General features: G+C 41.5%; 54 protein-coding genes, 1 tRNA gene and 1 pseudogene (2 of these 56 running past the window's edge). 27 read left to right on the forward strand and 29 right to left on the reverse strand.

What is annotated here, in order from left to right:
- Positions 1-23, forward strand: partial view of an IclR family transcriptional regulator gene (locus PTT44_RS11280; protein WP_168158404.1) — the final stretch only. Its footprint begins 766 nt before the window's first position; only the last 23 of its 789 coding nucleotides appear in the window; its start codon lies beyond the left edge, outside the window; the stop codon is at positions 21-23.
- Positions 24-275: 252 nt separating this feature from the next.
- Here the strand turns inward: PTT44_RS11280 and PTT44_RS11285 are convergent, their stop codons facing one another.
- The 5 genes from PTT44_RS11285 to PTT44_RS11305 form a co-directional block, all read right to left on the reverse strand.
- A complete protein-coding gene (locus PTT44_RS11285) occupies positions 276-1502 on the reverse strand; it encodes an amino acid aminotransferase (RefSeq protein WP_273795647.1) in 1227 nt (408 codons plus the stop codon).
- 29 nt (positions 1503-1531) lie between these two features.
- Positions 1532-2932: an amino acid permease gene (locus PTT44_RS11290; protein ID WP_168158402.1), complete on the reverse strand. Its 1401-nt coding sequence runs from the start codon at positions 2930-2932 to the stop codon at positions 1532-1534.
- A 164-nt stretch (positions 2933-3096) separates the two neighbouring features.
- Entirely contained in the window at positions 3097-4158 is a 1062-nt protein-coding gene (hppD, locus tag PTT44_RS11295) for a 4-hydroxyphenylpyruvate dioxygenase (RefSeq protein ID WP_062034383.1), read from the reverse strand.
- Between the two features lie 670 nt (positions 4159-4828).
- Positions 4829-4904, reverse strand: a tRNA-Arg gene (locus PTT44_RS11300).
- A 79-nt stretch (positions 4905-4983) separates the two neighbouring features.
- Positions 4984-6336 carry an amino acid permease gene (locus tag PTT44_RS11305; protein ID WP_029574969.1) on the reverse strand — a complete coding sequence of 451 codons (1353 nt, stop codon included), beginning with the start codon at positions 6334-6336 and terminating at the stop codon, positions 4984-4986.
- 331 nt (positions 6337-6667) lie between these two features.
- Between PTT44_RS11305 and prpF the strand changes: the two genes are divergently transcribed.
- Positions 6668-7858 (forward strand): 2-methylaconitate cis-trans isomerase PrpF, encoded by a 1191-nt coding sequence (gene prpF / locus PTT44_RS11310; RefSeq protein WP_168158401.1) that lies wholly within the window; start codon positions 6668-6670, stop codon positions 7856-7858.
- Positions 7859-8172: 314 nt separating this feature from the next.
- Positions 8173-9084 carry a polyprenyl synthetase family protein gene (locus tag PTT44_RS11315; protein WP_168158400.1) on the forward strand — a complete coding sequence of 304 codons (912 nt, stop codon included), beginning with the start codon at positions 8173-8175 and terminating at the stop codon, positions 9082-9084.
- A gap of 141 nt (positions 9085-9225) precedes the next feature.
- Here PTT44_RS11315 and PTT44_RS11320 read toward each other — a convergent pair whose 3' ends face one another.
- The 4 genes from PTT44_RS11320 to PTT44_RS11335 all read right to left on the reverse strand — a co-directional run bounded on the left by PTT44_RS11320 (position 9226) and on the right by PTT44_RS11335 (position 12282).
- A complete protein-coding gene (locus PTT44_RS11320; RefSeq protein WP_058869115.1) occupies positions 9226-10083 on the reverse strand; it encodes an SPFH domain-containing protein in 858 nt (285 codons plus the stop codon).
- A gap of 15 nt (positions 10084-10098) precedes the next feature.
- A complete protein-coding gene (locus tag PTT44_RS11325) occupies positions 10099-10572 on the reverse strand; it encodes an NfeD family protein (protein WP_004981271.1) in 474 nt (157 codons plus the stop codon).
- Between the two features lie 97 nt (positions 10573-10669).
- Positions 10670-11587 carry a patatin-like phospholipase family protein gene (locus PTT44_RS11330; RefSeq protein WP_004981268.1) on the reverse strand — a complete coding sequence of 306 codons (918 nt, stop codon included), beginning with the start codon at positions 11585-11587 and terminating at the stop codon, positions 10670-10672.
- A gap of 65 nt (positions 11588-11652) precedes the next feature.
- Positions 11653-12282 carry a 1-acyl-sn-glycerol-3-phosphate acyltransferase gene (locus tag PTT44_RS11335; RefSeq protein ID WP_168158399.1) on the reverse strand — a complete coding sequence of 210 codons (630 nt, stop codon included), beginning with the start codon at positions 12280-12282 and terminating at the stop codon, positions 11653-11655.
- Positions 12283-12418: 136 nt separating this feature from the next.
- On the opposite strand from PTT44_RS11335, the gene PTT44_RS11340 reads away from it, so the two are divergent.
- The 5 genes from PTT44_RS11340 to PTT44_RS11360 all read left to right on the forward strand — a co-directional run bounded on the left by PTT44_RS11340 (position 12419) and on the right by PTT44_RS11360 (position 19026).
- Entirely contained in the window at positions 12419-13675 is a 1257-nt protein-coding gene (locus tag PTT44_RS11340; protein ID WP_168158398.1) for an MFS transporter, read from the forward strand.
- A 142-nt stretch (positions 13676-13817) separates the two neighbouring features.
- Entirely contained in the window at positions 13818-14942 is a 1125-nt protein-coding gene (locus PTT44_RS11345; RefSeq protein ID WP_168158397.1) for a porin, read from the forward strand.
- Between the two features lie 423 nt (positions 14943-15365).
- On the forward strand, positions 15366-17024 hold the full coding sequence (locus PTT44_RS11350) for a phosphoethanolamine transferase (protein ID WP_168158396.1): 1659 nt from the start codon (positions 15366-15368) through the stop codon (positions 17022-17024).
- Positions 17025-17027: 3 nt separating this feature from the next.
- Positions 17028-17708 (forward strand): response regulator transcription factor, encoded by a 681-nt coding sequence (locus tag PTT44_RS11355; RefSeq protein WP_168158395.1) that lies wholly within the window; start codon positions 17028-17030, stop codon positions 17706-17708.
- A 1-nt stretch (position 17709) separates the two neighbouring features.
- Positions 17710-19026: an ATP-binding protein gene (locus tag PTT44_RS11360; RefSeq protein WP_168158394.1), complete on the forward strand. Its 1317-nt coding sequence runs from the start codon at positions 17710-17712 to the stop codon at positions 19024-19026.
- On the opposite strand, the gene PTT44_RS11365 is transcribed toward PTT44_RS11360, so the two are convergent.
- A complete protein-coding gene (locus tag PTT44_RS11365; protein ID WP_168158393.1) occupies positions 19016-19726 on the reverse strand; it encodes a phosphatase PAP2 family protein in 711 nt (236 codons plus the stop codon). The genes PTT44_RS11360 and PTT44_RS11365 overlap by 11 nt on opposite strands.
- Positions 19727-19890: 164 nt before the next feature.
- On the opposite strand from PTT44_RS11365, the gene PTT44_RS11370 reads away from it, so the two are divergent.
- Positions 19891-20583 (forward strand): HAD family hydrolase, encoded by a 693-nt coding sequence (locus PTT44_RS11370; RefSeq protein ID WP_168158392.1) that lies wholly within the window; start codon positions 19891-19893, stop codon positions 20581-20583.
- 69 nt (positions 20584-20652) lie between these two features.
- Here PTT44_RS11370 and PTT44_RS11375 read toward each other — a convergent pair whose 3' ends face one another.
- On the reverse strand, positions 20653-21840 hold the full coding sequence (locus PTT44_RS11375; protein WP_168158391.1) for an ammonium transporter: 1188 nt from the start codon (positions 21838-21840) through the stop codon (positions 20653-20655).
- A gap of 725 nt (positions 21841-22565) precedes the next feature.
- Between PTT44_RS11375 and PTT44_RS11380 the strand changes: the two are divergent.
- Positions 22566-23288: pseudogene (locus tag PTT44_RS11380) on the forward strand (carbonic anhydrase).
- Between the two features lie 62 nt (positions 23289-23350).
- Here PTT44_RS11380 and PTT44_RS11385 read toward each other — a convergent pair.
- From PTT44_RS11385 to PTT44_RS11405, 5 genes are all read right to left on the reverse strand, one after another.
- Complete coding sequence (locus PTT44_RS11385; protein ID WP_010326224.1) at positions 23351-24076, reverse strand: amino acid ABC transporter ATP-binding protein; 726 nt, start codon at positions 24074-24076, stop codon at positions 23351-23353.
- 14 nt (positions 24077-24090) lie between these two features.
- A complete protein-coding gene (locus tag PTT44_RS11390; RefSeq protein WP_062034370.1) occupies positions 24091-24774 on the reverse strand; it encodes an ABC transporter permease subunit in 684 nt (227 codons plus the stop codon).
- A complete protein-coding gene (locus PTT44_RS11395) occupies positions 24774-25517 on the reverse strand; it encodes an amino acid ABC transporter permease (protein ID WP_004981232.1) in 744 nt (247 codons plus the stop codon). The genes PTT44_RS11390 and PTT44_RS11395 overlap by 1 nt, the downstream gene beginning before the upstream one ends.
- A gap of 68 nt (positions 25518-25585) precedes the next feature.
- Positions 25586-26530 (reverse strand): transporter substrate-binding domain-containing protein, encoded by a 945-nt coding sequence (locus PTT44_RS11400; protein ID WP_010326225.1) that lies wholly within the window; start codon positions 26528-26530, stop codon positions 25586-25588.
- A gap of 567 nt (positions 26531-27097) precedes the next feature.
- A complete protein-coding gene (locus PTT44_RS11405; RefSeq protein WP_004694572.1) occupies positions 27098-27520 on the reverse strand; it encodes a hypothetical protein in 423 nt (140 codons plus the stop codon).
- 287 nt (positions 27521-27807) lie between these two features.
- Here PTT44_RS11405 and PTT44_RS11410 point away from each other — a divergent pair, with 287 nt between their 5' ends.
- The 4 genes from PTT44_RS11410 to PTT44_RS11425 all read left to right on the forward strand — a co-directional run bounded on the left by PTT44_RS11410 (position 27808) and on the right by PTT44_RS11425 (position 30529).
- On the forward strand, positions 27808-28086 hold the full coding sequence (locus PTT44_RS11410) for a hypothetical protein (RefSeq protein ID WP_168158390.1): 279 nt from the start codon (positions 27808-27810) through the stop codon (positions 28084-28086).
- Between the two features lie 164 nt (positions 28087-28250).
- Positions 28251-29957: a mechanosensitive ion channel gene (locus PTT44_RS11415; RefSeq protein WP_168158389.1), complete on the forward strand. Its 1707-nt coding sequence runs from the start codon at positions 28251-28253 to the stop codon at positions 29955-29957.
- A 60-nt stretch (positions 29958-30017) separates the two neighbouring features.
- Positions 30018-30209, forward strand: coding sequence for a hypothetical protein (locus PTT44_RS11420; RefSeq protein ID WP_168158388.1), 192 nt, complete (start codon positions 30018-30020; stop codon positions 30207-30209).
- A gap of 167 nt (positions 30210-30376) precedes the next feature.
- Positions 30377-30529, forward strand: a complete 153-nt coding sequence (locus PTT44_RS11425) for a hypothetical protein (protein ID WP_168158387.1) — start codon at positions 30377-30379, stop codon at positions 30527-30529.
- A 21-nt stretch (positions 30530-30550) separates the two neighbouring features.
- Here the strand turns inward: PTT44_RS11425 and PTT44_RS11430 are convergent, their stop codons facing one another.
- The 5 genes from PTT44_RS11430 to PTT44_RS11450 all read right to left on the reverse strand — a co-directional run bounded on the left by PTT44_RS11430 (position 30551) and on the right by PTT44_RS11450 (position 36142).
- Positions 30551-31750, reverse strand: a complete 1200-nt coding sequence (locus PTT44_RS11430; RefSeq protein ID WP_168158386.1) for an NAD(P)/FAD-dependent oxidoreductase — start codon at positions 31748-31750, stop codon at positions 30551-30553.
- 64 nt (positions 31751-31814) lie between these two features.
- Complete coding sequence (locus PTT44_RS11435) at positions 31815-32684, reverse strand: 1-aminocyclopropane-1-carboxylate deaminase/D-cysteine desulfhydrase (RefSeq protein ID WP_168158385.1); 870 nt, start codon at positions 32682-32684, stop codon at positions 31815-31817.
- Between the two features lie 63 nt (positions 32685-32747).
- Positions 32748-33899: an HlyD family secretion protein gene (locus PTT44_RS11440; protein ID WP_168158384.1), complete on the reverse strand. Its 1152-nt coding sequence runs from the start codon at positions 33897-33899 to the stop codon at positions 32748-32750.
- Between the two features lie 32 nt (positions 33900-33931).
- Positions 33932-35581, reverse strand: a complete 1650-nt coding sequence (locus PTT44_RS11445) for an MFS transporter (protein WP_168158383.1) — start codon at positions 35579-35581, stop codon at positions 33932-33934.
- 12 nt (positions 35582-35593) lie between these two features.
- Positions 35594-36142, reverse strand: a complete 549-nt coding sequence (locus PTT44_RS11450; RefSeq protein WP_168158382.1) for a TetR/AcrR family transcriptional regulator — start codon at positions 36140-36142, stop codon at positions 35594-35596.
- Between the two features lie 277 nt (positions 36143-36419).
- Here PTT44_RS11450 and PTT44_RS11455 point away from each other — a divergent pair, with 277 nt between their 5' ends.
- Positions 36420-36623 carry an NF038215 family lipoprotein gene (locus tag PTT44_RS11455; RefSeq protein WP_168158575.1) on the forward strand — a complete coding sequence of 68 codons (204 nt, stop codon included), beginning with the start codon at positions 36420-36422 and terminating at the stop codon, positions 36621-36623.
- A gap of 207 nt (positions 36624-36830) precedes the next feature.
- Here the strand turns inward: PTT44_RS11455 and PTT44_RS11460 are convergent, their stop codons facing one another.
- Positions 36831-37286, reverse strand: coding sequence for a DIP1984 family protein (locus tag PTT44_RS11460; protein WP_168158381.1), 456 nt, complete (start codon positions 37284-37286; stop codon positions 36831-36833).
- Between the two features lie 470 nt (positions 37287-37756).
- On the reverse strand, positions 37757-39376 hold the full coding sequence (locus PTT44_RS11465; protein WP_168158380.1) for an oleate hydratase: 1620 nt from the start codon (positions 39374-39376) through the stop codon (positions 37757-37759).
- Between the two features lie 446 nt (positions 39377-39822).
- On the opposite strand from PTT44_RS11465, the gene PTT44_RS11470 reads away from it, so the two are divergent.
- From PTT44_RS11470 to PTT44_RS11485, 4 genes are all read left to right on the forward strand, one after another.
- Positions 39823-40446, forward strand: coding sequence for a LysE family translocator (locus tag PTT44_RS11470; protein WP_078388386.1), 624 nt, complete (start codon positions 39823-39825; stop codon positions 40444-40446).
- Between the two features lie 111 nt (positions 40447-40557).
- Positions 40558-41229, forward strand: a complete 672-nt coding sequence (locus PTT44_RS11475; RefSeq protein WP_168158379.1) for a CsgG/HfaB family protein — start codon at positions 40558-40560, stop codon at positions 41227-41229.
- 13 nt (positions 41230-41242) lie between these two features.
- A complete protein-coding gene (locus PTT44_RS11480; protein WP_168158378.1) occupies positions 41243-41620 on the forward strand; it encodes a DUF4810 domain-containing protein in 378 nt (125 codons plus the stop codon).
- Complete coding sequence (locus PTT44_RS11485) at positions 41617-42297, forward strand: DUF799 domain-containing protein (protein WP_168158377.1); 681 nt, start codon at positions 41617-41619, stop codon at positions 42295-42297. Before PTT44_RS11480 ends, PTT44_RS11485 begins: the two co-directional genes overlap by 4 nt.
- 105 nt (positions 42298-42402) lie before the next feature.
- Here the strand turns inward: PTT44_RS11485 and PTT44_RS11490 are convergent, their stop codons facing one another.
- Positions 42403-43371, reverse strand: a complete 969-nt coding sequence (locus PTT44_RS11490) for an MBL fold metallo-hydrolase (protein WP_168158376.1) — start codon at positions 43369-43371, stop codon at positions 42403-42405.
- 158 nt (positions 43372-43529) lie between these two features.
- Between PTT44_RS11490 and PTT44_RS11495 the strand changes: the two genes are divergently transcribed.
- Positions 43530-44849, forward strand: coding sequence for a P-loop NTPase fold protein (locus PTT44_RS11495; RefSeq protein ID WP_252726108.1), 1320 nt, complete (start codon positions 43530-43532; stop codon positions 44847-44849).
- A gap of 212 nt (positions 44850-45061) precedes the next feature.
- A complete protein-coding gene (locus tag PTT44_RS11500; protein WP_252726107.1) occupies positions 45062-45391 on the forward strand; it encodes a hypothetical protein in 330 nt (109 codons plus the stop codon).
- Between the two features lie 85 nt (positions 45392-45476).
- On the opposite strand, the gene metG is transcribed toward PTT44_RS11500, so the two are convergent.
- On the reverse strand, positions 45477-47534 hold the full coding sequence (metG, locus tag PTT44_RS11505) for a methionine--tRNA ligase (RefSeq protein ID WP_168158375.1): 2058 nt from the start codon (positions 47532-47534) through the stop codon (positions 45477-45479).
- A 350-nt stretch (positions 47535-47884) separates the two neighbouring features.
- On the opposite strand from metG, the gene PTT44_RS11510 reads away from it, so the two are divergent.
- Positions 47885-48685, forward strand: coding sequence for a hypothetical protein (locus tag PTT44_RS11510; RefSeq protein WP_168158374.1), 801 nt, complete (start codon positions 47885-47887; stop codon positions 48683-48685).
- A 149-nt stretch (positions 48686-48834) separates the two neighbouring features.
- Positions 48835-49299: a hypothetical protein gene (locus PTT44_RS11515; protein WP_004981189.1), complete on the forward strand. Its 465-nt coding sequence runs from the start codon at positions 48835-48837 to the stop codon at positions 49297-49299.
- 43 nt (positions 49300-49342) lie between these two features.
- On the opposite strand, the gene PTT44_RS11520 is transcribed toward PTT44_RS11515, so the two are convergent.
- On the reverse strand, positions 49343-49672 hold the full coding sequence (locus PTT44_RS11520; protein ID WP_004694526.1) for a hypothetical protein: 330 nt from the start codon (positions 49670-49672) through the stop codon (positions 49343-49345).
- Between the two features lie 316 nt (positions 49673-49988).
- Here PTT44_RS11520 and apbC point away from each other — a divergent pair, with 316 nt between their 5' ends.
- Positions 49989-51266, forward strand: a complete 1278-nt coding sequence (apbC, locus tag PTT44_RS11525; protein ID WP_168158373.1) for an iron-sulfur cluster carrier protein ApbC — start codon at positions 49989-49991, stop codon at positions 51264-51266.
- Between the two features lie 52 nt (positions 51267-51318).
- On the opposite strand, the gene PTT44_RS11530 is transcribed toward apbC, so the two are convergent.
- From PTT44_RS11530 to PTT44_RS11540, 3 genes are read right to left on the reverse strand one after another with little or no spacing between them, the layout of a single operon-like run.
- The gene (locus PTT44_RS11530; RefSeq protein WP_168158372.1) at positions 51319-53331 is read right to left on the reverse strand and encodes a TRAP transporter permease; all 2013 of its coding nucleotides are present in this window, start codon (positions 53329-53331) and stop codon (positions 51319-51321) included.
- Positions 53328-53801 carry a DUF1850 domain-containing protein gene (locus PTT44_RS11535; RefSeq protein WP_126035754.1) on the reverse strand — a complete coding sequence of 158 codons (474 nt, stop codon included), beginning with the start codon at positions 53799-53801 and terminating at the stop codon, positions 53328-53330. Before PTT44_RS11535 ends, PTT44_RS11530 begins: the two co-directional genes overlap by 4 nt.
- Positions 53798-54808, reverse strand: a complete 1011-nt coding sequence (locus tag PTT44_RS11540; protein ID WP_168158371.1) for a TAXI family TRAP transporter solute-binding subunit — start codon at positions 54806-54808, stop codon at positions 53798-53800. Before PTT44_RS11540 ends, PTT44_RS11535 begins: the two co-directional genes overlap by 4 nt.
- Positions 54809-55169: 361 nt before the next feature.
- Here PTT44_RS11540 and PTT44_RS11545 point away from each other — a divergent pair, with 361 nt between their 5' ends.
- The 3 genes from PTT44_RS11545 to PTT44_RS11555 all read left to right on the forward strand — a co-directional run.
- A complete protein-coding gene (locus PTT44_RS11545; RefSeq protein WP_004694517.1) occupies positions 55170-55763 on the forward strand; it encodes a LysE family translocator in 594 nt (197 codons plus the stop codon).
- Between the two features lie 114 nt (positions 55764-55877).
- A complete protein-coding gene (gene dcd, locus PTT44_RS11550; RefSeq protein ID WP_004694514.1) occupies positions 55878-56447 on the forward strand; it encodes a dCTP deaminase in 570 nt (189 codons plus the stop codon).
- A 237-nt stretch (positions 56448-56684) separates the two neighbouring features.
- Positions 56685-57671: the 5' portion of a hypothetical protein gene (locus PTT44_RS11555; protein WP_168158370.1), read on the forward strand. It continues 456 nt past the right edge of the window; 987 of the gene's 1443 nt are visible here — the first part of the coding sequence; its start codon is at positions 56685-56687; its stop codon lies off the right edge, out of view.

Below are 57671 nucleotides of genomic sequence, written 5' to 3' on the forward strand. Positions count from 1 at the left end.
TTCATCCCGCCGCTGCCATATAAAAGCGTCGATGACATTGAAAAGATGAATTAAGTTTTAAATCCACCCTTTGGTGGATTTTTTTATTGGGCTGTGGAGCTTGGTAGTCGAAATATTTGATTTTTTTTGCCGCACTGTTTAAAAGAAACGGGGTATGAAATAGATAGCTAAGCTGAAACCCGTAGACTTAGGTTGCCTTGATTCAAGTTCTGAAAAATAACGATAAAAAAGGCTTCTGACCCTAGAGTGAGAAGCCTAAGTAAACATGATATATCTTAAGCAAGCATAGACTCAGCGGAGCTTGCCGCTTTAAGCACAGTCGCCATCGACTCAGCCACATAATCAATATTGTTTAAATTCAGGCCAGCAGTACACATACGGCCGCTGCGGACTAAATAAATACCATAATCGTGTTTCAGCAAATCGACCTGTTCTGCACTTAAGCCTGTATAACTAAACATGCCTTGTTGCTGGGTCAGATAGCTAAAGTCCATATCTGGTAGCGCTTGACTAAGTTTGTCTTCAAGTAAGCGACGCATCAGTAGAATGCGCTGACGCATTTCTTCTAATTCAGACTGCCATAGCTGAGACAACGCTGCGTCATTTAATACCTGACTCACCAATAACGCACCGTTAGCTGCTGGGCTAGAATAAATGCGACGGACTGTCGCTTTAAGCTGACCCAATACATTTTGGGCAATGTTTGCGTCATCACAGACAAAGCTTAAGCTACCAACGCGCTCGCCATATAAGGAAAAGATCTTGGAAAAAGAATGGCTGACAATAAAGTTCATACCAGACCGATCTAGCGCATGGATCGCATAAGCATCTTGTTCCAAGCCTTGACCAAAACCTTGATAGGCCATGTCCAAGAAAGGAATCAAGTCATTTGCTTTTAGAACCTCAATTACTTGATCCCATTCATGAGGTGCTAAATCTGCACCTGTCGGGTTATGACAGCAAGGATGCAGTAGTACGATACTTTGAGCAGGTAGCTGCCTTAAGTTATCTAGCATCGCCGTTAGATTTACGGCATGGGTGTCCGCATCATAATAAGGGTAGAAATGGGTTTGAACACCAGCGCCATTAAAGATCGCGATATGGTTTTCCCACGTCGGCTGACTGACCCAGATTTCGGAGTGCGGAAAGTATTTGTTCAAGAAGTCTGCACCCACTTTGAGAGCACCAGAACCACCCAAAGTCTGAATGGTGACGACGCGTCCTTGCTGACGGGCAGGGCTAGCCTGACCGAAAATGAGTTCTTGTGCAGCCTGATTAAAGCTCTTGAGCCCATCCATCGGCAAATAGACTCGGACTTTGTCATAGTCAGGAATTAAATGTGTATAGGCTTTTTGAACCGACTGTAGCTGCGGCACGATATTATCTTCATTATAATAAAGTCCGATACTGAGATTGACCTTATTCTGGCGTGCATCTTTGCTGAATTCCTCCATCAGAGAAAGAATCGGGTCACCTGCATAGGCATCAATATGTTGAAACATGAATACATCCTAATATGATAAATACGATATTACGCTTCTGGTAAGGAAGTGATTTTACTTTTTTCAAGCAACGCAACATGATCTTCTTGCTTCCGTTTAAAGAGGTAAGCCGTCAGTAAAATCGCGATCCAGACAGGAATCATGAGAACTGCAATTTGCATATCTGGGCTACGACTCATAATGAGCAGAATACTCGCCATGAAGGCAATACATAAATAATTGGTAAATGGATAGGCCACACTTGGAAAGTGAGTTTTTACCTGCATGCGATTCATGGCTTTTTTAAACTTTAAATGTGTATAAGAAATCACGACCCAGTTAATCACAATAGCCGCTACGACCAGCATCATGAGTAAGTTAAATGCTTTTTCAGGAAATAAATAGTTAATCAGAACACATATTAAAGTAAAGAAAGCTGAAACCATAATGGCATTTACAGGAATACCACGCGGATTAATTTTGCTTAAAAATTTTGGGGCATTACCTTGTTGTGCTAGTCCAAGCAGCATTCGGCTGGTACAGTAATTGGTGCTGTTATAGACAGAAACAGCCGCAGTCAAAACCACAAAATTCAAAACAGCGGCCACGGTCTGGCTGCCTAAAGAGTCGAAAATCAATACAAAAGGACTACCGCCTTCAGCCATCATATTCCATGGATAAAGCGACAAAATTACGACCAAGCTCAAGATATAAAACAATAAGACGCGGTAAACAATTTGATTGACGGCTTTTGGGAGAGTTTTCTGAGGATTATCTGTTTCTGCTGCTGCAATGCCCACCAGTTCAATTCCACCGAAAGCAAACATAATCATGGCCATAGCCATCACTAAACCTGTAATACCATTGGGGAAGAAGCCACCGAGCTGCCATAAATTTTGTAAGCTAGACTGGCTATGACCACTACCGCTAGCCAGCAAGTAACTACCAAAAGTAATCATGGCAATAATTGCCACGACCTTAATAATGGCTAACCAGAATTCCATTTCACCAAATAATTTCACGTGCAGTAAATTAATGACATTAATGAAAATAAAGAAACCCAAAGCAGAAACCCACGTTGGAATATCAGGCCACCAGTAATGGATATAGAGGCCGACAGCACTGAGTTCAGCCATACACACTAAAATATTCAGTACCCAATAATTCCAGCCAGACATAAAGCCCGCAAATTTGCCCCAGTATTTATAAGCAAAATGACTAAAAGAACCGCTCACGGGTTCATGCACAATCATTTCACCGAGCTGGCGCATCATGAGAAAGGCTATAAGGCCTGCGATGGCATAGCCTAAAATAACAGAAGGTCCTGCGAGTTTGATGGTTTGTGAAATACCGAGGAAGAGCCCTGTGCCGATAGAACCACCGAGGGCGATGAGCTGAATATGACGATTACTTAAACCTTTTTTCAGGTTTCCTTGTTCAATGTGCTGCATTTTTATTCTTCATCCATGTGAGATAAAGCCTTGAACCATGATGATGTTTCGTTATTTTTATATTGTCATCGGAGCAGACTTTAATTTTACGAGTATAGTTCTTGCACAAAATTTAAATTTCCCTGTACATAAAACTATATGTACAGGGAAATTCTAGAAATCGTTTAAGCTTTAGATACATCTAAAACGCCACGTTTAATTTGGTCGCGTTCAATCGACTCAAATAGCGCTTTAAAGTTGCCTTCACCAAAACCGTCGTCATCTTTACGTTGAATAAATTCAAAGAAGACAGGACCTAGCATATTTTGGGAGAAAATTTGCAACAAGAGGCGTTTATTACCGTCTTTAGTATTGCCATCCAGCAAAATGCCCCGTTTTTGTAGTTCATCAGCAGGTTCACCGTGGTTAGGCAAACGCTCATCTAGCATTTCATAATAGGTATTTGGCGGAGGTGTCATGAACTTGGCACCTAAAGCTTTTAACTTGTCCCAAGTGCTAATCAGGTCATCACAAATGAAGGCAATATGCTGAATGCCTTCACCGTTAAACTCATTGAGGAATTCGGCAATCTGACCATTTCCTTTATCCGAATCTTCATTGAGCGGAATACGGATTTTGCCATCTGGCGCCGTGAGTGCCTTGGACGTCAGGCCAGTATATTCACCTTTAATATCGAAGTAGCGAATTTCTTGGAAGTTAAAAATCTTTTCATAGAAATCAGACCAATACTGCATACGGCCTTTATACACATTGTGGGTCAAATGGTCGATTTCATATAAACCTGTGCCGACAGGATGAGAGGGTACATCATCAAAGAAAATGAAGTCATTTTGGTAAATGTCACAATCGACGAGGAAAATAGGAGAGCCGCCAATCCCTTTAATTGCTGGGATATTTAGCTCCATCGGACCAACTTGGTTGTAAATTGGTTCAGCACCAATTTCTATCGCCTTTTTAAATGCCTTTGCCGCATTCTTGGTACGGAAACCCATTGCACAGGCAGAAGGGCCGTGTTCTTTATAGAAATAAGCTGCATACGATTCAGGCTGATAATTAAGAATGATATTAATTTTGCCCTGACGCCATAAATACGCATTTTTAGACTTATGCTTTGCCACTTTGCTGAACCCAATGGTTTCAAACACCGCATCTAGCTGACCATCTTTAGAAACAAATTCAATAAATTCGAATCCACACAATTCTAGTGGGTTGGCTAATTCATTCATACAACGTCCTCATTTCTTTTTTAAGCAATCCTATTGCTTATCTTTTTAACGATTCCTTTCAGAGCTAACGGACTGGTCGCTACAATTCTAGAGCGAGAGAGACAAATCCGTTTGTCTGACATGGGCACCTGTTCAGCAGCATTCTCAATGTTGAGTGAACAAGTGTAGAAGTTTTAATTCATCATACTTGATCCAAATTATTATTCAATACGTAATTTAATTACGCAATAAATAAAATTGGTAAATTATTGACCTATAAATTAAATTAATATTATTCATAAAATATTTTTTAAAATAGGGGCGCTTTGTTATACCAAGATTTCAGGATGAAATCTGTGCTATAGGACTAAAATAGAAGGGAAAAATTGGGTATGAAATTTGACTCATTCTGTACATCTGTTGAGAACAGCTGTTTTAAACAGCCAAACAACTGATTCGAGCACGAAAATTAATTGTAAAATATCAAGAACAGTTTGACTTAGTTAGACCTGACTTGAAAACCCAGATGTAGGTGTCGCCGCGAGCTTCATCACGCTGAATTTTTTGCATTAGCTTGAGGGGCTATTGGATCGGAGTTCAAATTTGAGAGGGGGGATTAGTATCTGAGTGCGATGAATCGAATTTTTAGTGTTTATGATTAGGCATAGAGTGGTTGAAAACAACCATAAAATGGTGCGCTCTGCGGGACTCGAACCCACGTCGGTCGCTTAGGAGGCAACTGCTCTATCCAGTTAAGCTAAGAGCGCAAAAGTGCGGTTAATGTAGCTGATTTTACTCAAAAAAAATAGTTATTGCCGAAACAATAACTATTTAAAAATGAATATTTTATGCTTTTCTATACAGAATTTTGTATAGAACGAACATTAATACGATCCAGATTGGAATCATGATCACAGCGCCGCTTAAACCTTGAGTCCACATGATGTAAAGCACTACAGCAATAAATGCAAGAACAAGGTAGTTACTGAAAGGCGACCAAAGTGCAGGAAATAATGGTTTTTTCGCTTCGCTTTTCATGGCCTTCATAAATTGAAGATGAGTTAAGCTGATCATGGCCCAGTTCAATACCAAAGCACCAACAACAATATAAATTAAGTTGCTGAGAGCATCTTCTGGCGCAAAATAATTCAACAGTACACAACCGAAAATGAGCAATGCTGAAAACAAGACTGCTGGAATTGGCACACCTTGTTTATTGGTTTTACTGAATATTTTAGGTGCATTGCCTTGCTGTGCTAAACCAAACAGCATACGGCTGTTAGCATACATACCACTGTTATATACAGAAAGTGCTGCAGTCAAGATAATAAAGTTAAGCAAATGCGCAGCCCAACCAATACCTAATTGACTGAAGATCATTACAAATGGACTCTTATCTAAGCCGCCAAGTTGTAATTCATTCCAAGGTACAAGCGATAACAAAATGGTCAATGAACCCACATAGAAAATGAGGATACGGAATACCACTTGGTTGATTGCTTTCGGAATTGATTTTTGTGGGTTATCAGCTTCTGCTGCAGCCATACCAATCAATTCAATACCGCCAAAGGCAAACATGAGGAAGGCAAGCATATAGAAGAGGCCTTCAACGCCATGCGGGAAGAAACCGCCATGTGACCAAAGGTTGCTAAATGAAGCCGTGGAATCTGCGCCTGCCGTAGCCAAAAGATAAAGACCAAATACAATCATAGCGACGACGGCCGTGACTTTGATAATAGCTAGCCAGAACTCTGATTCACCGTAAAACTTCACATTACCTAAATTGACTAAGGTAATGATCACAAAGAAGGTGAGAACCGATGCCCATGCAGGAATATGAGGCCACCAGTAGTTGATATACTTCGCAACAGCGGTCAGCTCGGTCATGGCTACTAGAACATATAGAATCCAGTAGTTCCAGCCTGCAAGAAAGCCTGCAAATTTGCCCCAGTATTTGTTTGCAAAATGACTAAAAGAACCGGCTACAGGTTCTTCAACGATCATTTCCCCGAGTTGACGCATGATTAGAAACGCAATTAAACCGCCAATTGCATAGCCCAAAATAATGGATGGGCCAGCAGATTCAATCACATGTGCGGAACCTAAAAATAAGCCAGTACCAATTGCGCCGCCCATGGCAATCAATTGAATATGACGGTTCTTTAAGCCACGCTGAAGTTGAGACGACTCTTTATTCAAGTTATTTCAGCCCGACAATGGATAAGTGTTTCCGATTGTAATAGATCGCGAAGAAATCGCATAGTAGCTCAAAATTCATGAAAAAAAGTTATTATTCATATGAAAAATAATATGTAATAAGTTGTAAATAAAAAACATACGAATCAATATATTAATTTTATTTAAATTATAAAATCGGGAATTTTATTTGGAAACCGGACGTTCACAAATGATGTTTTTTTAGACTTAAGTCTGTATTTTACGTAGGCATAGGGAAAAAAGGTATGATGAGCCTAAGTTAAATCAGATCTTTTGACTTAACATAATGATAAATATGAAGGATTCAATAAAAATGAGTTTTGCACCGCAAATCAAAATTCCAGCAACGTATATGCGTGGAGGGACCAGTAAGGGCGTATTCTTTAAATTAGATGATCTCCCAGAAGCTGCGCAACAGGCTGGACGCGTTCGAGATCAGTTATTGCTCCGTGTAATTGGTAGCCCCGATCCTTATGCAAAGCAGATTGATGGTATGGGTGGTGCAACATCGAGTACCAGTAAAACGGTGATTTTAGCGAAGAGCCAACAGCCCGAACATGATGTCGACTATTTATTTGGGCAAGTGTCGATTGATCAGCCGTTTGTCGACTGGAGCGGAAACTGTGGCAACTTAACGGCTGCTGTAGGCTCATTTGCGATTTCAAATGGTTTGGTCGATGCTGCACGTATTCCAGAAAATGGCATCTGCACAGTCCGCATTTGGCAGGTGAATATTCAAAAAACCATTATTGCACACGTACCTATTACGCAGGGGCAAGTTCAAGAAACAGGTGATTTTGAACTTGATGGCGTGACGTTCCCAGCTGCAGAAGTGCAAATTGAATTTTTAGATCCAGCCGATGATGGTGAAGATGGTGGTGCCATGTTCCCAACAGGGAATTTGGTTGACACTTTAGAGGTTCCAGAGATTGGCCGCTTCCAAGCAACGTTTATCAATGCAGGTATTCCGACCATTTTCTTAAATGCGGAAGACATTGGCTACACGGGGAGTGAATTACAAGACGCAATTAATGGCGATGCCAAGGCTTTAGCGCGTTTTGAAACCATTCGTGCCTATGGTGCAAAACAGATGGGGCTGATTCAAGACATTTCTGAAGCTGCCAGTCGTCAACACACGCCTAAAATTGCTTTTGTTTCTAAGCCAAAACAATATGTCTCGTCGAGTGGTAAAACCATTACAGAGCAAGACACCGATTTATTGGTTCGTGCACTTTCTATGGGTAAATTACACCATGCGATGATGGGGACAGCGGCTGTTGCCATTGGTACCGCAGCAGCGATACCAGGAACCTTGGTCAATTTGGCCGCGGGTGGTGGAGCACGTGAAGCCGTTCTTTTTGGTCATCCTTCAGGGACCTTACGTGTAGGAGCGCAAGCAATACAAGAAAAGGGTCAGTGGGTAGTGAAAAAAGCTGTCATGAGTCGTAGTGCTCGCGTGTTGATGGAAGGTTGGGTGCGTATTCCCGCTGAAAGCTTGGATTAACGCTATGTAAAAGCCTCTCTCTGTAGAGGCTTTTTTATGTCAATTCTAGGTCTGTGATAAGAAGGCTAAAAATAACCAAGAGCATGAGAGGTGAATTTAGAGTCTGTTTTCTTGAGTAATGGTTGTTTGAAATAGTAGAAAAGTCATTCTTATCACCTCGTCTGCAAAAATTAATAGAATACTGTGCCTTGTTTGTGGTTTCGGCATAGAGAAAGCGGGCAGAAAGCAGTATCATGCCAACAGATCATTTCAAATGATCGGCTCAGGCAAACTGAGTACCAGATTAATTTATCCTATTGTTATTCGAGGCGAATGTGTCAGCACTAACCGACGTATCAGCAAATGCACTCCAACAGGCTCAACAACGTATTCACGATGATTTATTGACGGCACTTGATGCTTTTTCAATTCCGGAACCGTTAAAGAGTGCCGTGCATCATGCGGTCATGTTAGGTGGCAAACGTGTGCGTCCTGCGCTGTGCTATGCCACGGCACATTTAAATCCAAACAATAATGCAGCAGCCGTGCGCCGTGCCGCTGTGGCTGTGGAATTGATTCATTGTTATTCCTTGGCACATGATGATTTGCCGTGTATGGACAATGATCTTTTGCGTCGTGGTCAGCCGACCTGTCATGTGGCTTATGGTGAAGATACTGCTTTGCTTGCGGGTGATATCTTGCAGTCTATGGCGTTTGAAATTTTAGGTAGTCGACTGTTTGATGCTGGCCCAGTGGTTGATCAGGGCATTGTACTGAAGCAGATGCAAATTTTAGCGACAGCGAGTTCTAAAATGGTGTGTGGACAAGTCCTTGACCTACAAGCCGAAGGTAAACGTGTCGATCAGGCCGCACTTGAAAATATCCACCGAAATAAAACGGGTGCATTGATTTCTGCTGCGGTGATGATGGCCGCGGTGACTGTATTTGACGGTTGCGATCAAGCGATTCCAAAGTTACGCGAATATGCGCAGGCAATTGGTTTGGCTTTTCAGGTGCAAGACGATATTTTAGATATCATTTCAAATACAGATGTCCTAGGTAAAACCGCAGGGAAGGATGAGCAAGTCGAAAAATCGACTTATCCAGCTTTGATGGGACTTGAGTCTGCACAAGAGTATGCCAAGACTTTACATGATCAAGCCTTTGCCGCTCTGGCTTATTTCCCAACGGATGCGGCAGCAGAACTTAATCAGATTTCACAGTTTTTATTGGCTCGCCAAAGCTAAGTTTCAGTGTTTAGATTAAAAAAGAGGACATAGCGTGTCCTCTTTTTTTAATGCTTGTTTCTTAGAGGCTTGAGTTTTTCCTCAACCACAATAAAAAAGACAGCTCGAAAGCTGTCCTCATTTAATCAAACCAAGCATCAGTTAGATGTCTTTACGTCCCATAACACCACGGATGGTACTTAAAATATCGGCTGGCAACACCACTGTTTTAGCATTGTTCGATTTAGACATGTCTTGCATCGCTTTGACATATTGTTCGCCCAACAAGTAAGCCACAGGAATTTCCTTGTCGCCTACAGCCGAAGTGACCATTTCAATGGCACGCTGAGAAGACTCTGCTAAGACCACTTGTGCTTCTGCGTCACGACGAGACGCTTCTAAACGGCCGTCTGCCTCTAAAATCGCTGCTTGTTTTTCACCGTCTGCTTTGGTCACGGTCGCACGACGTTGACGCTCAGCTGCCGCTTGCGCTTCCATTGCGGCTTGCATGGTTGAAGAGGGTTGAATGTCTTGGATCTCAACGGTTTTGAGGGTGATGCCCCAGTCTGAAATATCATCCGAAATGGCTGCTTTAAGTTTGGCTTTAATGTGATCACGAGACGACAATGCATCATCGAGATCCATTTCACCAACGATTGAACGCAGTGAGGTTTGCACTAAGTTTTGAATGGCCCATGTATAGTTTTCAATCCCATAGACGGCATTTACAGGCGTGGTGATGTTGATGTAGGCCACTGCATTCATAAGCAAAACGGCATTATCGCGGGTAATCACTTCTTGAGAGGGAATGTCTAATACAATGTCTTTGGTCGTCACTTTATAAGCCACTTCATCGACATAAGGAATCACAAAGTTGAGACCTGGACTCAACGTGGTATGGTATTTACCCAGACGTTGTACGATCCATTTATAACCTTGTGGAACAATACGGACACCTTTAAAAATGGTGACAGCGGCAAAAGCCAAAATTGCTAAAACAACAATAAATCCACCAGACATATGCTTAACTCACTTTTATCTATTTTCGTTGGTTGAGAGATGTGCTTTGACCATTAAATCATTGCCCAGTATTTCAACGACACGCACTCGGTCGCCGACGTGGACTTTATCTAAAGTACGACAGTTCCATTCATCTGAACCGAGTACTGGAATGGGAAAGCGAACGCGAATGTGTTCATTTTCAGGACTCGCTTGAATCACCATGCCAATTTGACCGATGGTTGCTTCGCGAGACAGTCCTGCTTTGGTTTTGTCAGTCGAAAGTGGTTTAATAAATTTAAACCAAAGTAAAGTGCATAAAATCGACAAAATAATCCACGTCACAAACTGCGTGGTAACACCCATCATGGGGAACATCCAGTACAAAATACCGACCATAATGGCCGCAATACCGAACCACAATGCGGCAAACGCAGGCAGAATCAGCTCTGATAACATTAACAGAACGCCCAAAACAAACCAGTGCCAAGGCTCAAAAGCAAATTCCATACATCTACTCATATATTCGTTATAGGGATATAGATGCAGAAGCATCTATATCAATTTAGCAGATGAATAAGTCTTTGAATATTAAAAATCAAATTTTTTAGAATTTGGCTTTGGGCGCAGGTTTAAAAGCAGCTGGGGTCTTTTTAAAATCGACAATGGCTTTTTCAATCGATTTAATTTTGAGCTGAGCGGCTTTTTCACCTTCTAAAATAGATTGATTGCTGGCTTTTAAGTCCAAAGTACCCAAGTGTCCGACTTTGGGTTGAATCACCACAGTTGCTTGGCTCAATTCTTCATTGATGCTTTGCTGCCCCATAATATTAATGGTTTGGTCGAGCAAGCCCCACATATTGAGGGGCTTGTTGCCGACAGGACGAGCTGAAATATCAATCGCGATCACAATATCCGCGCCCATGTCCTTGGCTGTTTTGACTGGAATTGGGCTGACCAGACCGCCATCAACATACTTGGTTCCACCAATCACTGCAGGGACAAAAACGTTCGGAATACTGCATGAGGCACGTACTGCTTGGCCCGCATTGCCTTTGATAAAGTCGGCTTTACGTCCAGTGTCAAGACGGGTCGCCACCGCAGCAAAACGGATAGGGAACTGTTGAATCGGTTTGTTGCCGACATGTTTGTTGACATAGTCTTGCAGCTTTTGACCTTGAACAAACCCTTGGGAGTTGAGGGTTAAGTCTCGAATGTCCGATTCTTTTAAGGTCAAGGCAATTTGCTGAAGTTGGAAAGGCGTTTTACCACTGGCATAGATACTGCCCACAAAACTTCCCGCACTGGTTCCCGTAACAATTTTAGGTTTAATACCATGCGACTCTAAAACTTTAAGCACTCCAATGTGTGCAAAACCTTTGGCACCGCCACCGCCGAGTGCAATCGCAATCACAGGTTCGCGGGCTTGAATGGGAGTTGTTGTTGGTGTTTTCTTTGATGCAAGATCACATCCTGCCATAGTCAGTGTGAGTGCACCAATCAGAGATAAACGAGCAAAATTCATGGTCAAAAGTACTAAAACGCAAAACAAATAATGGTGCACATCTCAGCAGATTCGACCTTGATTTACTAGCTATTTTTTAAGCGTTTTTGTAAAGGCTTGGCCAACCATTTTGGGTTTTTCGCTGAAAAGTTGCCGATATACAGATCTAAAATATGCTCTAGGTCTTGCTCAAAATCCCCAGTAGGATGAAACACACCCAAGCAGTGGATGGTTTTTTGCGCATAGTCAAAGGAAAACATCACAATTGGAATCTGTGCACCATACGCAATGCGATAAAAGCCACTACGGATAGATTCGGCTTGCTTACGTGTGCCTTCAGGCGCCATCCCGACCCAAATTTTTTCTTTACTGTGAATAATATCGATAATGTCATGGGTTAAACCTTGGGCATGGGTACGATTGACAGGAATCACGCCAATCCACTCAAGTAAAGGTTTCAGTGGAGTATGAAACAAACTGTTCTTGCCAAAAATAGTGATTTGCAGGCCTAAGCCCAATAGCGCCGTAAAGCCATGCCATGCATCGATATTGGAGGTATGCGGCGAGATAATTGCTACCGCTTTAGGCAAGTTCGGAAATTCGCCAACAAAGCGCCAACCTTGCGCCAAATAAAGCCGCTTAAAAATAGCGCGAGTGAATGCAGATGAGTTACGACTTGGAACTTGATCTGGTAGTTCTGGAAAATATTGGTTCATTGTTATTATACTCAATCGACCAAGATATATATCATCTCATCTTAAGCACTGATCGGCTTGAATTCATTGGCAAAAAAAGTGAAGGGATAGCGATCTAAGATGAACATTTTGACCAATCCATGTATATAGGAACAGCATGCTACAGACTCGCAATGTATATATTTTGCTGTTTTCATTGTATTGGGCGCAGGGCTTACCCGTCGGGTTTATGACCCATGCCTTGCCTGTCATTTTAAGAGCACAGGGTGTGTCACTGGCACAGATTGGAGGCTTCGGACTGCTGATGTTGCCGTGGTCGATCAAAGTGTTTTGGGCACCAGTGTTAGATCGCTTTGGGATCACTCGTTTCGGCCACTATCGGAGTTGGATTATTCCATTACAGTTTCTTACGGTGCTGGTGCTGATCGGACTGTCTTTCCTCCCGATTGATGGATTAAATCAACCTATTTATTTATGGGCTTTCTTTGTGGGCCTCCTGAGTATGAATTTGCTAGGGGCAACGCAAGATATTGCAACCGATGGATTGGCGGTCAATATTTTAAAAGGGGAGCAACAGCACTGGGGCAATACCTTTCAGGTGATTGGATCGCGTCTTGGTTTTATTGTCGGTGGTGGTGCAATCTTGTGGGCATTAGATTGGCTGAGTTGGCAGAGCACTTTTTTGATGCTGGCTGCAATGGTCTTTATAAACACGCTGCCGATTTTAATTTATCCAGAGCCAAAGCATAGAGCTGTTTCAGCAGCTCAGACCACATCTTTTAATCTCCAGCAGATCAAAAATTATTTGGCTTATTTTGTCCAGAGTCCCGTACTCGCAACATGGTTAGCAGTGCTATTCAGCTTTAAAATAGCGGATGGTTTAGCAGGGCCACTATTGAAACCTTTAATGGTCGATTTGGGGCTGAGTTTTTCTCAGATAGGGCTTTATGTCACCATGCTAGGTGCATGTGCCGCCTTAATAGGTGCAGGACTTGCGGGCTATAGTTTGAAGTTGATTCGCCGTGCCACGGCTTTAGTATTGTATTCGGTGCTAAAAATATTCAGTCTGGCGGCTTATACATGGTTAGCCTTTCAATATGAAAACCAGCACAGTATTCAGCCGTGGCTGATTTATCTGATCAATGCCTTTGAAGATATGACTTCATCGATGCTGTTGGTGGTCATGCTCACTCTAGTGATGCAGTACAGTCGTAAACATCTGGCAGGCACAGATTTTACTTTTCAAGTGGCGTTGATGGCCACTGTCAGTGGTGGTTTGTATAGTGTGAGCGGTCTATTGGGAGATTGGCTCGGCTATTTTAATTATCTGTGTATGATTGTGGTCATTGCGATGTTAAGCCTGTGGTTTATCTTCAAATGGCGTGGCATTGCGATGCATTCAGACCTTTCATAATTCATTCATAAATAAATCATAAAAAGTGCTAAATAGTGATGTAAACAATTAAAAAAATATAACTAAATAATTTTTTAATTGTTCTGTCATATATGTCTGAACGGTAATATTTGTAACAAATTTACCGTAGGATATTTTGATAATGAAAACACAAATTGCAGCCGCAATCGCTTTAAGTTTAGTGGCAGGGGTAACATTCGCAGCACCTACTTTTTATGGTGAAATTGATGTCACGGCCGATTATTTACCTGAAGACAATGCCTCGCCAAATAAAGACCGCGATGTGGTCGAGCTGAACTCTAACAACTCCTTTTTGGGGTTAAAGGGCGAAGAGAAGCTAACAGATCGCTTAAATGCACTATACCAAGCTGAATTTACCTTCTATGTAGACAATGGCGGTAGCACTGATACTTTCGTTCCGCGTAATTTACTTGTTGGCCTACAAGACCAGAAATTGGGTACATTGAAAGTCGGTAAAATTGATACCCCCGTTAAACAACTGTCTTCAGTGGTAGATACCTTTAATAACTATGTGGCCAACAAAGCCGATGTGGCGGGGATTTTCACGGGTGAAAACCGAGTCGATAACGTGCTGGTCTATGAAACACCTGCTTGGGGAGTAGGTACAGGTAAACTGAAAGCTGCGGCACTGTTAGCAACAGGTGAAGCTGGTGGTATTGAAAAATCTAAAGGTGGGGCAAAAGTTGCAGGGCGTGGTCTGGGCGATGCTTGGTCAGCGTCAGTGGTCTATGACAGTAAAAAGTTTGTTGCAGGGGTTGGTTATGATAAGGCCATTCCGTCAACCTTTGCAGGACGTGGCACGTTGAATGCGTCAGCGCCTGAGGTGACTGGCGGAGTGGCAGGCAGTGCCTTTGCAGCAGCAGACACCTTACGCGCGATTGGTCGAGTAAATCTGAATAATGGTTTAGCGCTGAAAGCCTTATATCAAACTTCTGAAGTGGCGGATGTACAAGGTAATGATGCTGCCGCGGCTGCCATAGAAGATGCACATGGCTGGTTGGTTGGGGCTGAATATAACTTACCAACTGCCAAAGCTTGGACAGTGAAAGCGCAGTACAGTCAAAACTCAACCAGTTTTAAAACATCTAAAGAAGACTTTGATGCGCAGCAGTTTATTGCAGGTGCTGACTATGCCTTTACCAAGCAAGTCAAAGCTTATGGTTACGCAGGGATTTTGACGCTTGAACAAGCATCATTTGAAACCAAACAACCTGTAGTAGGCACGGGGATCGAGTACAAATTTTAATGTTTAAGTGATAGAAAAGGGCAAAGTCTCTAAAGATTAATGCGAATCAGTTAAGGAGTTTTATAGAAACTCCTTAACTTTTTGTCGTTCATGATGGAATCTTCGTATTTTAAAATTCAATATTTGGAGCTGGTCCGTTCTTTTGCGTAGCCAAAAGAACCAAAAACATTTGTCTTCCGCAAAACTTTTTTCTTTTCTGCATTGAAATGATCATTTTGCAAAAACATTCCTTTTAAATGGATATGCAGGTTGCGGATGACGCTTCCGCGTATCAAATAATATTGGGCGGCTCAAAAAGGGCATCTGATTGCTTAACTGATCGGTATGACTTTATATATTCGGCCACAGCGCCTTTTTTATTTAAGCGAGTTTTAAGTTTAGAAAACTACATTGGGGCATCCGCTCAGCAAGACATGATTTAAGATGTTCAATTTGCAGTCTATTTTTAAAGAAGTTTCACTTTTGCGCTTTAACGTATATTTGGCGCTGTGGTTAGCCGTGGTTTTAAACGTGATGTTCTATAAGCAAGTTCAGTTGCTTACGCCCTATCATGGTTTCAAAGCTTATGCCTTTATCGGTGCTACCATTTTGGTGGTGTTGGCTTTTTATCATTTGGCTTTTCAGCTGCTACAGTGGCGACCGATGGCTAAAGGATTAGCTGCGCTATTGATCGTCATTGGTGGAATGAGTGCATATTTTGTTAACAGCTTAGGCGTTTCGATCACACCAGATCAGATCCAAAACATGATGCAAACCGATGGCAATGAAGTGCGTGACTTGTTGTCATGGCGACTTGTGCTGTGGATTGGGGCGATGGTGGTACTACCTTTAGTGGTTTTATTTAAGGTCAAAATCCGCCGTGATCCTTTTAAAACCGTGTTATTTCACAAGCTGTTCGGTAGTGCAGTCTCTATCTTGCTGATTGCAGGCATGTTGTTTATTTTCTTTGTCGATTATGCCGCGATTTTCCGTGAGCATCGTGATCTCAAAGGGATGATTTCACCGCAAAATGCGATCAGTTCAACCCTGTCGTATTATAAAAAAAATCGACCACAGCCGCATTTACCGTTGGTGACTTATGGTGAAGATGCCCATTTGGTGGAGCAAGTTGGACAGCAAAACTTGCCGAAGTTGATGGTTTTGGTGGTCGGTGAAACGGCACGTGCAGAAAGTTTTTCTTTAAATGGCTATGCGAAGAAGACCAATCCTGAGCTGGAAAAACTCAATGTCATCAACTTTAATCAAGTCAATTCTTGCGGGACAGCCACTGCGGTTTCTGTGCCTTGTATGTTTTCAGGCATGCCACGTGAAAACTATGATGCACAGTTAGCGCACCACCGTGAAGGTTTATTAGATCTTGCACAGCGTGCTGGTTACAAAGTGACATGGATTGACAATAACTCTGGCTGTAAAGGCGTTTGTGATCGGGTTGAGCAGTATAAAATTCCTGAACCGATACAGAAAAAATGGTGTTCAGCCGATGGTGAATGTACCGATGAAATTTTGGTGGATAGCTTAAAAGCCTATATGGCTGGTATTACAACTGATGATAAAACGCCACGTTTAATTGTGTTACACCAAATGGGCAGTCATGGACCAGCTTATTATAAGCGTTCAACGCCTAAGTTTCAGCCCTTCCAACCGATGTGTGAAACCAATGCCATTCAAGCCTGCACATCTGAACAGCTGAAAAATAGTTATGACAACTCTATTGTTTATACCGACCATGTGTTGAGTCAACTGATTGGTGTATTGAAACAAAACTCAAACTTTGAAACCGGTTTTTGGTATTTATCTGACCATGGTGAGTCGACTGGTGAACACGGGCTGTATTTACATGGTTCACCTTATGCCATTGCACCGAGCCAACAGACCCACGTGCCGATGCTGATGTGGTTTTCAGAAACATGGCAAAAGCAGAATCCGCAACAAATCGCTTGCTTAGGGCAACAAAAAAGCCAAGAATTAAGCCAAGATCATTTGTTCCCAAGCTTACTGAGTTTACTTGGGGTAAAAAGTACGGCGATTGATTCAAAAAATAATATGTTAGAACACTGTACCGCGACCAAAGCGAGCGCTTAGACCATGTCAAAAATATTGATTATTGAAGATGATTTTATGATTGCTGAGTCCACACAAACGCTGCTGCGTTATCAGCAGTTTGATGTGGTGTGGGTCAACAATGGTTTTGATGGTTTAAAGCAATTACAACAATATTCATTTGATGTGGTGCTGCTGGATTTGGGACTACCGATGATGGATGGGATGCAGGTCCTAAAAAATATTCGCTCGCTTTATCCGACTATGCCAGTGCTGATTATTTCGGCACGAGATCAGTTACAAAACCGCGTCGATGGTTTAAACCATGGCGCGGATGATTACTTAATCAAACCTTATGAGTTTGATGAGTTGCTGGCACGTATTCATGCGCTATTACGTCGTAGTGGCGCGTTAAAACAGCAAAAGCAAAGCCAGACTTTGAGTTATGCAGGTCTAGAGTTAGATGAAGATTTGCACTTAGCCAAGTACAAAGGGCAGACCATTGATTTGTCGAACCGTGAATGGGCTATTTTAATTCCTTTGGTCAGTCATCCCAATAAAATTTTTTCCAAAACCAATTTGGAAGAAAAGCTGTATGACCTTGATTCGGAAATCAACAGCAATACCATTGAAGTTTATATTCACCATTTACGTGCCAAACTTGGCAAAGACTTTATCCGTACCATTCGAGGTTTAGGCTATCGTTTGGGGCAGGTTGAAGCATAAAATGGCGAAGTCGAGTCCGGTTTCCTTAAAGCGTCAACTGATTACCTATACCTCTTTATTTAGTATTGTGATGGGCTGTTTGTTGGTGATTGCAGCGTATCGTATTGCCCTTGAAGAGACCAATGAGATACTCGATGCACAAATGCGTAATTTGGCAGAGCGTGTTGCAGCGCATGATCCGGCTCCAATTAAGAGCGAGTTTGAAGCGGACAGACACTATCACGAAGAAGATTTATTTGTAGATGTCTGGTCGTATGGACTGCCTGAACAACGGCAACATGAGTTTGATTTATTAATACAACCCGTAAAAAAAGCGGGATTTTATACCCATCACACGGCACAGGGCTTATGGAATACCTATGTGCTGCCAACAGAAAAGTATCAAATTCAAGTCAGCCAGCAGCGCAGTGTAAGACAAAAGCTGGCTTTAGAGCTGGCGGCCAATATGTTGATTCCATATTTACTGTTTATGCCTTTGGCCTTATGGGGGCTGAGTTGGATTATTGGACGTAGTCTCAAACCCTTGGATGAGTTTAAAGCGGAACTTGCACAGCGTGAACCGTATGAACTGAGTGAGATTAGGCCAGACGGTTATCCTTTAGAAATTCTTCCGACCATTAATGAAATGAACCGTTTATTTGAACGAATTTCGCTGTCGCAACAAGAACAAAAGCAATTCATTGCCGATGCCGCGCATGAGCTCAGAACCCCAATTACAGCACTGAATTTGCAAATGAAAATTTTGCTGCATGAATTTCCAGAACACCAAGCGTTAAAAAACCTAAGTCTAGGCTTAATTCGGACTCAACATTTGGTGTCACAACTGCTCAATTTGGCGAAGCAGGATGCTTCCGTACCAAGTTTAGAACCTACACAAAGATTAGGATTAAGTGATGTGGCGGTTGAATGTATGGAGCAACTGATGGAGCTGGCGCTAGCGAAAAACATCGATTTAGGCTTGGAACAGCATGAAGCACTTTGGATAGAAACTCAAAGTTCAGCCTTACATTCCATTGTCTATAATCTCTTAGATAATGCGATTAAATATACGCCTGAACAGGGCGTGATTAATGTCTCTATTTATCAGCAAGATCAACAAGCAATTGTTCAAATTGAAGACAGTGGGCCGGGCATTGCACCAGAGTTTTATGATCATATCTTAAAGCGTTTCTATCGCGTACATCATCATCTGGAAGTCGGCAGTGGACTGGGTTTATCCATTGTCGATAAAGCCGCAGAAAAAATTGGCGCCAAACTGCACTTTGGACAAAGTGCAGGATTGGGGGGGTTACAAGTTCAAGTGATCTTTAAGCTGTAGTTTGGGTTTGATTTGGGCTGGGCTGTGTAAACTGCTTATAACACAGCGCATATGCCAGTACATTGACCAGCCAAATCACCCATGCCGTCCATAAATTGTGACTGAGGAAATGTGCACCCCGCATCATTTGCGCCCAACCCATGACAAAGCCTAAAATCAGGGCAGCAAGCAAATAAAACCACGCGCGTTTGGGTTCATTTAGACGGTATACGAAATATCCCACAAAGAGCGAAAAACCTGTCGCGGCATGTCCTCCAGGGAAGCAATGTCCTGCGCTGGCGGATAAGTCCCAAAAGAAATCATGTGTTGTGGCCAGAGTCATGTCCCATGGGCAGGCATGTGCGGATTGTGATTTTAAAATTCCAATGAGGCTAGTACTGATGAGGACTAAGCCAATGAAATAGCCATTTTGCCAACGCTGGGGTTTGAACGTAGCCCATTTATATGAAGCGAGCCATTTCAGCAAATAAATCACATACACCGCGATGATGATGTCTTTAACATAACGGTGATTCAGTTCTGCTAAGGCCCAGTCGCGCTTTAATGGAAAATGACCAGTTTGATCCATAAAGGGGTGAATCAGTTGTAAGTCGATGGTGCCCGCCACAGGGAAGAGCAGCCACAATACGGCAAAACCCAGCGTCAAAATAAAAAACTGAAGGATGAAAAAACGTTGCTGATCCGACACAAGTGAGGCCATGTTCTGAAAATAAGCGCTATTCCAACAGCGTCAGCTTAAATGAGGCTTAACATAAACCCTGTTTCATCGGCTTTAGCATGATCTGTGCTTTGGTTATCGTTTTATGGCGAATACAAAGTGTCGGTTCAGTGTTACATTTGCTCTCAAACACATGAGGTTGAAACATGTCGATACGTGCTGTTCTATTTGATTTGGATAATACCTTGACGCATCGTGGGCGAAGTGTTGCGGCTTTTAGTCAAGGCCTTGCTGACACCTATCAAAGCCAAATTAACTGCGTTGATGTGGAGCAGATTGAGTCGATTGTGAATCGGATCGACAATGGGGGTTATCCCTTAAAAGAGTATTTAACCCACTCTAGTATAGGTGCTTCAGTAGCTTATGCGTTGCTACAAGAATTAAACTGGCAGGTGGCTCCGCATTTAGAAGCGTTAAGCAATTTCTGGTTTGCACAATTTGGTCGTAGTGCTGTGGCGATGCCTGAGGCTGAACAAACACTAACCCGTCTAAAGCAAGCAGGATATAAACTCGCCATTATTTCAAATGGCGGTCATGCCACACGGCTGTCTATACTAAATGGCTTGGGCTTTCAGCATTATTTTGATGTGATTAATAGCTCTGGATTGTTTGGTCAAGCCAAACCCCAAGCCGATATTTTTATAGATACCGCACAGCAATTGGCTGTTAAGGTGGAGCAATGCTTATTTATCGGTGATCATCCTATTAATGATATACAAGGTGCGCAGCAGGCAGGAATGCAAGCACTGTGGTTATCTGGCTTTCATGTTCCTTCAGTACAGATGACTGCACCGAGTATCACGACATTGTCCGAGATTTTTGATTATTTAGAGCGCTAAAAGCCTCTTATAATGTTCAATACGAATAAAAAAAGCGGCCCATGTGAGCCGCATTAAAATGGAAATGCTTTAGAACATACTGTCATCTGAGTTGGCAGAGATTTTATGAATAGATAAATCTGCACCGCGGAATTCATCTTCTTGGCTTAAACGGATGCCCATCGTGGCTTTTAAAGCGCCATAGACCACCAATCCACCAACAACAGCTATACCAATAGCCAATAGCGTACCAATCAGCTGTGACATCATCGCAACACCGCCCAAACCACCAAGCCATTTTTGACCAAAGATCCCGACTGCAAGCCCACCAAAGGCACCACATACGCCGTGCAAAGGCCATACACCGAGTACATCATCAATTTTTAGCTTGTTTTGGGTGTAGGTGAAAAGTTTGACAAAAATCAGTCCAGCAATGGCGCCAATCACCAATGCCCCAATCGGATGTACGACATCCGAACCTGCGCAAATTGCAACGAGACCCGCTAAAGGGCCATTGTGTAAGAAGCCTGGGTCATTTTTTCCTGCGAAGTTGGCTGCCAAGGTTCCGCCAACCATGGCCATAAGTGAGTTAATCGCGACCAGTCCTGAAATTGCATCTAAACGCTGTGCACTCATCACGTTAAAGCCAAACCAACCCACGATCAAAATCCATGAACCTAAAGCCAAGAACGGAATAGACGAAGGAGGATGCGCACTGACACGACCATCTTTCTTGTAGCGACCATCACGTGCACCGAGTAAAACCACCGCAGCCAAAGCGATCCAGCCTCCCATAGCATGTACAACCACGGAACCTGCGAAGTCATGGAAACTTGCGCCGAAAGTGTCTTGTAGCCACTGCTGTAAACCAAAGTTGCCATTCCACGCGATCCCTTCAAAAAAAGGATAAACCAAGGCCACCAATAACACGGTTGCAATCGCTTGTGAGCGCATTTTAGCACGCTCGGCAATACCGCCAGAAATAATCGCTGGAATTGCGGCTGCAAAAGTGAGCAGGAAGAAACAGCGCATCAGGTTATAACCATGATCGGCTGCTAAGGTATCCCCAATATGGAAAAAATGGTGTCCATAGGAAATATAGTAACCTACAAAAAAGTAGGCGATTGCAGAAAGTGAAAAGTCCGTTAAAATTTTGCTTAAAGCATTGACTTGGTTTTTATGACGAACTGTCCCTAGTTCTAAAAAAGCAAAGCCTGCATGCATGGCAAGGACTAAAACCGCACCAAGAAGAAGAAAAAGTAAGTCAATATTTTGCATGTTTGGGTTCCATTTGAGTGCAAAATTTTGCAAAAAGAAACCCAGTATACTGATGCTTGTAATTTCGTGAAGATTTCAGCAAAAAGGAAATATTGATTAAGTTTTGCTTAAAAATAACAAGACTCGATATAAAGCAAAACTATGCACCATGATGGTGTTTGTGCATTGCAGTGGTGCATGGGTTAAAATATAAGTTAATATTAAGTTTATGAATATATTATGTTTATCTAAGTTTCTTTATTTTAAATATACAGGTGTATATTTTATCTCTTGAGTTAAACCCAAAAAGTAGCAACACAAAAAAATGATAAAAAAATTCGGTTAGCAGTTATTGTTAGCTGAGTCTCCATTGCTTTGTTCTCTTTTGGAACGCTCATGCCATGAAATGTGCGTGCTGATTGTGCATCAGTGAAAGTTTTTAAACATGATTGTATTTTCTCATTCTTATTTTAATTTATCACAGATAAAACATGAATAATCACATAACTATATGTAATTAATTGTAATTATTGTCATATATGATCAGTCCTATTTCATCGATTTACATCTAAAACGAGACAAAATAGTCGGGCAATATTGGCTTTTTGCTGAAAAGTTATGATTACAGAGTTTGCACAAAAAACAAAGACAAGCAGGCAGAATTGGCATTTTAGGTTTTGCTGCTTGAGCGTAATTTCTTAGAGGATATTGGGGCGTTTTAAACTGATATTTTTTGATGGATTATGATGAAGAAAAAACTAATAGCAACATTGTTTGGTCTCCCATGTGTGATGGCTTGGGCCAGTAGTGAAGTAACTTCGGATTGGGGTTATCAAGCACAAATAGCACCGCAGTATTGGAGTCAGCTCAATAGCAAATACCAAACTTGTGCGGGGCATAATCAATCGCCCATTAATATTGAGCATGTTATTTCAGCAGACCTTGCGCCACTTGATTTTGATTATAAAACTGCTGCAACGATTATCGTGAAGCTCCCTCATACTTTACAAGCCAATTTTCATCAAGGCAGTTATTTAAGTTTAGAGGGAGAACGATTTCAATTATTACAAATGCATTTACATAGCCCTTCTGAAAATACGATCCACGGCAAAAGTTTTCCGATAGAATTACATTTAGTCCATGCTTCTGAAAAAGGGGAGCTGGCTGTGGTTGCGGTGATGTATGAACAAGGGAAAAAGAATCAAGCACTTGATGGACTATGGCAGTAGTATAGGCAACCCCAGAAAGCACTCAATTTAAACGCAGATCAATTTTTGCCGACACATCGCGAGTACTACCGCTTTAATGGTTCGCTCACGACACCGCCGTGTACTGAAGGTGTACGTTGGGTGATCTTAAAAGATATTCAGCAGGCATCAGCACAGCAAATCACAAACTTCGCTGCACTGATGGGGTATCCGAATAATCGTCCTGTTCAAGCCACCAATGCGCGCTTGGTTTTAGACTAGAACGTGAATTAAAAAAGCAGATCGTATGATCTGCTTTTTTAATGTGGGATAAGACGGCTATACTAGTGCAAGATCTTGTCTAAGAACTGTTGAGCACGATCACCACGTTTGGTGTTAAAGAAATCATCTTTACTACAGTCTTCGACAATTTTACCTTGATCCATAAACAACACACGGTTGGCCACTTGGCGGGCAAAGCCCATTTCATGGGTGACACACATCATGGTCATGCCTTCATGTGCCAACTCGACCATCACATCAAGAACTTCATTAATCATTTCAGGGTCAAGCGCCGATGTAGGCTCATCAAACAACATGGCAATCGGATCCATGCTTAATGCACGGGCAATTGCGACACGTTGTTGTTGTCCACCTGAAAGTTGTGCTGGAAATTTATGTGCATGTGCACTCAGCCCAACCCGTTCTAAATAGCCTAAGCCTTTCTTTTTTGCTTCAGCTTCAGAGCGTCCCAATACTTTAATTTGGGCAATGGTTAAATTTTCAGTAATGCTGAGATGTGGAAACAACTCGAAATGCTGAAACACCATGCCTACGCGGCTGCGTAATTTGGTCAAATCTGTTTTCGGGTCTTTAATCGGAATTCCATCGACTGTGATTTGACCTTGTTGGAAGGCTTCCAGCCCATTCACTGTTTTAATCAGGGTCGATTTGCCTGAGCCTGATGGGCCACAGACCACCACCACTTCACCTTGACAAATTTGTGTGGTGCAATCGGTTAAGACTTGAAAATCGCCATACCATTTACTGACATTTTGGAGGTCAATCATTACTTTTTGGTCGCTCATACGCTTAACCTCCTTTGTAATCGTTTTACTGCATATGTGGCTAGCATACTGATGGTGAAATACACTAGGCCTGCAAATAAAATATATTGCGTTAATAGAGACATCAAATCGCCCCGCACGTAGTTGGTGCGGAAAAAGTCGAGTAGGCCAATGGCGTACACCATGGTCGAGTCTTGGAACAAGATGATGGTTTGCTGTAACAGCAGCGGTGTCATTTTACGAAAGGCTTGCGGCAAAATAATTAAACGCATGGACTGACCATAGGTCATGCCTAGTGCATAAGCCGCGGCAGACTGTCCTTTAGGAATTGATTGAATCCCTGCACGTACAATTTCCGAGAAATAAGCCGCTTCAAACAGCATGAACGCTACAATACTTGAGACCAAAGCGGTATCAATGGTCAGGTAATTTCCCGTGACTGTGGTGTAGATGAACGGTACAGCAAAGTAGAACCACATCAATACCAATAGGAGTGGAATCGAGCGGAATAAATTGACATAGCCTTGGGCAATTAAATTCAAGATCCGAATTGAAGACAAACGCATCAGTGCCAACAGCGTGCCAATGAAAATACCACCAATGGTGGCAATACAGACCACTTTTAAAGTGATACTTAAACCATGCCATAGGGCAGGTGCAGATAACTGCAAATCATGGGTAAATGCGGTGAGCCATTCCATTATTTAGCTCCTGCAATTAAACCTGGGACACGTAAGCGTTTTTCAAGCAGCGTCATTAAGGTAATTAAACATACGTTGATAACGATGAAAATAATCGTGACATAGGTATAGATTTCGATGGTGTTCTGCGTATATTCGCTAATGGTTTTCATCTGCGAAATAATCTCGGAGACCCCAACTAAAGAGGCTACAGAAGTATTTTTGACACAGTTGGTCAACTCTGAGCTCAGAGGCGGCAAAATCGTACGGAAGGACTGCGGTAAAATGACATAGCGGTATAGTTGTGCGGTACTAAAACCCATGGCATAACCTGCATTGACCTGTCCTGTAGGTAGGGCTTCAATGCCTGTACGGACTTGTTCGCAGACACGCGCTGCGGTAAACAGTCCAAGACCGATACTGGCTGAAATCAGCGCTGTTGTTCCTGCACTTAAATCATTAATCCACCATGACTTGATCGGGCCAGGCAAGAAATTCGGCACCACATAAAACCAAATAAATAATTGGATCAGTAGTGGTACATTACGAAAAATGGTGACGTAGCCAGTGCCGATAGCACGTGCGGTTTTATTGGGAAGCGTGCGCATAATGCCGAGAATACTTCCGAGCACCATTGCAATGCTCCAAGCCACAATGGCAATAACAACCAGCCAGCCTAAACCAATTAAAATCCAACTGAGATAGGTGCTATCTCCGACGCCTGTGGATTGCCAAAGGACGCCCCAGTTCCAGGTATAATTCATGACAATCCCCTAAAATAGGTCAGGCAAAGAAACTTTGCCTGAGTGAACATTAATCTTTCCTTTATCGTTTACTGATCACGGTCATGTGGGTTTGCAATTAAGGCTTTAAGTTGGTCTGACATAGCAAAGTTCAGGTTAATGTTTTTCGGTGGAATTGGTTGTTCAAACCATTTGTTGTACATTTTGTTAATTTCACCTGAGCTATAAGTGGCTTTAATTGCATCATCAACCACTTGCTTAAAGCCTGTGTCACCTTTACGCAACATACAGCCATAAACTTCTTGAATTGGTGCTGTACCGACAATGTGCCACTTGTTTGGATCTTTGGCTTTCGATTTTTCCCCAGCAAGTAAAATGTCATCCATCATAAACGCAGCAGCACGACCACTTTGGAGCATTAAGAATGATTCAGCATGGTCTTTGGCAGAAATCACTTCACCAATACCAAGTTCTTTTTCATGCTGACGGATATAGCGTTCAGAGGTTGTCCCTGCTGTCGTTACTAATTTTTTGCCTTTTAAGTCAGCAAAATCCTTCACACCTGAATCCGTTGCAGTAAGTAAACGTGAACCCACTTCAAAGAAGCCCACAGAAAAGTCAACTTGCTGCTGACGCTCTTTGTTGTTTGTGGTTGAACCACATTCAAGATCGACTGTGCCATTTGAAACCAATGGAATACGGTTTTGGCTGGTGACTAAGTTATAGCGAACTTTCAAATCAGGCATATTCAGCTTTTGTTTAACAGCCTCAACCACTTTGAGCTGTAAATCATGTGCATAACCGACAGGTTGATTTGGGTTGTCTGCGATATAGGAGAATGGAATAGAGGAGTCACGGTAACCTAAAACAATGGTTCCTGATTTTTTAATCTTATCTAAAGTGCCTGACTGTGAAGCATCTGCGCCAGTGCTAGCTGCATCCGTTGCAGGTGCTTTGTTGTCGCTACATGCACTGAGGCTCAGCGCAAGTGCACTTGCACAAAATAGGGCAGAAAGATTACGTTGCATGGTCATGTACAAACTCCTTTTGTTTGCAGCATCAATTGCATTGTTTTTATCAAAAACGTCAGAATTGGGTTAAAGCTTTATTCTGTGCAAAAGATGTTCTTTTTATGGTATTTTTTTACAGCTTAGTCTGCATCTTAATCGAGATTGCTTTTGCTGCTCAAGTGGGATTTTTAATATTTTGTTAATAATGCTTTAAATAAGTGCATCGCTATATTCCTCTGATATTAAAAAGAAAATTATGCATAATGCGTGCCATTTCAAGTTTTATAATTCATTTTATTAGGCTAATGTCTAATGCCACAGGGTTGGCTATGCGTTTCGTTATGGATGCATGACAGAATGGATTTTGTTCGTGTAGAACATGCTAAAACGGCAATAGCAAAGAAAAGTGCTTTATTTTGAAGATGATCCGTTTTATGACGCAGTATATAAAAGTCAGTTAGATTCGGTTTACTGTCCTACGTTTTCCGCAGAAGATTAAAAACTAAAAAATAAAAGCGACTGTACGTTATGAACAAATGACGGAGCACAATCGCAAGGGGAGGAGATGAGCAGGTGTGTATCAAGAAGTGCTTAGTGCACAAACATATCCATATATTCACGGATTTCAGAAATAGCCGTTTCAATATCCGTCGTCAGCCATGTTGGCTCAAACAGTCCAATATAGTGATCTAAACGGTCTTGAGGGACAACTAAACGCACAGGACATTCTTCTTCCAGTAAGCGCCAAGGAATGATGGGTGTTTCATTGTCTAAAAAGGCTTGCACATTTCGAATGTCAATAATCATGGCATTGACACATTCAGGAAAAGGCATCACTGAAAACTCTTCAGTACGACGACGGAAAAACTCCAGATCGCCCCATTTTAGAATATAACTAGGCTTAGAAAATTCAATAATACCAATAAGATGTTGGTCTCGCGTGTAGTGCAAATGACATTGGTGCGTAACATCAGTGTCTAAATCAAGCGTTACACTTTGTTGACGATATGCCATAAAGTCCAAAAACAGCTAAAACAAGGTGCATAATTATAGCGCAAATTCAGTTGAAGAGCGTTGTTCGCCAGACTCTTTTTGTCTATGCCTAGGTGAAATACTTTTTAAATTACTTTTAACACTAAATTGATAGATGAATGACTGTTTTTAAAACCTTAAAAAATAATAACTTATCTTAAGATGAATCGTTTGTTTACTATCTCACTATGCTTTGAAACACAATGCTACACAAGCAGTTGTTAGTATAAAAATTCGACAACTTGATAATAGAAAATTGAGGGGGAGCTATGACACATGATTTCAATAAACCGCCCCATGTACAAACGCCAGAGGAGCGGCAAAAGAAAAAACGCGTGCCTGTGTATATGTTGGCATTGGTCGGAATTTTCTTAATCGCATTATTACTTTATATGTTTGCAGATACCAAGCCAAATCCGACTGAGGCGCCTCCTGGTCATCCGAATCCGAGCGCAGAGCCTGCAACACCGAATAATAGCACCACTGCAACAGCAGGTGACGAAGCGGTAGCCACCGATAGCAATACGACGACTGCAACTGACCGCTAAATGTGACTAAAGCCCTTGTAATGTACAGGGGTTTTTTATTAAGCAGTCATCAAAAAGGTATTCCATTTCTCATTCATACCTCATGGCAGGCAATCACTTCAAAACTAAAATCTGTATTTGAGCAAAGGTCGCTGTGAGGTAGACATAACAAGAGGGAGAACAAAATGAATGATTATGTAGGGCATCAGGGTCGATTTGATGCGATGTATTATTGGGACCAGTTTCACCCGATCCTGTCCGCAATCGCCATCCTGATCATTGGTTGGATTATTGCATTATTGATTGCAGGTGCTGTGAAAAAGGTTTTAACCAAACTTGGAACCAACCAAAAACTTTCCAGTGCTACCGGCCATCGCTCAAATATTGAAAATATTATCTCTCGAGTTGTGTTTTGGCTCATCTTGATTATTGCGGTGATTGGTGCACTCAATGTCCTTAATCTCACCAGTGTAAGTGGGCCATTTAGTAATATGGTTCAACAGTTCTTGTTGTTTATTCCACAACTGTTGGCTGCTGTTGCTGTGGGTTTTATTGGTTGGATTGTGGCAAATCTGGTCAAAGTGGGTTTACAAAAAGGATTGGATCGCACTCAGTTAGATGAAAAACTCAGTCAGGATGTCGGAGTCAGTACCCTGAGTCAAAACATCAGTGAAATTGTCTATTGGCTGATTTTATTACTATTCTTACCCATTGTTTTGTCGATACTCGGTCTGACTGGGCTGCTCTTTCCCATCCAAAATATGGTCAATGAAGCCGTACTGTATCTGCCAAATATCTTTATTGCAGGTGTGATTGTTTTTGCGGGCTATATTCTAGCAAAAATTGTACGGGGTATTATTGAGGGTTTATTGAGAAGTCTAGATGTACAAAAACAGGTTGAAAAAGTAGGACTGTTTAAAAACTCAGATTTGGCCAAAGTGCTCGGATCTTTTGTTTTTGCAATCGTCATTATCACAGCGCTGATTATTGCGTTTGAAGCTTTAGGGATTGATGCAATTTCTCAACCAGCGACGGCCATGCTGTATGAAATCATGAATGCGATTCCGCACATCATTGCGGCGGCATTAATTTTAATCTTGGCCTATGTAGTGTCACGTTTTGTCGCAAGTCTTGTGGTTGAAGTCTTGTCGGGAACAGGTGTAGATGACATTCCAAACAAAGTTGGCTTGCAACGTTTCTTAGGAAATACCAAAGCTTCTTGCGTCGTGGGTTATTTCATTGTGTTCTTTACCATGTTATTTGCGGTTTCTGAGGCTGCAAATCGACTCGGCTTTGAGCAGATCAGTGGTTTGATTGCGATGTTTATCCAGTTTGGTGCAAACATCCTATTGGGTGCAGTCATTCTGGGCGTGGGCTTCTGGCTGGCGAACTTGGTTGCTCAGGTGATTGAGCGTGGTGAATACAACAGCTCTCGTTGGGTGGCGAACATTGTACGTGTCTTGATCATTGGCTTAGTGTTGGCGATGGGCTTGCGTGCAATGGGTATCGCAGATTCCATTGTGAATTTGGCCTTTGGCTTAACGCTTGGGGCAGTTGCCATTGCATTTGCACTGGCTTTTGGTCTAGGTGGACGTCAACCTGCGGAACGGGTTTTGACCGATTTGTTAGATAAAGCCAAAAAAGAAGGTACGCAACCGAACCCACTTTATCAGGCCAAAGCTGAAAGCACGCAATCCGCACAAGGCAAAGAAGAGCATGCCTCACTGAAAGAGCAAATGGATACACCAACGGTTGCAGAGGAATATCAACATACAGATGATATTCCAACTACAGCAGAGGTCGATCCTGCGCATAAACCTTTAAATAAACCTTTTGGTTCAACGGGTGAAGCTGAACAAGATATTGACGTTCACCCCAAAGATCCAGACTAAATTAATCACACTAAACACCGACCGCTGATGGCGGTTGGTGTTTTTTATTGGAGTAAACTGATGTCAAAAAAAGCCCCAAATAAATATTTTGCCCCAATCATCATTGCGGGTATTACGGTTGGATTTTTTGTGAGTGCTTATAAATTTGTATTTGCAAAACCAAAGATCAATACAACAACACACGCTAATGCTGAAAGAATACCGACTGCGGCAACTGAAGGCCGTGATGCGGATGAATCTGATGAAAAATAATACAAAAGTCTATAGTGTTGAATGAACTTTAATTTGGTATGTTTAATGCATGTGGAATATGGATATTTCATAAATTAGAAATACTTACATGCCTATACTTTTGTGATAGCTGCATGGACATTTCACAATTTATTTTTATAAATTGCAGTTTAAAAAGGAAAAAACAGATGATTCAAATATTAAAAAAAACTTTGATGGCGAAACGTTCAGTGATCCAGCCGAGCCATGTCCATATTGCCATTGCGAAAATGGACTTAGCACTTGCCCGTCAGCAGAAGCAAAAGCAGTGCGTATTGCTACGCACGGACTATTTGGAATAATTTATAGCTTAAGCACATGGCTTAGACATATTCTGATGCGGCATGCGCAGATGACCATGCCCACTGGAAGTTAAAGCCGCCCAAATGTCCTGTGACATCCAGTATTTCACCGACAAAGTACAAGCCTTTTTGCTTTTTACTTTCCATCGTTTTCGAGGATACTTCAGTGGTGTCTACGCCACCTAAAGTCACCTCAGCAGTACGGTAGCCTTCGGTTCCTGATGGTTTGACTTCAAATGCATGTAAGCGCGTGGCAATGTGCTCCAGTTTTTCATCCGACAGTTGACCAATCGCTGTTTCAGCTAGTTCAGGCCAAATGAGGTTTTGCAGTTCAACCACCACACTTTTTGGAAAATGTTCACCCAGTAAAGTACGCAGCAGAGCTTTGGGCTGACTGTGCTTCTTGGCTTTTAAGTAGTCGTACAAATCCACACTTGGCAAGAAGTTAATTTTGAAGCTTTGTCCTACATCCCAATAATTCGACAGCTGTAGCGAGCTTGGCCCACTGAGCCCACGATGGGTAAATAAAAGGGCTTCGGTGAAAGCGTTTAAGTCATTCGATAAAGTCGCATCGACCGCGTTGCCACTAAGGCGGGTTGTGACTTCTTTAAAGCTGTCTGAAAAGGTAAAAGGCACCAAACCTGCGCGAGTTGGATATACATGGTGGCCAAATTGTTTGGCAATTTCATAACCAATGCCAGAACCACCTAAAGTTGGAATGGATAAACCACCTGATGCAACCACGACAGATTCAGCCTCAAAATAACCCAGTGTCGTGGCAATTTGAAAACCCTGCTCATCGAGTGCGGTGATGGCTTTTACTTCACAGTTGGTTTTAATGTCGACCAAACCTGTTTTTTCACACTCGCTCAATAGCATGGCTAAAATTTCTTTGGCACCTTTTAGGGTGAAAAGCTGACCGTGTTTACGCTCTTCATATTCAATGCCGTACTCACATACTAGGCCAATAAAGTCCCAATTGGTATAGCGAGTGAGGGCTGAAATCACAAAGTGTGGATTATGTGAAATAAAGTTGCTTGGCTCGACATAGAGGTTGGTAAAGTTACATTTACCCCCACCTGACATGAGAATTTTTTTGCCGACTTTATTGGCTTTTTCAACCACTAGCACTTTACGTCCGCGTTGAGCTGCCATATAGGCTGTCATTAAGCCAGATGCACCTGCACCTAAAACTAAGACATCATATTGATTTGCGGACATGACACACTCACGGGAGAATAAAGCAGGGCATTATAGACCATCTTTTTTGCTTTTTCAGGACTATCTAAAGCTGCGCTAAACGACCTTGTAGTCCACCTGAATGAATCACCAAAATACGATGATCTTTGGGGAATGTACCTTGTTGAATTAAATCGGTTAAGCCCAACAGCATTTTACCTGTGTAAATTTGTTCCAGTGGAATGTCATATTGCTGCTCAAAGGTACGGATAAATTGTAAGAGCTCGGGAGTAGTTTTGGCATAACCACCACAGCAATATTGATCGGTAATTTGCCAATTCCGTTTTTCAGTCAGTTGCTCTAGTTCTCGACTTAAAAAATCACCTTTGAGCGCGGAGAAACCCAAAAGGTGTTGCTGTGAATGACTGGCTTCAATCAGACCCGCAATGGTGCCACCTGTGCCCACGGCACAACAAATCAGGTCATAATTTTCTCGATCCGTATCAGAGAGAATTTCTGAGCAGCCTTGAATGGCAAGGGGATTGGTTCCTCCTTCGGGAATCATATAATAATCAGGATAATCTTGTTGTAACTGTGCTAAGTATGTTGGGCTTTGCTTTTGCCGATAGGCTTCTCGCGTCACAAACTGCAACTGCATGCCGAATTGCTGTGCTGTATTTAAGGTTGTATTTAAAGGTTTACTGGCCAGCTCTTCACCTCGAATAATGCCCAGACTCTCAAAACCAAATAACTGTGCTGCATAAGCCGTTGCGGCAATATGATTGGAATAGGCACCGCCAAAAGTCAGCAGTTTTTTATAGCCTTGTTGCCGCGCCGCCAACAGATTGTATTTGAGTTTAAAAAATTTATTGCCTGAAATATGTGGATGGACCAAGTCTAAACGTTTGATGCTGATATTGATCCCGTCAATACTGATGTACTGATAGGGAATGGACTGTGCAATCTGTTCAAACATAGGACTTTAATCAATCAGGTTGAGTGCTTAGTGTAAGTGAAAAGTCGCGGTTTCTGCACAGAATTAACGCTGTGCAGATTGGGTATCGACCGAACTAATTACGGACATGCCTGGACGTAGGTTTTCAATTCCTGTCTGATTCGGATCAATCGCAATCCTTACCGCAATGCGTTGCACTACTTTGGTAAAGTTGCCTGTCGCATTATCAGCTTTAAGCACACTGAACTCTGAGCCCGCCGCTGGGGAAATTTGCTCGACATGGCCTGTAAATTCCTGATGATTGAGGGCATCCACCGTGAACCATGCTTTTTGCCCAATTTTCATGTTGGCAATTTGAGTTTCTTTAAAGTTAGCCGTGACCCAAGTTTGCTGTGGAATCAGATAGAGCAACTGTGTTCCTGCTGCCACATATTGTCCCACACGTGGATTGACTTCACCCAGTTGCCCATCCATCGGGGCGATAATACTGCTGTAATTTTTGGTTGTTTTGGCTTGATCCAGTTGGGCCGCGGCATTGGTCACTTGTGCTTTGAGTCCTGTTTCAGCCACTTGCGCGGTTTTGAGCGCTTCTTTCGCCACCAATACATTGGCCTGTGCTTGTTGCAGTAAAGCTAAATTATTTTGGGTATCGGCAAAGGCTTTGTCTTGTTCCGATTTAGACGCCGCACCAGAGTCGCCCAACTGTTGATAGCGCTGCTGTTGTGCCAATGACAGTTGGTAGGCTGCTCGAGCTTGTTCGACCTTGGCTTCTGCCGCTACAATATCGGCTTTACGCTGTGCAATATTTTGGTTTTGATTAGACAGAGCATTCTGCGCCTGATCTACACCTGCTTCAGCTTGAGTGACTTTTTGGTCATAAGTCGTGGCATCAATATGCATCAACACCTGTCCTTTTTTGACGTGATCAAAATCACTGACCAACACATCTTTGACATAACCATTAATTTGCGAAGAAAGCACCGTGGTTTTGCCTTTGACATAGCTGTTGTCAGTGGACTCAACAGCACTGTCAAATGGCCCAATTTTCCATGCCCATAAAATGATGCCAATACCGATGATGAGTATTAAAAACATCAAAATCAGCGTACGTTTCGCTGTTGGAATCAATTTACTCGAAGGCGGCGTAATCGGTGTCGTTGTTGCCTCAGGCTGAGAGGAATTTTCAGAAGTTGCAGTTGTTTCAGCGGGAGCTATTGGTTTTTGATCTTCAGACATAACAATTTCTCAATAAATAGGGAGCAGTGGCATTAGGCAGGACCGACTTTCGCTTGTTGTCGCAGTTGATATTGATTCCGTGCAATGAGGAATGTCCCCCACAACAACAGCAGCATGGCAACGATGCCATTGAAACTAATCACATCGTTATAGGCACGTACTTGAGCCTCTCGAGTCACCACTTGATTGAGATTTTTTAAGGCTTGTTGTTGCTCTAACTGCTGATCGAGTGTGTAAGTATGCGAACTTTGTTGATACGCTAAAAGGCGCTGTGCAATCAATGGATTGGTTTCGGGTAGCTGTTGAATCATCTCAGCACGATAGTTTTGTGTTCGGACTTGTTGATAGGTGGAGTAAAACGATGAACCGACTAAGCCACCAAATGTTTGAGTCGCTGAAAATAAAACAATGAATGTGACAATATGAGTAGGGCCTTTTTGCATGGCGCTTAAGATACCCGTGATCAAGAGTGGGCCAATAAACACACCACTGGCAAAGCCGACCAAAAACTGACTGCCGTAGAAGTTGGAAGGGCGAATATCACTGGTAAGGTGAAAATCTAGTCCGCAAGCAATCAACACCAAAGCTTCTGCTAATAGTAGGTGCCAAATAATCCGTTCACGTGAAAAAGTAATCGCACTAAATAAGGTACCAGACACGATGCCGAAAAAGATCACCACATAGAGCGGCACAAATTGATCGGGGCCCATGCCCATAGTTTTGAGAAAACTCACGGCAGCATAACTTTGCTCCGACATTAAGAAGCGAATTGCAAAAGCACCGATGATAAAACGAAGCGTGGATGATGCCCCCAGCCAACGCGTCATAATCAATGGATTGACCCGATAATGCTCATAGACCAAGCCAATCACAATCAGGCTAAACCCTGCAATGAGCAAATAGGCCAACCACTTCACTTCAAGCCACCACAAAATAGGCCCTTGGGTCAGCACAATACACAAAAAGGCAAAACCGGGCGCAAGCAGGGCAAAGGTGAAGAAGTCTTGCTTTTCAAAAACAGCAATTCTTAGGCTGCGGGGCAACTTCAGCGACACCACCATTGCGAAACAGCACAGGGCTAAACCAATTTCAAAGGTGTATAGGACATTCCAGTTATTGACGTCAATGAGATACGGGGAAATGATCCATGCCAAGGGAATTCCAAGCTGTTGAAAGCCTAAAGCCAAATAGATACTGCGACCAAAATCCTCCCGTTTAAAGGCCTGCATAATGTAATACATGCCTAAAGAGCTGAGCGGTGCTGCAACCATTCCGCTAATGAAACGCACCAGTACAGCCATTTCAAAGGTATGCACAAAGACGTGTAAAACCAAAACCACAATAAAAAGCAGTAAGCCAATTTCAGAAAATAGACGCAGACCGTATTGTTGGCGGGCTTTAAACAGAATCAGGTTCGCACTGACATTGGCCATCACATAAGCCGCAGGAATCCATGCCACCTCAGAGGGTGTTAGTCCATATTCACCCTGAATTAAGGGTAAATTTGCGGTAATAAAACCGTTACTGAGACTTGCAGATAGTGCGACAAACAAACCAATAAAAAAATATATGAAGCGCTTAGGTGTTGAGTGCGCAATCACGGCAGGAGAGCCAGGCAGGGTTGGTTTTTCTTCAGCAGTCCAGTTTGGTGCAGGTTCGAGTAAACGCGGTGGCTGTGTCATGAATGGTGACCTTTATGCCCGAATACCATTAAGTAACAACTCAATGGCGCGTTGCGCAAGTTGTTGCTGCTCTATATCGGTCAGTCCCTGAAATGAAGTCCTTAAAATAGCCGTAATCATGGTGTAATCTTGGGTGGTCAAATCGGGGCGACAAACGCCGTATCGAATGGCTTGATCAATTAAAGGTTGTAAAATCGCATCGCGGCGTGCGTAGATATCGACCATGACGGGATCATTACGCTCAATCACCCGCCAATATTCCATCAGTGCAGTTAAATACGGTAAGTTATAGACATGGTTTTCAATTAAACGAATAAAACCATCTTCATACTGAGAAAATGCTTCAGCACGAACTGCAAGACGTTCCAAAGCTTGTTCCATCAATGCAATCACCAAGGCTCGACGGTCATCAAAATTACGATAAAACGTCGCTCGCCCGACATTGGCGGCATCAATGACCTGTTGTAAGGGAGCATTGATCCCGTGTGTACGAAAAACCTGAACTGCGGCTTCCAGCAATTCTTCACGGTTTTGTGCAGCACGCTGTTGACGACTGGTCATGGTGATTATTTCATTTAATTTGGAAGTACTATTATTTAACGGACAAAAGTGTCCGTTGTAAATATTTAATCCTGTAAGATTTTGTAAATTACTTTGTGTTTTTCTAATCTAAATCATTCATGTTGTTGTTTTATCTATGAATGGTTGATATTTATTTTATAAAGAAAATTCGCAGAGAACCATCATGTAGATGGATAAGAGTTGTAACAAAGTCGATAGGATTGGAAAAATAAAAGTGCTATGCTGAAAGAACAATAATGATAAATGAGGGGATATGATGAAAACTTTATCTACCCTAGTATTGGTTTTATTGCTCACTCAACTGACCGCATGTGATGCAAAAAAGGATTTGAATCAGCCTAGAACTGAGGCTCGTACCATGATTATTGGTGGAGTTCCTGTGCATGATCGTGACTATAAACTTCCATCACAAGAAATGGCTTTTAATCAGAAAACGCCTCCACAGGCTGATACGTACTAATAGGTGAAAATAGGGAGGCATATTGTCAGTACATGGTGGTGCAATGTGCGATGTGCAGTATAAAAGATGCATTGTGCTACGTCAGATTTGTAAAAATGTGAAGTAGACGTCTTACTTCCTGCAAACGTTTGTTGAATTAAAGCCTTACAAACGTATAAAAGGCCTTGTACTCGCCCAATATGCCCAAACTGCTATGGCTCAAATTGGCTAGATCAGTTCGATTTGCCAATTTGAAGCTTGAATCTCTAAGTTATTTTGCCTGAGTTCCTGGCTAATTGCATCGGCTTGTTTTTGCAAGTCTGCAACCGTAATGGTTTTAACCCAGCGAATTTCACTCGAACTATAACGACCATTTTCACGTCGTGAGCTGTCGATAGCCTGTTGAATAATACGATGCTGTTGTGTGAGCAAATCACGTGTGTTTAAAACACTGAGCATGGATTGACCCGTGCTGGTTTTAGCTTGAGCATTGGTCGCATGAATTTTTTCAATCAGATGATGTAACTCTGTATTCACACTAAAGGCCTCACCCATCAGCGCATTCGGGTCTTCACTCAGTTCATCGCCTTCTTGGATTAGCACATTATTGTTGATGCGTTGTTGTAAAGAGGCAAGTTTGGTTTGTAAATCACTACGCAATAAAAGTGCTTCTGCTAGTTTCATAGATTTGTTTTTAAAGTTTTAGATGAGTCTTATGCTGCATCTGTACAGTCAAAGCTTCAAGTGAGTTTTGTAATTTTTATGAAATCTAAAATCATGAGAAAACGATAGAAAAGCACTTAGTCAGTTTCGGTATTTTATTTAAAACGTGGAGATGTTTTCCTATGTTGATTAGTCAATTTATTTACTAATGAGGTATAAAGTTTTATCTAATTTTTCTTTTTATCCAATTTAAAATTAGGTGCGTACACGGCCTCAACTTTCAATAAAGTATAAAAGGTGTTTGTGTAGGCAATACCCTTACTTTTGATAGGCCAAAAGTAAGCAAAAGCCTTTGTTATCCATACATAACATCCCTATTATGATGGATAACGTGTGGCATCCCTGCCACACTCGCGTATCCAAACGTTGCTTAAATTAAACTATGTAATAGTAGCGACATAAAGGTGCTTTTATCGCTATAGATTAAAAGCTTAGTGGAACACGGTTTCCAAAGCTTTTAAACCGACTTTTGGATCAAGCAGACCGTTGTAAATTTCAGGGATTTCACGTTCGACCCCAAAGAATTCATAAATGGCAAGCATCGCTCCACGAACTGAATATTCCACAGTAAAGACCACGTCATCTTCAATTTCCACAAACTGTCCAAGGAAGGCAAAGTTTTGTGAGCCTTGTGGAATTACCTGTGGACGATCCCCCGGTTTACGGCAGGCGAATAGGGCAGAGGCATATGGCATCATGGCAGTGGTTACATTGGTGGTTGCCAAAACATGATCTAAAATGTCGTCAAAACCGAGCTGTTTAATCAGTTCTGTTAGAATTTCTTGCCCTGTGGCTTCGGACATTGGTTTTTTGATGTAATCGCCTATATGGTCAATTTGGAAACCGTAGCCCCATAAGGTATATAAACCTTCAGGTAAGTCAGCAAAGTGTGGCTGTGCAGGAACCACAATGGATAAATGCCAACCTGACTCATACCAAGTCATCAGTGCGCCAGTGCCTGGTTCATTTCCCGTATAGTCAATAATACGTTTAAGCAACACGTCATCTTTCATAGTTAGCGTGAAAGACTCCCACTTATGTTCATCGACATTGCCATAAAAAGTCATTGGACGGCCAAAGTCTGGGGCTTTTTGTGCCAAAGTTTCCCAAAGTGTCCAGCCATGGTCTTCTCGATTACGAACGAGGGCAGGCACGTCATGATTACCGCCATAACGCGAATCTGCGGTAATGGAACCTAAAGTGAAAATAGCTAAATCATTGGCTTTCAGATTAATTTGCTCTGAGCCTTCAGGCAATTGTACATATAGTCGTGACGCATGGCGTTCTTGAGTTTCAGCATTGGTAATGAAGTCCGCATCTGTGACATAGTGTCCAAAACGTACATCTACACCTTGTGCGACTAGCCAACGCTGTAAGGGCAGGATCATTGAATCATATTGGTTGTACTTGGTCCGTTTCACACCTGCTAAGGTATGAATGCGTGGCAATTCTTGAATAAAACGCAAGAAATAGCGTCTTAACTCTGCTGCACTGTGCCATTTTTGAAAAGCGAAAGTCGTGCGCCACATGCGCCAGAAATTGGTTTCAAAAAAGGCCTCATCAAAAAACTCATCAATGCGTCGGCTGCCAATTTTTTCTTCTTTTGAAGCCAATAGGCGCAACATCTGTGCACGATGTAGCGTATTCAGGCCAAGCTTTGCCGCATCCCCAATGACATGTTCAGCATCAATTAAACGTGCATTGGCGTGGGTTTTTACTTTTTCATTAAACTCACGACATTCTTCACGAACGGAAATGTCTGGATTTTCCAAAGATGGAATACTGGAAAATAAGTCCCATAGGCACAAATAAGTTTCATCGGTCAGCATTCGCCCACCACGTGTTACCCAAGCTTGCGCGGCATGCGGTGTATGTCCGCCGTCCATTGAGCCGCCTGAAATATCGAGTTCTTCTAAAATATGGATATTTTTGGCAGGGACTTTGGCATCACGGATCGCAAATGCAGCAGCAGCCATACCTGCAATACCACCACCAATGATCCAAAGATGGGACTGCTGTGCGTCTAATGGGGGGCGCTTCTTATTTTGCATGGTTCACCTTTAATTATGATGTTAAAAATTATGAAGTTAAAAAATGTGGTTTATAGAAATAAAACCTTATAAATAGTAAGTCTTTTTATATATGAAAAATGTATGAAAAGGGAAGCAATCCCCCCATTATATTTTGTAATCAAAAATAAGCACATGATGGCTATTTTTAATACACATTTGTCTTTTTATTAAAATTGAATATGATCTAAATAACTGATTTTGCATTTTATTGTTGAGTAATTGCTCTATTGTTGTTTTCACTATGGCCTATGCCGATTTTCTATTAAAATAGGCTTTTTATTTATCATTAAAAAATATAATGGACGTACATGCTGCGGCTTGATCACGATATAAATGTGAAAAATAACTGATAAAGTGAATATCGTAAAAACTTTGTTTAGCGTAAAATCGCAGCTGATCAAATTCTCTCAATTTAGAGGTCACTCTTGGAATCATTTTGGATTTTGGGCTCGATTGCCTTTGCATTAATGTTAGGCGCAATGAGCCCTGGACCGACGTCGATTTATGTAGCAAAAAATTCGATTGCGATTTCTCGAAAGCATGGCCTATTTACCGCACTAGGGACTGGAACAGGCGCAGCTGTTTTTGGTCTGTTGGCTGTACTTGGCTTACAAGCCTTTTTGTTGGCAGTGCCGTCAGCGTATTTGGCCTTAAAAATTTGTGGTGGGATCTATTTGCTTTGGCTCGCGTTTAAAATTATTAAACACGCCAAAGAGCCAATTGAGGCAGATCATTCCAGCTCGAAAGCAATGACTTTACGCCGTGCCTTTATGACTGGCTTAATTACTCAGCTTTCCAACCCTAAAATTGCGATTGTTCTAGCCAGTATTTTTACTGCACTTTTACCCAAAGAAATCCCAACTTATTACTATTATGTACTGCCTATTCTGTGTTTCTTTATTGATGCGGGTTGGTGTTCCTTGGTTGCAGTGGCGTTGTCTGCTGAAAAGCCGCGCCGTGTGTATTTGAAGTTTAAAGCCGTATTTGACCGCGCAGCAGGGGCAGTGATGACGGTGTTGGGTTTAAAACTTATTTTTGGAATGAAGTGATAAGGGTTACAACAACAAAACTGGATTTTGTATAGGTAACTAAAAGCTAAATGGTTATAATCCCTTTGATTTTTTTAATGATTTTTAAATTAAAGATTTGAGGGATAAATTTTGAATAAATCTATATTTTTGGCCGTTTTGAGTGGCTTAGCATTATCTGCATGTTCAACAACAGAAACGTCAAAAACAATTCAATCACCGCAAGTAACAGCGGCAGTGGCGACCGTTAAATACGCTGGCACTAAAACGCCTGTTTCTGTAGGAAAATTTGATAACCGCTCAAGCTACATGCGTGGCATTTTTTCAGACAATGTTGACCGTTTAGGTGGTCAGGCAAAAACTATTTTAGAAACGCATTTACAGCAATCGGGTTATTTCTCTGTCCTAAACCGTGACAACCTGGCTGAATTACAACAAGAAGCAGTCTTTACTAAATCTTCTCAAGCCATCAAAGGCGCACGTTATGTATTAACGGGCGACGTGTCTGAATTTGGCCGTAAAGAAGTCGGTGATCACCAGCTATTTGGTATATTGGGGCGTGGTAAAACCCAAATTGCTTATGCCAAAGTGAACTTAAACATTGTCGATGTAAAAACAGCAGAAATTGTTCACTCTGTGCAAGGTGCAGGTGAGTATGCACTCAGTGAACGTGAAATTTTGGGTTTTGGCTCTACCGCTTCTTATGACTCAACTTTAAACAGTAAAGTTCTAGATTTGGCTGTACGCGAAGCGGTTAATAATTTGGTGTTGGATATTCAAACCAATAAGTGGTCTGCGCAGTAACTGGTTTGAATCAATGAAAAAAATCGTATTGGTTTTAGGTGCGATTTGCACCATGACTTTGGTGGGCTGTGTTTCAGCGCCAAAATCGTTATATAGCTGGGGCGAATATCCACAGCAAACTTATTTGATGTTGAGTCTGCCAGAAAAGACTTCTCCACAAGAGCAGATTGGCAAACTTGAAAAAGATATTGAAAAAACCAAAGCCAAAAATGCAGCCGTGCCTCCGGGCTTGTATGCACATTTGGGTTTGTTGAATTTAAATATCAATAATGGGCCACGTGCTGTTCAGTATTTTGAACTTGAACGTCAAACCTACCCAGAGTCGACAGTATTAATGGATCGTCTTTTGAAAAAAATGACAGCCCAGTCTGCGGCAGGGAGTGTGAAGTGAAACATTTCAAAAAACTATGCGTACTTGGCCTTGCAATGACACTCTTCACAGGTTGTGCTACGACACCAAAAAGCAATCGTGACTTATCTGCATATCATGCCAATATGCCAAAATCCATTTTGGTGTTGCCGCCTGTAAATGAGTCACCCGATACACGGGCAACTTATGGGTATTGGTCTACCGTGACTTTACCTGTAGCAGAAGCGGGCTATTATGTGTTTCCTATTTCTGTGGTCGATACGCTATTTAAAGAAAACGGCGTAACCAATGGCTATGATGCGCAGCAAATTCCAATTCAGAAACTCAATGAAATTTTTGGAGCGGATGCCGCACTGTATGTCAAAGTTAAAGAATATGGTTCTAAGTATCAAGTGATTCAATCCGTTTCGACCGTCGCGGTCGAGGCAAAATTGGTGGATTTAAAAACCGGAGCATTATTGTGGGAAGGTCAGGAAAAAATCCAACAAGCCAATAATAATAGCAACGCGGGTCTGGTCGGGATGTTGGTGGGTGCCTTGATTGACCAAATTTCCAATCACTTATCAGACAAAGCCTATGTACTGTCTAACAGTGTGAGTACGCAGTTGTATGCTCCGCAGTTGATGCAGCAAAAAGGGTTGCTATATGGACCTCGTTCTCCGCATTTTGTACAAAATTCGATGAGTCCACAGCAGTAAAAAATAATCCCCTCAAATGAGGGGATTTTTATGATTTAACAAACTTATGTTTGGTTGAAGTGACTTTTAACTCTCAGCCCAAAGAAGAGAGGATTTTCGTATAAATTAATCCTTAAAATGCACAGGAATCCATTGATAGCTTTTTCCATCTGCTGAATAGATATGTCCAATCGCAGGAAATGGTAAGTGTGGTGCTGCAATGGTTTGCCCGCCTTTTGCATATTCAGCAAATTGCTTTAAGCGGGTTTGCACTGCTTTTTTCGGATCGATGTCATAATCAATAGCGGTTTCTGGCTTGTCGAATTGCACAGTATGAGAGTGCACAATATCACCAATAAAGACCACCGTTTCATCTTTGGTTTTTAGCTCATAGCTAAAATGTCCCGGCGTATGCCCCGCGGTATTAATGACTTTAAAGCCCTGAACTTGATCGCCCAATTGATACGTTTTGAAGCGTTGTTTGGCTTGATAGGGCGCAATGGCCTGTTTAATTTTTTCAACAGTTCCTAAGTAACCTGCTTGCTTTTCTTTCGGGAGTTTGTCGACTTGTTTCGGGTTTAGCCAATAGTTCGCTTCATCGTTCGAAACATAAACCGTTGCATTTGGAAAGTTTGCCACGCCATTTTGGCTAATACCACACACATGATCAGGGTGCAGGTGCGTCAGTAAGATGGTATCGACTTGTTCTGGTTGATAACCTGATGCTTTTAAGTTGCTCAATACTGAACCCAAATGTTCGCCAAAACAGCTCGCAGCGCCGCTATCCACTAAAACCAGCGAATGGCCTGTATTCACGAGGAAGGCATTGACAGAGGTTTGCACGCCTTTGGCTTGGTCGGCAGCGTATTTCTTTAAAATTTCATGTATTTCTTTTTCAGGAATATTTTGAAAGAGTTTAGGCGACATGAAGTTTGTGCCGTCTAACAGGGCGGTGATTTGTACATCACCCGCTTGGTATTGGTAAAAGCCTGAAACTTGTTTTTGTTGTGGAATTGGGACAGGTGGGGAAAGGGCGAAGGCTGAAACACTAATGAGACTGGAGCTAATTAAAGCCGAAGCAAGTAATTTATTCATTTATAAAGTTCCACGAAATTTGTTGAATTGCCTATTTTTTAGCATGTAAACTAATTTTTTTCATCTGTTTTTGAAAGGCTTATTTAAACTACTTACAGATGAGCTTTAAAAAAATTATGTTATTTTTTACAAAACTTTATGATTAGGTTCTTTATATAATGACACAAGAAAATTGGATTTCAGCTCCAAATAAGCATATCGAAGAATATCTAGATTACTACTTCGATGGGAAAAAGAATTTTCAATATGCTGTATTATTGAATGGAGCATGGGGGAGCGGAAAGACATGGTTTGTAAAAAAATATTTAGAAAAAAAGGAAGATCAGGGGAAGAAGATTTGTTATGTGAGTTTAAATGGAATTGCAAAAACCTCTATGATTGATGAAGCTATTTTTAAAAGTATTCATCCAATTTTGGGAAGCAAGGGAGCAAAATTAGCAGGTCAAATTTTAAAAGGTACATTAAAAACAACAATAAAAGTTGATTTAGATGGTGACAGTAAGTCAGATGGTAGTATCTCAGGCGGTATTCCCAAAATTGAATTGCCAGATTATTTAAAAATTAATGATAATTTCATATTAGTCTTTGATGATTTAGAAAGATGTGAATTAAAAAAAGAAGAAGTGCTTGGTTATATCAATTACTTTGTAGAGCAGGATAATATTAAGACGCTTATCGTATCGAATGAAGACGAAATCAAAGATAATGATGATTATGCTAGAAAAAAAGAGAAGTTAATTGGTGCGACTTTTAGTTATATAGAAGATCAAGATGTAGCGATTACAAGCATTCTTCAAGAAGTTGGAAGTGAAGAGTTACGTGACATTTTAATTTTAAATTTTGAATTAGTTGCAAATACTTTTAATCAAGTTGGATATAAAAATTTACGATCATTTAAGCAAACTATTTTTGATTTTGAGCGTTTTTATAAAAAAGAATATTTTGAATGGAAAGATAGTTTTTATCCTGAGATTTTTGAAAAAATTTTAAGGGCTTTTTTGATTCTTTCACTGGAAAATAAGAAAGGAATATTCCATAAACAAATATTAAATTTTATACCTGATTTAGATGGAAAATCGAATCAGAAGCCTGTAGATAAAATTGCAGAAGCGATATCAGGTTTTAAAGGTGATGATGCACAAAAGTTTAAGCAAAAGTATCAAATGAACCTTAATGAATTTGTTTTTTCAAAAGAATTATGGAGTCAGATTCTAAATAAAAATATTATTACGGATGCTTTAATTGAAACTGAGTTGTATAGGGCATATTTTCGATTAAAGGAAGATTATCCAATATGGCTCAAACTTTGGCATTATTTAAATTTAACTGATGAAGAATTTTTTGAATTAGTACAACAAGCGAAGGAAAGTATTGAAAAATCAGAATTAACCAATGTAACTGATATTCTTCATACTGTCAGTATGTTATTGTACTTTAAGGAAAAAATCTTATTTTCTTTTCAGTCGAAGACTTATTAGTATTAGTAGTTAGTCAATATAAAAATATTGTAAATTTACAGGAAAATATTAAAAAATTTGATTACTTTGGTATTAGTGAGGAGTCTGGTGGATATGGATTATATGCTCGTGAATTTCCCATTTTTAAAAAGTTTATAGAGGATCTTGCTCAAGCATATGAGGATAAATATGTTGAAAAAAATATAGAAAGAGTACAAGAATTATTGTCCCTAATGGAAAATGATAGTTATGAGTTTCATCAACAGATCACGAATAAATACTATGATTATCCAATCTTGAACTCATTAGAAGCTATAGATTTTCTAGATCAACTTTTAAGAATTGACTATAGAAGCGCAATGTATGCAATAGACGGTTTAAACTCACGATTTACAGTACATTCCCAAAGTGCAATATATTTACAAGAGGAAAAATGGTTTGAAAAAATCATTGAGCTCGCTACTCAAAAATTAGTTTCATCTCCAATGCTAGAAAAGCATAAAATTCAAGATAAATTTTTACCAAAATTGCTTGAAATAAAGGAACAGGCATATAAAGGCTAATTTTTAGCTATATTTAAAAAATGAATTGAAATGCTATAAAAAAGCCCCTACAACGTAGAGGCTTTTTTCATCTAAGATCTAAATCTTAAGATACTTTATCACCAGCTTTAGCACCAGATTCAGGTGAAATCACCCAAACACCTTCGCCATTACCTGCTGCAAGCACCATACCGTTAGAAATACCAAAACGCATTTTACGTGGTGCAAGGTTAGCGACCATCACCACCAATTTGCCTTTTAAGTCTTGAGGTTGGTAGAACTCACGAATACCACTGAATACATTACGAGGTTCAGCTTCACCAACATTTAAAGTCAGTTGAAGCAATTTGTCAGAGCCTTCGACCGTTGCAGCTTCTAAAACTTCAGCGACACGTAGGTCAACTTTCATAAAGTCTTCAATACCAATCACTTCTGCCTCGCCAACTTTTGGCTCAGGCTTAGTCGAAGCTTTCTTTTCTTTCTTCTTCTCAACTTTTGCAGGTTCAGCCGCAGCCGCTAAAGAGTCTTTAGAAGCATCGACCATTGCCGCAACCGCTTTCGGGTCTACACGTTGCATTAAAGGTTGGAACAATGCAATTTCATGATCAACCAATGCTGTTTGAGCAGAAGCGAAGTCAAAACGGTCTAGCTTTAAGAACTCTTGCACTTGAGCTGCTAAGGTTGGAAGTACAGGCGCAAGGTACACAGCCAATTGACGGAATAGGTTAATCCCCACCGAGCATACATCATGTACTTGTTGTTCTTCGCCTTCAACTTTCGCTAAAGCCCAAGGTTTTTTCTCATCAATATATTGGTTGGCTTTATCTGCAAGCGCCATGATTTCACGAATCGCAGCAGAGAACTCACGTGCTTCATAAGCTTTCGCAATTGAGTCGCCCGCATCGATAAAGCTTTGTACCAATTCAGGCTCTGCACAAGTTGCTGATAATTTATTATCAAACTTGGTGTTGATGAATTTTGCACAACGGCTGGCAATGTTGACCACTTTACCAACTAGATCTGAGTTTACTTTCTGAACGAAATCATCCAAGTTTAAATCAGAATCTTCAACTTTATCAGACAGTTTAGACGCGAAGTAATAACGTAAATATTCAGGGTTTAAGTGCTCTAAATACGTTTCAGCCTTGATGAATGTACCGCGAGACTTCGACATCTTCTGACCGTTCACCGTCAAGAAACCATTGACGAATAAACCTGATGGCGTACGGTAGTTTGCACCTTCTAGCATTGCAGGCCAAAACAGCGCGTGGAAGTAAACGATGTCTTTACCAATGAAGTGATAGACTTCTTTGTCAGAGTCTTTCTTCCAAAAGTCGTCAAAACTTAAATCAGGACGTTTAGCTTTGATATAGTTTTCAAAACTCGACATATAACCAATCGGCGCATCGACCCAAACATAGAAATACTTGTTTGGCGCATCTGGAATTTCAAAACCGAAATACGGTGCATCACGTGAAATATCCCAGTCTGATAAACTCGCTTCAAACCATTCATCCAGTTTGTTGGCAATTGAAACTGGTAGGCGACCTTGGTCACGCGTCCATTTTTGTAGATATTCTGAGAAATTCGGCAGTTTAAAGAAGTAATGATCTGAAGATTTCTCTACAGGCGTCGCACCACTTAAAGTTGACTTTGGGTTTAAAAGTTCAGTCGCGTTGTATGTTGTACCGCAGACTTCACACGCATCGCCATATTGATCTTCCGATTTACATTTCGGGCACGTGCCTTTAATGAAACGATCCGATAAGAACATGCCTTTTTCAGGGTCAAAAAGCTGGTTGACAGGACGGATGGCAATATTGCCTGCTTCACGGTTTTTCACATAAATTTCAGATGCGCGAACACGGTTTTCATCACTATGGGTTGAATCATAATGGTCGAAATGCACACCGAAACCATCAAAATCACGGATGTGTTCTTTTTGTACGTTGGCAATTTGATCTTCAGGTGAAATACCATTGGCTTCGGCACGTAGCATGATGGCTGTACCGTGAGCATCATCCGCACATACATAAGTCACATCGTGTCCCATTGCACGCATGGCACGAACCCAAATATCTGCTTGGATATAACCGAGTAAGTGTCCCATATGGATGGGGCCATTGGCGTATGGTAGGGCGTTAGTGACTAAAATATTACGCACGGATATGACTCTCTCATTCGTATTTTATATAAGGTCAACGATTTTACCTTAGATAGCCGCGACTTGCACAAGTGAATCGGTGAAAAGTTTTCAAATGAGACTAAAGCCCATATGAATTGATCGCTAGATTGAGTATCCATCGCTAATTTGAGCAAAATAATGAAAAAATCATGGGAAATACATGGTCTAAAACGGCATAAAGCAGCTTGTTCATCTTTTAATAAAAGATTGAATGGATTGCTCAAAACTCAAATGATGGAACTTAAAACTAATGCGTATTTTCTCTATATTCATACGCCATTAACAGCGATAATACGTGCATTCAGCCCGTTTTTAAGAGTATGCCGTCCATGATCGATGATGATTTTGATTTCGACCAACCTGTGACCCGAATTCCGCAAAATCCACAAGCGACCAAACTATTGGGCAATCGACTTTTACAACAAGCTGAACAATACCTTGCTGCAATGGGAAGTCGTGCGCATACACAATTGGTCGAGTCGCTCCGTCAGCTCGAGTCTGAAGATGCGTATTTTGCAATCATGGCTGATCAGCTTGAGTACGAAAGTGATGAACCCATTGCCAATGATCTGCTTAATCTGTTGTATTTTTGGCAAATGGCGAATGAAAATGAAGCAGATATTGCAGCGTTTCAATTGCCGAATTTAATCCAGACTGATTATTTTCAGACGGCTTTATTTGAAGCTTACGATGCAATGAATTTGGGCGTATTCCAAGCTCAGCGTCGCAACGTGATTGAAGAAATCTTAAAACTGTATCAACAGCAGTGCTATGCAGGGTGCATTACAGTTCTTTATGGTCAAATTGAAGGGATTTTGACGGATGCGTTGATTGAACAGGGGTATTTACAGCAAAATCAGACCAAGTTTGTCGATGTGTATAAAATTGTGCCGGGTCTAAAAGGGCATGAAGTCAAAAGCCTATGGCATAAAGTTAAAATTGCCAGTGAAATCAATCCGTATTTTCTGAGCCTTGAAGCATTGAAAATGGATGCGAGTTCAAGTGTTACGGCCAGCCGTCATAATATGGTACACGGTGCAGACGTGACTCATTTTACTCAAGCACGCAGTTTCATTCTATTTATTTGGCTGTTTGCAGTCATCAGTTTTATAAGTACATTAAAGCGTTAGTCTCTTCCGTTGAGTGGTACAGGATGGTGTTTAAATTGATGCATCCTGTACAGCTATTGTTTCCAAATGATGCAAATGAGGTCAGCACTTAAAAAGCAAGGTATAACTCTGAGTTAAGCAAAACTTTAAATACGAAAGAGGGCTGTGACATGACGAATGACAATAAACTCGATGATTTAAAAACCAAAGCGACTGAGTTGGGTGAAGACTTGAAGTTGAAAGCTCAAGCGGCAAAACTCGAAGGCGAGAAAGTGCTGGAAGATGTCAAACATCAGGCCACTGAAGCCAAGCTTGATGCTGAAAAGCAGCTGACCGACTTAAAGCAGAACGCAGCAGAAAGTAAAGCCGAAGGTGATGCAGCTTTTGAGCAAAAGTTGGAGTCTGCACAAGCCAAAGCCGAGCATGCGAAACAAGTTGCGCAGGAAAAATTGGATCATTTTAAAGTTGAAGCAGGGCATAAACTGGATGAGGCAAAACTTAAAGCCACAGAGTTAAAGCATGAGGCTGAAATTAAACTGGAAGAATTTAAGGTGCAAGCCACTGAAAAGTTTGACGAGTTGAAAAAGAAAGCCACAGAAACACTGCAAAAGTTTAAAAAAGACGACCAAGCTTAATCCGTCCGAGATGGCGAATGTCGGCCTTAAATGTTCGCTAATACTATGGCGTAGACTGTGTACTCAGTGCAGGGTCTGCGTCCAAGTTAAACCACATGATGCTCTGAATTTGATTGTTCACGGTGCGGATGGTATAACGATAGTTTGCAATTTCATATACATATACCGTCTCAAGTGGGCTATTCGGTGCACTGCTGATTGGGGTAGAGGACATAGAAATGGGCGATAAATCGATTTTTTTCTGCATGTCTTGAACTTGATCACCGATAGTCACCGTTTGACCCGCAGGGGTTTTAAATGAATTGGTTGACGTGTCTGCAAAACTAAAGCTAGATATGGTGCAAGCCAAAACAACCACGGCCCAAAGTTTCATTATTTTCTCCCCAAATCGCGTCAAGATAGAACAATAGAATATAGATATTTTGCTATGCAATAACATCACCTTAATTAGGGAGATTGGATTTTATTTACAATTCTTTACGTTCAAATTTGATCCAATTCACCGATTTTATTTTTTCAGTTAGCTTAAGCGACTAAGCTTCGCCCTTTGATATTCAGCGTATAAAACCAACTAAAAAGCTAGGAATACTAAATTTCATGGCATAATCCATAAATACTGAACTTAACCTAAGTTCGTTTTGTGGTTAAACTATAGCATTCAGCTGAATACTCGAATTTGGAGTACATATATGTCGTGGCTTTCTTCTCTTAAATCAGTTTTTTCTCCTGCGCAGGAGGTAAAGGAAGAAGAAATCCAAACAGTACTGCAAAACTATATCTTGCCCAATTCAAACCATGCGTTGAAAGACCGCATTACTCAAGTGAATGTGCAGGGCAATATTCTGCAAATTACCATCAATACTTTTCCTGCCGAAGCCAATGATTTACAACAGATTCATGATGATTTGGCGGTTGCGCTTGAAGCATGCGGTATCAAAGAATTAAACATGCATGTGATTCAACAAAAAACGGGACATAAAGAAAAGTCAGGCGGCTGTGGACATCAGCATGCTGAAGGTGAGAGCTGTTCAAGCCAAGCAAAAGAGGCTGCACCGAAAAGCAATTTACCCCCAGTGATTGATGCTTCAGGCTCAGCAGCCCAAGCTGCTGCACAACCCGTTGAAACTGATCCAAACAATCCACCTATTCAAAAAGCAGCGCCACAACAACGTGATGTGCCGAAGCATCCGCGTATTCAAAATGTGATTTTGGTGTCCTCGGGCAAGGGGGGCGTGGGCAAATCCACCACCACGGTAAACCTTGCACTTGCTTTGCAAAAGCTAGGCTTAAAAGTTGGGGTCTTAGATGCGGACATTTATGGTCCAAGTATTCCGACCATGTTGGGCAATGCGGGCAAAACGCCGATGATTGAAGCGGAAAATTTTGTACCCTTAGATGCCTATGGTTTGGCCGTGTTATCGATTGGGCATTTAACAGGTGATCATAATACTCCTGTGGCTTGGCGTGGGCCGAAAGCGACAGGGGCGTTGATGCAACTGTTCAATCAAACCTTATGGCCTGACTTAGATGTATTGATGATTGATATGCCACCGGGTACAGGTGATATTCAGTTGACGCTTGCGCAGCGTATTCCTGTGACAGGTGCAGTGATTGTAACCACACCGCAAAACGTGGCACTTATGGATGCGACCAAAGGCATTGAGTTATTTAACCGCGTACATATTCCAGTTATGGGTGTTGTGGAAAATATGTCGACCCATATTTGCTCAAATTGTGGATTTGAAGAGCAAATTTTTGGTACGGGCGGTGGAGATCAACTGTCGGAGCAATACACTATTCCGCTTTTGGGACGTTTACCTTTAAATGTACAAATCCGTGAAAATGCAGATGCGGGTAAGCCTTCTGTTTTAGTGGAAGATAGTGCAGCAGACAGCTATATGCAGATTGCTGAAAAAATTGCAGCCGCACTGCCTCAGGCTGAAAAAGACCAGACTCGTATTTTCTAAATCAGCCATAAAAAAGCCCAATCTGTTGAGTTGGGCTTTTTTTTTTGCTTTTTTAGGACAGTGAATAGGACTGATTTTGTTTTTTGGCTTGCATAATATTAATGCTGATCGCAATCACCACCATCACAATCCCGATAATATCAGTCACAGTTTCAGGGATAATCATACATAAAGCACCTGCACCTAAGAAAATCCGCCAGAACCAATTCAAACCAATTTTAAAGTAACCTTCAACTGCTGCACCCAGTGCCAAAATACCGACTACTGAGGTAAAGACAATACTCACAATAGTTGTCCATGCAGGAAAGGCAAACTCACGTGCATTGACTGCGACGTTGGCCGTATCAATCATCAGCATGGCAGGGTTATAGACGAACAGGAACGGGACAATGAAACCAGCCAAAGAGAGTTTCAAGGCTTGGAAACCTGTGCGCATTGGGTCGCCCCCTGCGATTCCCGCACCTGCAAAGGCGGCTAAGGCGACAGGGGGAGTAATATTGGCAAAAAGACCAAAGTAGAACACAAACATATGAGCCACCAGCGTGGGAATATCAAAGTTTGCCAAAGCAGGTGCAGCCATAGTCGCGGTAATGATATAGGCTGGAATCGAAGGAAGTCCCATACCTAAAATCATTGATGCAATCATGGTAAAGAACAGCGTTAAAAATAGGCTGCCTGCACCGATGCTCATAATTGAGGAGGTCATGACAGAGCCAAAGCTGGTCAGGCTCACTACACCAATAATAATCCCCACCACAGCACAGGCTGCCATGACCGAAAGGGATTGTTTTGCACCATCGGCGAGCGCTTCTAATATTTCTTTGAAGCCCATACGGGTCGATTTGCGGAAACTCGCCACGACCACAGTTAAGACAATGGTATAGACCGCGGCATAACTGACAGGGATGGATTGAAAGAGGAAAAACACCAAGGCCACAATCGGAATAAGCAAGTGCCCTCGTTCCTTTAGGACATCTTTAACCCGTGGCAAATCTGCTTTCGGTACACCTTTTAAATTGTCTTTACCAGCACGGAAATGAACTTGCGCCATCACGCCTAAATAGTAGAGCAAAGCTGGAAGGGTAGCTGCAAGGGCAATGGTCCCATAACTGACACCCGTGGTTTCAGCCATAATGAAGGCACTGGCTCCCATCACAGGGGGTAAAATTTGTCCACCTACAGAAGCGCTGGCTTCAACAGCACCTGCAAAATTTTTGTGGTAGCCAATTTTTTTCATCAGTGGAATAGTGAATGAACCGGTCCCCACGACATTGGCCACCGCTGTGCCATTAATGCTGCCCATAAAGCCGCTGGAAATGACAGCAACTTTTGCAGGGCCACCTTGTTTATGTCCCGCAAGTGCCATCGCAAGATCATTAAACAATTTGCCCATGCCTGATTTCGCCAGAAAAGCACCAAACAAAATAAACAGAAAAATGAAAGTGACTGAAGCACCGATTGCGGAAGAATAAAGACCTTCAGTTTTTAAATACATTTGCCCGAAAATATCACTAATACTATATGGACGCGTCAATAAACGATCAGGGACCCAGTCATAGTGGCTAAAAAACGGGTAAGACAGAAAAGCTAAACCTAAAATAGGCAGCATCCATCCCATAACCCGCCGAGCGCCTTCAACCACCAGCACCACGGCTAAAATGGCAAAAACAATATCTAAAGTGTTTGGAATACCCCCACGCGTGGTCATAATGGCTTGATATTCTTTCCAAAGGTATAAAAAGGTTGCTAAAGAGGCTAGGGCAAGTAACCAATCCAACCAAGGGATGCTTTGTCGTGAACTGGACTGACGCGCAGGATAAAGTAGAAAGATTAAAACCAAACCAATAGCGACATGGGCGGAACGTTGAATCAGTTCGGGGAGTGGATTAAAGGTAATAAATAAATGAAATAAGGAATAGAAAATAGCAATCGCCGCTATAAACCATGCCACAGATTTGTTGCTTGGGGTACGAGTCACTGACTCACGATCAAATTTTTCTAAAATGGCTTGTTGTTGTTGCTCATCTAATTGTTCAGGGGTAACTTTGTCTTCATTTTGAGTCATCGGCATTCTCCGATCTGCCATGCTTTCCACAAGGGCTGTTGTTGTGCTGTAATTTGCACCAAGGTGTAATCTGGATATTGTTGAAAAATGGGCCAGACGCTCTGGTGAATAATGATACTGCCTTGCATATTCTTGGAAATGATCCAGTTGATTTGATCAATTCGCCGATTAACTTTCATTCTGACCATACCGTCTTTTTGAAAGATGATGGGATAGTCATTCGGTGTGCCTGCACCGAAAGAAATCAGGTCGGTGTAGCGCAATATAAAGTGCTGTTGCTCCCGTTGATAGTTTTCAATCCAACGAGTTTTTTCAACTGAATGTTTCCATTGCAAACTAAATTGTGCTGTTGAAATTCGGCACTGCATTTGAGCAACAGTCACTTCGCTATAGCGAACAGGCAAGAACAGTAGCCCGCATAAGCCGAGTAGAAAAAGTGCAGTAAACACTGCACTTTTTTTCAGCTTCATTTTTTCGCTGCGAGTTCGTCGTAATAACGCTTAGCCCCAGGGTGTAGCGGAGCAACCACGCCTTTTTGAGCCGTTTCCAGATTAATTTCTGTCGCTGCCTGATGTGAGTTGGCCAATTGTCCTAAACTATCAAAGAAGGTTTTGGTCAGTTTATAAACATCATCTTCAGAAAGATCGGAACGTACCACTAAAGCATTCATAATGGCCGCAGTTGGAATATCTTCTGCATTACCATAAGTGCCTTTCGGAATATTCAGAGATAGGAAATAGGTTTGGTTTTTGGCGATTTGTTTCACTTTCGCCGGATCGATCCCGACCAGTTGTAAATCGAAACCTTGTTGCAGTTCCATTAAGGATGAGTTGGGGATACCACTGGTTAAGAATGCAGCATCAATTTTTCCACCCTTTAAAGCATCCGCGGCTTCTGCATAGCCTAGATAATCGACCTTCACGTCATTGTAAGTAATACCAAAACCATTTAAGAGGGTGCGCGCATTAACTTCAACCCCTGAGTTTTGGGCACCGACGGCAATGCGTTTACCTTTTAAGTCTTCAAGCTTTTTAATGCCTAATTTTTTTGACGCCACAATTTGCACATAGTTGGGATAGAGTGCTGCAATTTGTTGGACATTCTCAATTTTCCCACTGGCAAAACTGCCTGTGCCATTCAGTGCTTCAGTTAAGCTGTCACTCATGACAAAAGCCATTTCGACTTTTTTCTGTTTGAGTAAGTTCAGATTTTCTACCGATGCACCTGTGGTTTGGGTTTTTGAATTTACACCGTAGGTTTTATTATAAATTTCAGCCAAACTGGTGCCAATCACGTTATATGGGCCAGATGCACCACCTGTCGCTATGTTGACAAATTTACTTTGGAGTTTGTCGGATGCTTGTGCACTGGTTTCAGTTTGAGCATCGGCTGAAGTTGCGGTTTTATTGTCACTTGAGCATGCTCCTAGACCTGCAAGTGCAATTGAAAGTAGCGTGAGTTGAGTCCATTTTTTCATATACTTTTCCTCGTTTTATTATCTTCAAAGCCATTCACTTGGCTCTTTTATCCTTGACTTAGCGTGATCAGATTGATGAATAAAAATACGCATGTTTTAAAAAGTAACTGATTAAAAATCATTTGAATAGTTTTTTTTCATTAGGCATGTCTATTTGATTTATAAAATCATTGATTTGAAAAAAGAATAAAGCATGTGGCGTCATTTTTATGAATGCTAGATTGGGTAAGGGGCTTATATGTTATTTATGTTAAGTATTGAATGAAAATTAAAAAAACTGTTATCACGGTTCACTAAATTTGATTGCTTTCAGCAAGGCAAGTCATTACGCTTATAGCTATATATATGTGGGTCTGTGAATATGGTCACTTGGTTTTTTATTGGTTTAGTGATAACCATTCTTTTAACTCCAGGACCAACCAATACCCTACTTGCCTCTTCGGGCATTCAAGTCGGTATTCGTAAATCTTTGCGTCTCATTCCAGCAGAAGCTTTTGGCTATCTCATTTCAATCACCGCATGGGGCTTCCTTATTGGAAAAGTGTCCGTACACTTGCCTTTATTGCCGACTATTTTAAAACTGTTCAGCGCAAGCTATATCATTTATTTGGCCATCAAATTATGGCGTACAGCCGATGCTGAAGTGAGTTTTAATCAACCGACTATTCGGGCGCGTGAACTGTTTTTGGCAACGTTATTGAACCCTAAAGCATTATTGTTTGCTTCAGCCATTTTCCCAACCATTGCGTGGACAAAACTAGATTATTATCTGTCACATATGTCGCTGTTTTTGGTTTTGATTGTTCCAATTGCTTTCTTTTGGACTTTTATTGGATCAATTTTAGCGAGCAATAAAATTCGTTGGCTGAACCAATCTAACCTGCAAAAAACAGCGTCGCTGGTTTTGATGAGTTTTTCGATTCCGCTGAGCTATTCTGCGATTTTAAGTTTTTAATTTAGTAATTAAAGACAGAAATTTTGCGAACTTAAACGCGCTTATTTTCATTGAAAGCGATTTCAGTTAAAGTACAACGCAATTATTGAAATTAAGCTTTTTTGGAAAGAATAAATGGCTATTAAGTCCGATCGTTGGATTCGCGAAATGAGCGAAAAACACGGCATGATCGAACCGTATGCAGAAAACCAAGTTCGTTTAGATGAAAATGGTCAAAAACTCATTTCTTATGGTGTGTCGAGCTATGGTTATGATGTTCGTTGCGCGCGTGAGTTTAAAGTTTTTACCAATGTTCACTCGGCAATTGTAGATCCAAAAAACTTTGATGATAAAAGTTTTATCGACATTGAAGCTGATGTTTGTATTATTCCGCCGAACTCATTTGCTTTAGCACGTACCGTTGAGTATTTCCGTATTCCACGTAATGTGTTGACTGTGTGTTTGGGTAAATCGACCTATGCACGTTGCGGTATTATCGTAAACGTCACACCACTTGAGCCTGAGTGGGAAGGTCATGTTACTTTAGAGTTCTCGAACACAACCAATCTTCCTGCACGTATTTATGCAGGTGAGGGTGTTGCACAAATGTTGTTCTTCGAATCTGACGAAGTGTGTGAAACATCGTATAAAGACCGTGGTGGTAAGTACCAAGGTCAAACAGGTGTAACTTTACCGAAGACCTAAGTTTTTGATATTTAAGAAAGCGGATCATTGATCCGCTTTTTTTATGTCAATTCATTCATCGGAAAATAAATATTATCGGACAGTTGGTTTTGCATTTGTGCTGAGTTTCAGCATAATCAATTATGAAATAGAGTGCTTTGGTTGACGCAAATAAAAATTATAGTGCGCAGAGTAGAATGCCAAGCAAAGGATGCAGTACATAAAGATGCGGAGCATCGAATAATAAGGATGGTCGAGATGACGAATCGTATATATCCCGCAGGATTGAAAAAATCCTGTTTAGCTAGTCTTGTCGGACTCATGCTTGCGCAGCCTACATTTGCCCTTGAGTCACTTTCCGATGAATATCTAGCGGATACTACAGGTGAAGGCATTGCTTTACTTCCTGAAAACTTCAAGATGGTGTTCCAAGGGGCTAATGATCTCTCCACTGCTTCTAGCTACAACCGTGGCGTGGCCAATCCACAACAATACGACACGGGCTTTATTCGTATTATTCCTGTGGGTGAGAACTATTCCAAGTATACCGACGCAGATGATCTGAGCACGAAACGAACCAAAGCAGACATCTTTATTTATGGTTTAGCGCTTTCGCGGTCTGATAATAATGCCAATAGCCGTTTCAGTAATCAGGGCTTCACATGGGGAAGCGATGTTAATCCTTGGTTATTTCGCGCTGGCACAGCCACGGGGATTAAACAGTTTCATCAGTCTAATGCAAGTTCAGATGTAAGTTTTTTAGGGCTAGAAGCGCCTTTAGCAACGGTTGTAACGAGTGATGCAGATAATAATATTAAATTAGGTCTATGGTGGGATGCTTTTTCACGAAGTTGGAACTCTCAAAATAAAGTGGATCCTATTACAGGTGCACCGACAACAACCAATGCGGCTGCGGATCCTGATTTAAGTTTAAACCAAAGAATACGTTTACAGGCAGTTGCCAACGGATTGAGTTTAAATGGCTCACAGGTTCGTATGTTTCAAACTCAAGCATCTACCCTAGACCAGCAAAATAAAACCTTTGGGATGGCAGCCTTACTTCGGATCAATACCAATGATGATCCATCTGGATTGGTCTATGCCAACAACGACGCAAATAAAGCGCTATTGAATGCTAAAGTCCTTCGACTGAGCACAGCTGCGACCAACGATGGTACGGCAGTCACACCTGCATTAGATCGTTCATTGGCTCCAATTTTTGATGCGAGCGAGGGACTCTATTTA

The organism is Acinetobacter sp. Gutcm_16, assembly GCF_028649355.1.
Taxonomy (GTDB): domain Bacteria; phylum Pseudomonadota; class Gammaproteobacteria; order Pseudomonadales; family Moraxellaceae; genus Acinetobacter; species Acinetobacter johnsonii.

Excerpts from the sequence above, each read along its gene's own strand:
- PTT44_RS11285 (WP_273795647.1), bottom strand. The coding sequence starts at position 1,502 with ATGTTTCAACATATTGATGCCTATGCAGGTGACCCGATTCTTTCTCTG.
- PTT44_RS11290 (WP_168158402.1), bottom strand. The coding sequence starts at position 2,932 with ATGCAGCACATTGAACAAGGAAACCTGAAAAAAGGTTTAAGTAATCGT.
- hppD (WP_062034383.1), bottom strand. The coding sequence starts at position 4,158 with ATGAATGAATTAGCCAACCCACTAGAATTGTGTGGATTCGAATTTATT.
- prpF (WP_168158401.1), top strand. The coding sequence starts at position 6,668 with ATGAGTTTTGCACCGCAAATCAAAATTCCAGCAACGTATATGCGTGGA.
- PTT44_RS11320 (WP_058869115.1), bottom strand. The coding sequence starts at position 10,083 with ATGTCTGGTGGATTTATTGTTGTTTTAGCAATTTTGGCTTTTGCCGCT.
- PTT44_RS11325 (WP_004981271.1), bottom strand. The coding sequence starts at position 10,572 with ATGGAATTTGCTTTTGAGCCTTGGCACTGGTTTGTTTTGGGCGTTCTG.
- PTT44_RS11330 (WP_004981268.1), bottom strand. The coding sequence starts at position 11,587 with ATGAATTTTGCTCGTTTATCTCTGATTGGTGCACTCACACTGACTATG.
- PTT44_RS11335 (WP_168158399.1), bottom strand. The coding sequence starts at position 12,282 with ATGAACCAATATTTTCCAGAACTACCAGATCAAGTTCCAAGTCGTAAC.
- PTT44_RS11340 (WP_168158398.1), top strand. The coding sequence starts at position 12,419 with ATGCTACAGACTCGCAATGTATATATTTTGCTGTTTTCATTGTATTGG.
- PTT44_RS11345 (WP_168158397.1), top strand. The coding sequence starts at position 13,818 with ATGAAAACACAAATTGCAGCCGCAATCGCTTTAAGTTTAGTGGCAGGG.
- PTT44_RS11350 (WP_168158396.1), top strand. The coding sequence starts at position 15,366 with ATGTTCAATTTGCAGTCTATTTTTAAAGAAGTTTCACTTTTGCGCTTT.
- PTT44_RS11355 (WP_168158395.1), top strand. The coding sequence starts at position 17,028 with ATGTCAAAAATATTGATTATTGAAGATGATTTTATGATTGCTGAGTCC.
- PTT44_RS11360 (WP_168158394.1), top strand. The coding sequence starts at position 17,710 with ATGGCGAAGTCGAGTCCGGTTTCCTTAAAGCGTCAACTGATTACCTAT.
- PTT44_RS11365 (WP_168158393.1), bottom strand. The coding sequence starts at position 19,726 with ATGGCCTCACTTGTGTCGGATCAGCAACGTTTTTTCATCCTTCAGTTT.
- PTT44_RS11370 (WP_168158392.1), top strand. The coding sequence starts at position 19,891 with ATGTCGATACGTGCTGTTCTATTTGATTTGGATAATACCTTGACGCAT.
- PTT44_RS11375 (WP_168158391.1), bottom strand. The coding sequence starts at position 21,840 with ATGCAAAATATTGACTTACTTTTTCTTCTTCTTGGTGCGGTTTTAGTC.
- PTT44_RS11385 (WP_010326224.1), bottom strand. The coding sequence starts at position 24,076 with ATGATTGACCTCCAAAATGTCAGTAAATGGTATGGCGATTTTCAAGTC.
- PTT44_RS11390 (WP_062034370.1), bottom strand. The coding sequence starts at position 24,774 with ATGGAATGGCTCACCGCATTTACCCATGATTTGCAGTTATCTGCACCT.
- PTT44_RS11395 (WP_004981232.1), bottom strand. The coding sequence starts at position 25,517 with ATGAATTATACCTGGAACTGGGGCGTCCTTTGGCAATCCACAGGCGTC.
- PTT44_RS11400 (WP_010326225.1), bottom strand. The coding sequence starts at position 26,530 with ATGACCATGCAACGTAATCTTTCTGCCCTATTTTGTGCAAGTGCACTT.
- PTT44_RS11405 (WP_004694572.1), bottom strand. The coding sequence starts at position 27,520 with ATGGCATATCGTCAACAAAGTGTAACGCTTGATTTAGACACTGATGTT.
- PTT44_RS11410 (WP_168158390.1), top strand. The coding sequence starts at position 27,808 with ATGACACATGATTTCAATAAACCGCCCCATGTACAAACGCCAGAGGAG.
- PTT44_RS11415 (WP_168158389.1), top strand. The coding sequence starts at position 28,251 with ATGAATGATTATGTAGGGCATCAGGGTCGATTTGATGCGATGTATTAT.
- PTT44_RS11420 (WP_168158388.1), top strand. The coding sequence starts at position 30,018 with ATGTCAAAAAAAGCCCCAAATAAATATTTTGCCCCAATCATCATTGCG.
- PTT44_RS11425 (WP_168158387.1), top strand. The coding sequence starts at position 30,377 with ATGATTCAAATATTAAAAAAAACTTTGATGGCGAAACGTTCAGTGATC.
- PTT44_RS11430 (WP_168158386.1), bottom strand. The coding sequence starts at position 31,750 with ATGTCCGCAAATCAATATGATGTCTTAGTTTTAGGTGCAGGTGCATCT.
- PTT44_RS11435 (WP_168158385.1), bottom strand. The coding sequence starts at position 32,684 with ATGTTTGAACAGATTGCACAGTCCATTCCCTATCAGTACATCAGTATT.
- PTT44_RS11440 (WP_168158384.1), bottom strand. The coding sequence starts at position 33,899 with ATGTCTGAAGATCAAAAACCAATAGCTCCCGCTGAAACAACTGCAACT.
- PTT44_RS11445 (WP_168158383.1), bottom strand. The coding sequence starts at position 35,581 with ATGACACAGCCACCGCGTTTACTCGAACCTGCACCAAACTGGACTGCT.
- PTT44_RS11450 (WP_168158382.1), bottom strand. The coding sequence starts at position 36,142 with ATGACCAGTCGTCAACAGCGTGCTGCACAAAACCGTGAAGAATTGCTG.
- PTT44_RS11455 (WP_168158575.1), top strand. The coding sequence starts at position 36,420 with ATGAAAACTTTATCTACCCTAGTATTGGTTTTATTGCTCACTCAACTG.
- PTT44_RS11460 (WP_168158381.1), bottom strand. The coding sequence starts at position 37,286 with ATGAAACTAGCAGAAGCACTTTTATTGCGTAGTGATTTACAAACCAAA.
- PTT44_RS11465 (WP_168158380.1), bottom strand. The coding sequence starts at position 39,376 with ATGCAAAATAAGAAGCGCCCCCCATTAGACGCACAGCAGTCCCATCTT.
- PTT44_RS11480 (WP_168158378.1), top strand. The coding sequence starts at position 41,243 with ATGAAAAAAATCGTATTGGTTTTAGGTGCGATTTGCACCATGACTTTG.
- PTT44_RS11490 (WP_168158376.1), bottom strand. The coding sequence starts at position 43,371 with ATGAATAAATTACTTGCTTCGGCTTTAATTAGCTCCAGTCTCATTAGT.
- PTT44_RS11495 (WP_252726108.1), top strand. The coding sequence starts at position 43,530 with ATGACACAAGAAAATTGGATTTCAGCTCCAAATAAGCATATCGAAGAA.
- PTT44_RS11500 (WP_252726107.1), top strand. The coding sequence starts at position 45,062 with ATGGAAAATGATAGTTATGAGTTTCATCAACAGATCACGAATAAATAC.
- PTT44_RS11510 (WP_168158374.1), top strand. The coding sequence starts at position 47,885 with ATGATCGATGATGATTTTGATTTCGACCAACCTGTGACCCGAATTCCG.
- PTT44_RS11515 (WP_004981189.1), top strand. The coding sequence starts at position 48,835 with ATGACGAATGACAATAAACTCGATGATTTAAAAACCAAAGCGACTGAG.
- PTT44_RS11520 (WP_004694526.1), bottom strand. The coding sequence starts at position 49,672 with ATGAAACTTTGGGCCGTGGTTGTTTTGGCTTGCACCATATCTAGCTTT.
- apbC (WP_168158373.1), top strand. The coding sequence starts at position 49,989 with ATGTCGTGGCTTTCTTCTCTTAAATCAGTTTTTTCTCCTGCGCAGGAG.
- PTT44_RS11530 (WP_168158372.1), bottom strand. The coding sequence starts at position 53,331 with ATGACTCAAAATGAAGACAAAGTTACCCCTGAACAATTAGATGAGCAA.
- PTT44_RS11535 (WP_126035754.1), bottom strand. The coding sequence starts at position 53,801 with ATGAAGCTGAAAAAAAGTGCAGTGTTTACTGCACTTTTTCTACTCGGC.
- PTT44_RS11540 (WP_168158371.1), bottom strand. The coding sequence starts at position 54,808 with ATGAAAAAATGGACTCAACTCACGCTACTTTCAATTGCACTTGCAGGT.
- PTT44_RS11545 (WP_004694517.1), top strand. The coding sequence starts at position 55,170 with ATGGTCACTTGGTTTTTTATTGGTTTAGTGATAACCATTCTTTTAACT.
- dcd (WP_004694514.1), top strand. The coding sequence starts at position 55,878 with ATGGCTATTAAGTCCGATCGTTGGATTCGCGAAATGAGCGAAAAACAC.